Origin of the sequence: Streptomyces sp. NPDC052043 (genome assembly GCF_044548235.1) — a bacterium.
In the GTDB taxonomy this organism is placed as follows: domain Bacteria; phylum Actinomycetota; class Actinomycetes; order Streptomycetales; family Streptomycetaceae; genus Streptomyces.
Window position 1 is genome coordinate 338,582 of sequence record NZ_JBIUBT010000008.1, and the last position, 56,324, is coordinate 394,905.

The 56,324-nt window shown below is 72.1% G+C and carries 51 protein-coding genes and 2 pseudogenes (2 of these 53 running past the window's edge); 18 read left to right on the forward strand and 35 right to left on the reverse strand.

All coding sequences use genetic code 11. The annotated features are described in order from the left end of the window. Positions 1-1,009: the final stretch of a lipopolysaccharide biosynthesis protein gene (locus ACIHCX_RS22065; RefSeq protein WP_400031924.1), read on the forward strand. 3,002 nt of this gene lie to the left of the window's left edge; only the last 1,009 of its 4,011 coding nucleotides appear in the window; the start codon falls outside the window, past its left edge; the stop codon is at positions 1,007-1,009. A 30-nt stretch (positions 1,010-1,039) separates the two neighbouring features. Here the strand turns inward: ACIHCX_RS22065 and ACIHCX_RS22070 are convergent, their stop codons facing one another. Continuing rightward, positions 1,040-2,458 carry a xylan 1,4-beta-xylosidase gene (locus ACIHCX_RS22070; RefSeq protein WP_400031926.1) on the reverse strand — a complete coding sequence of 473 codons (1,419 nt, stop codon included), beginning with the start codon at positions 2,456-2,458 and terminating at the stop codon, positions 1,040-1,042. Positions 2,459-2,601: 143 nt separating this feature from the next. Here ACIHCX_RS22070 and ACIHCX_RS22075 point away from each other — a divergent pair, with 143 nt between their 5' ends. Further along, complete coding sequence (locus ACIHCX_RS22075) at positions 2,602-3,696, forward strand: DUF5925 domain-containing protein (RefSeq protein ID WP_400031928.1); 1,095 nt, start codon at positions 2,602-2,604, stop codon at positions 3,694-3,696. A 37-nt stretch (positions 3,697-3,733) separates the two neighbouring features. Beyond that, positions 3,734-4,525 (forward strand): DUF72 domain-containing protein, encoded by a 792-nt coding sequence (locus ACIHCX_RS22080; RefSeq protein ID WP_400031930.1) that lies wholly within the window; start codon positions 3,734-3,736, stop codon positions 4,523-4,525. A 28-nt stretch (positions 4,526-4,553) separates the two neighbouring features. On the opposite strand, the gene ACIHCX_RS22085 is transcribed toward ACIHCX_RS22080, so the two are convergent. After that, on the reverse strand, positions 4,554-4,925 hold the full coding sequence (locus ACIHCX_RS22085) for a GntR family transcriptional regulator (protein ID WP_400031932.1): 372 nt from the start codon (positions 4,923-4,925) through the stop codon (positions 4,554-4,556). 85 nt (positions 4,926-5,010) lie between these two features. Here ACIHCX_RS22085 and ACIHCX_RS22090 point away from each other — a divergent pair, with 85 nt between their 5' ends. The 3 genes from ACIHCX_RS22090 to ACIHCX_RS22100 all read left to right on the forward strand — a co-directional run bounded on the left by ACIHCX_RS22090 (position 5,011) and on the right by ACIHCX_RS22100 (position 6,944). Continuing rightward, positions 5,011-5,940: a GNAT family N-acetyltransferase gene (locus ACIHCX_RS22090; protein ID WP_400031934.1), complete on the forward strand. Its 930-nt coding sequence runs from the start codon at positions 5,011-5,013 to the stop codon at positions 5,938-5,940. Continuing rightward, positions 5,921-6,439, forward strand: coding sequence for a DUF402 domain-containing protein (locus ACIHCX_RS22095; RefSeq protein ID WP_400031936.1), 519 nt, complete (start codon positions 5,921-5,923; stop codon positions 6,437-6,439). Before ACIHCX_RS22090 ends, ACIHCX_RS22095 begins: the two co-directional genes overlap by 20 nt. A 370-nt stretch (positions 6,440-6,809) precedes the next feature. Beyond that, complete coding sequence (locus tag ACIHCX_RS22100; RefSeq protein WP_400031938.1) at positions 6,810-6,944, forward strand: hypothetical protein; 135 nt, start codon at positions 6,810-6,812, stop codon at positions 6,942-6,944. Between the two features lie 15 nt (positions 6,945-6,959). On the opposite strand, the pseudogene ACIHCX_RS22105 reads toward ACIHCX_RS22100, so the two are convergent. After that, positions 6,960-7,217, reverse strand: a pseudogene (locus tag ACIHCX_RS22105) (hypothetical protein); the annotation flags it as partial. A 19-nt stretch (positions 7,218-7,236) separates the two neighbouring features. On the opposite strand from ACIHCX_RS22105, the pseudogene ACIHCX_RS22110 reads away from it, so the two are divergent. After that, positions 7,237-7,422, forward strand: a pseudogene (locus ACIHCX_RS22110) (hypothetical protein); the annotation flags it as partial. A 1-nt stretch (position 7,423) separates the two neighbouring features. Here the strand turns inward: ACIHCX_RS22110 and ACIHCX_RS22115 are convergent. The 3 genes from ACIHCX_RS22115 to ACIHCX_RS22125 all read right to left on the reverse strand — a co-directional run bounded on the left by ACIHCX_RS22115 (position 7,424) and on the right by ACIHCX_RS22125 (position 8,966). Continuing rightward, positions 7,424-7,792, reverse strand: a complete 369-nt coding sequence (locus tag ACIHCX_RS22115) for a DoxX family protein (RefSeq protein ID WP_400031940.1) — start codon at positions 7,790-7,792, stop codon at positions 7,424-7,426. Continuing rightward, positions 7,789-8,385 (reverse strand): TetR/AcrR family transcriptional regulator, encoded by a 597-nt coding sequence (locus ACIHCX_RS22120; RefSeq protein WP_400031942.1) that lies wholly within the window; start codon positions 8,383-8,385, stop codon positions 7,789-7,791. The genes ACIHCX_RS22115 and ACIHCX_RS22120 overlap by 4 nt, the downstream gene beginning before the upstream one ends. A gap of 269 nt (positions 8,386-8,654) precedes the next feature. Next, positions 8,655-8,966, reverse strand: a complete 312-nt coding sequence (locus ACIHCX_RS22125) for a hypothetical protein (protein ID WP_400031944.1) — start codon at positions 8,964-8,966, stop codon at positions 8,655-8,657. 373 nt (positions 8,967-9,339) lie between these two features. Here ACIHCX_RS22125 and ACIHCX_RS22130 point away from each other — a divergent pair, with 373 nt between their 5' ends. Next, positions 9,340-9,735: an LAETG motif-containing sortase-dependent surface protein gene (locus tag ACIHCX_RS22130; RefSeq protein WP_400031946.1), complete on the forward strand. Its 396-nt coding sequence runs from the start codon at positions 9,340-9,342 to the stop codon at positions 9,733-9,735. Here ACIHCX_RS22130 and ACIHCX_RS22135 read toward each other — a convergent pair. Further along, on the reverse strand, positions 9,728-10,588 hold the full coding sequence (locus ACIHCX_RS22135) for an esterase/lipase family protein (protein WP_400031948.1): 861 nt from the start codon (positions 10,586-10,588) through the stop codon (positions 9,728-9,730). The genes ACIHCX_RS22130 and ACIHCX_RS22135 overlap by 8 nt on opposite strands. A gap of 290 nt (positions 10,589-10,878) precedes the next feature. On the opposite strand from ACIHCX_RS22135, the gene ACIHCX_RS22140 reads away from it, so the two are divergent. Then, entirely contained in the window at positions 10,879-11,457 is a 579-nt protein-coding gene (locus ACIHCX_RS22140) for a 1,4-alpha-glucan branching protein (RefSeq protein ID WP_400031950.1), read from the forward strand. A 24-nt stretch (positions 11,458-11,481) separates the two neighbouring features. Here ACIHCX_RS22140 and ACIHCX_RS22145 read toward each other — a convergent pair whose 3' ends face one another. From ACIHCX_RS22145 to ACIHCX_RS22160, 4 genes are all read right to left on the reverse strand, one after another. Next, positions 11,482-12,462: a DNA polymerase thumb domain-containing protein gene (locus ACIHCX_RS22145; protein ID WP_400031952.1), complete on the reverse strand. Its 981-nt coding sequence runs from the start codon at positions 12,460-12,462 to the stop codon at positions 11,482-11,484. Next, positions 12,459-15,911, reverse strand: coding sequence for a DNA polymerase III subunit alpha (locus tag ACIHCX_RS22150; protein ID WP_400031954.1), 3,453 nt, complete (start codon positions 15,909-15,911; stop codon positions 12,459-12,461). Before ACIHCX_RS22150 ends, ACIHCX_RS22145 begins: the two co-directional genes overlap by 4 nt. 220 nt (positions 15,912-16,131) lie before the next feature. After that, positions 16,132-17,247 (reverse strand): sensor histidine kinase, encoded by a 1,116-nt coding sequence (locus tag ACIHCX_RS22155; protein ID WP_400031956.1) that lies wholly within the window; start codon positions 17,245-17,247, stop codon positions 16,132-16,134. Continuing rightward, positions 17,240-17,980 (reverse strand): response regulator transcription factor, encoded by a 741-nt coding sequence (locus tag ACIHCX_RS22160; RefSeq protein WP_400031958.1) that lies wholly within the window; start codon positions 17,978-17,980, stop codon positions 17,240-17,242. The genes ACIHCX_RS22155 and ACIHCX_RS22160 overlap by 8 nt, the downstream gene beginning before the upstream one ends. A gap of 179 nt (positions 17,981-18,159) precedes the next feature. On the opposite strand from ACIHCX_RS22160, the gene ACIHCX_RS22165 reads away from it, so the two are divergent. Further along, positions 18,160-19,242: an endonuclease/exonuclease/phosphatase family protein gene (locus tag ACIHCX_RS22165; RefSeq protein WP_400032069.1), complete on the forward strand. Its 1,083-nt coding sequence runs from the start codon at positions 18,160-18,162 to the stop codon at positions 19,240-19,242. A gap of 117 nt (positions 19,243-19,359) precedes the next feature. Here the strand turns inward: ACIHCX_RS22165 and ACIHCX_RS22170 are convergent, their stop codons facing one another. The 5 genes from ACIHCX_RS22170 to ACIHCX_RS22190 form a co-directional block, all read right to left on the reverse strand. Further along, entirely contained in the window at positions 19,360-20,439 is a 1,080-nt protein-coding gene (locus ACIHCX_RS22170) for a S1 family peptidase (protein ID WP_400031960.1), read from the reverse strand. A gap of 246 nt (positions 20,440-20,685) precedes the next feature. Beyond that, positions 20,686-21,522 (reverse strand): slipin family protein, encoded by an 837-nt coding sequence (locus ACIHCX_RS22175; RefSeq protein WP_400031962.1) that lies wholly within the window; start codon positions 21,520-21,522, stop codon positions 20,686-20,688. Between the two features lie 166 nt (positions 21,523-21,688). Beyond that, positions 21,689-22,597: a S1 family peptidase gene (locus ACIHCX_RS22180; RefSeq protein ID WP_400031964.1), complete on the reverse strand. Its 909-nt coding sequence runs from the start codon at positions 22,595-22,597 to the stop codon at positions 21,689-21,691. Between the two features lie 270 nt (positions 22,598-22,867). Beyond that, entirely contained in the window at positions 22,868-23,107 is a 240-nt protein-coding gene (locus ACIHCX_RS22185) for a hypothetical protein (RefSeq protein WP_400031966.1), read from the reverse strand. A gap of 190 nt (positions 23,108-23,297) precedes the next feature. Continuing rightward, positions 23,298-24,518 (reverse strand): DUF5685 family protein, encoded by a 1,221-nt coding sequence (locus ACIHCX_RS22190; RefSeq protein WP_400032071.1) that lies wholly within the window; start codon positions 24,516-24,518, stop codon positions 23,298-23,300. A gap of 290 nt (positions 24,519-24,808) precedes the next feature. Between ACIHCX_RS22190 and ACIHCX_RS22195 the strand changes: the two genes are divergently transcribed. Next, positions 24,809-25,246: a cell division protein SepF gene (locus ACIHCX_RS22195; protein ID WP_400031968.1), complete on the forward strand. Its 438-nt coding sequence runs from the start codon at positions 24,809-24,811 to the stop codon at positions 25,244-25,246. A 36-nt stretch (positions 25,247-25,282) separates the two neighbouring features. Here the strand turns inward: ACIHCX_RS22195 and ACIHCX_RS22200 are convergent, their stop codons facing one another. Next, positions 25,283-26,476, reverse strand: a complete 1,194-nt coding sequence (locus ACIHCX_RS22200) for an acyl-CoA dehydrogenase family protein (RefSeq protein WP_400031970.1) — start codon at positions 26,474-26,476, stop codon at positions 25,283-25,285. 140 nt (positions 26,477-26,616) lie between these two features. Beyond that, positions 26,617-28,212, reverse strand: a complete 1,596-nt coding sequence (locus ACIHCX_RS22205; protein ID WP_400031972.1) for an MFS transporter — start codon at positions 28,210-28,212, stop codon at positions 26,617-26,619. Positions 28,213-28,528: 316 nt separating this feature from the next. On the opposite strand from ACIHCX_RS22205, the gene ACIHCX_RS22210 reads away from it, so the two are divergent. Continuing rightward, a complete protein-coding gene (locus ACIHCX_RS22210; protein WP_400031974.1) occupies positions 28,529-29,731 on the forward strand; it encodes a mannosyltransferase family protein in 1,203 nt (400 codons plus the stop codon). A gap of 235 nt (positions 29,732-29,966) precedes the next feature. After that, positions 29,967-31,004 (forward strand): phosphatase PAP2 family protein, encoded by a 1,038-nt coding sequence (locus ACIHCX_RS22215; RefSeq protein WP_400031976.1) that lies wholly within the window; start codon positions 29,967-29,969, stop codon positions 31,002-31,004. 38 nt (positions 31,005-31,042) lie between these two features. Here ACIHCX_RS22215 and ACIHCX_RS22220 read toward each other — a convergent pair whose 3' ends face one another. Next, positions 31,043-31,258 carry an I78 family peptidase inhibitor gene (locus ACIHCX_RS22220; protein WP_400031978.1) on the reverse strand — a complete coding sequence of 72 codons (216 nt, stop codon included), beginning with the start codon at positions 31,256-31,258 and terminating at the stop codon, positions 31,043-31,045. Positions 31,259-31,822: 564 nt separating this feature from the next. Between ACIHCX_RS22220 and ACIHCX_RS22225 the strand changes: the two genes are divergently transcribed. Beyond that, positions 31,823-32,656: a hypothetical protein gene (locus ACIHCX_RS22225; protein ID WP_400031980.1), complete on the forward strand. Its 834-nt coding sequence runs from the start codon at positions 31,823-31,825 to the stop codon at positions 32,654-32,656. 37 nt (positions 32,657-32,693) lie between these two features. After that, positions 32,694-33,107, forward strand: a complete 414-nt coding sequence (locus tag ACIHCX_RS22230; RefSeq protein WP_400031982.1) for a hypothetical protein — start codon at positions 32,694-32,696, stop codon at positions 33,105-33,107. A 92-nt stretch (positions 33,108-33,199) separates the two neighbouring features. Here the strand turns inward: ACIHCX_RS22230 and der are convergent, their stop codons facing one another. From der to aroH, 5 genes are all read right to left on the reverse strand, one after another. Next, positions 33,200-34,684, reverse strand: a complete 1,485-nt coding sequence (der, locus tag ACIHCX_RS22235; protein WP_400031984.1) for a ribosome biogenesis GTPase Der — start codon at positions 34,682-34,684, stop codon at positions 33,200-33,202. Between the two features lie 113 nt (positions 34,685-34,797). Then, positions 34,798-35,466, reverse strand: coding sequence for a lysophospholipid acyltransferase family protein (locus ACIHCX_RS22240; RefSeq protein WP_400031986.1), 669 nt, complete (start codon positions 35,464-35,466; stop codon positions 34,798-34,800). After that, positions 35,463-36,158, reverse strand: coding sequence for a (d)CMP kinase (cmk, locus tag ACIHCX_RS22245; RefSeq protein WP_400031988.1), 696 nt, complete (start codon positions 36,156-36,158; stop codon positions 35,463-35,465). Before cmk ends, ACIHCX_RS22240 begins: the two co-directional genes overlap by 4 nt. An 89-nt stretch (positions 36,159-36,247) precedes the next feature. Beyond that, on the reverse strand, positions 36,248-37,333 hold the full coding sequence (locus ACIHCX_RS22250) for a prephenate dehydrogenase (RefSeq protein WP_400031990.1): 1,086 nt from the start codon (positions 37,331-37,333) through the stop codon (positions 36,248-36,250). Beyond that, positions 37,330-37,692 carry a chorismate mutase gene (aroH, locus tag ACIHCX_RS22255; protein ID WP_376549081.1) on the reverse strand — a complete coding sequence of 121 codons (363 nt, stop codon included), beginning with the start codon at positions 37,690-37,692 and terminating at the stop codon, positions 37,330-37,332. Before aroH ends, ACIHCX_RS22250 begins: the two co-directional genes overlap by 4 nt. Positions 37,693-37,909: 217 nt before the next feature. Here aroH and ACIHCX_RS22260 point away from each other — a divergent pair, with 217 nt between their 5' ends. Beyond that, positions 37,910-38,365: a Rieske 2Fe-2S domain-containing protein gene (locus tag ACIHCX_RS22260; protein ID WP_400031992.1), complete on the forward strand. Its 456-nt coding sequence runs from the start codon at positions 37,910-37,912 to the stop codon at positions 38,363-38,365. Positions 38,366-38,479: 114 nt separating this feature from the next. On the opposite strand, the gene ACIHCX_RS22265 is transcribed toward ACIHCX_RS22260, so the two are convergent. The 9 genes from ACIHCX_RS22265 to ACIHCX_RS22305 all read right to left on the reverse strand — a co-directional run bounded on the left by ACIHCX_RS22265 (position 38,480) and on the right by ACIHCX_RS22305 (position 49,527). Further along, a complete protein-coding gene (locus tag ACIHCX_RS22265; RefSeq protein ID WP_400031994.1) occupies positions 38,480-39,541 on the reverse strand; it encodes a pseudouridine synthase in 1,062 nt (353 codons plus the stop codon). Continuing rightward, entirely contained in the window at positions 39,541-40,215 is a 675-nt protein-coding gene (gene scpB, locus ACIHCX_RS22270) for an SMC-Scp complex subunit ScpB (protein ID WP_400031996.1), read from the reverse strand. The genes ACIHCX_RS22265 and scpB overlap by 1 nt, the downstream gene beginning before the upstream one ends. Next, the gene (locus ACIHCX_RS22275; protein WP_400031998.1) at positions 40,212-41,510 is read right to left on the reverse strand and encodes a segregation/condensation protein A; all 1,299 of its coding nucleotides are present in this window, start codon (positions 41,508-41,510) and stop codon (positions 40,212-40,214) included. Before ACIHCX_RS22275 ends, scpB begins: the two co-directional genes overlap by 4 nt. A gap of 38 nt (positions 41,511-41,548) precedes the next feature. Then, on the reverse strand, positions 41,549-42,118 hold the full coding sequence (locus ACIHCX_RS22280; RefSeq protein WP_400032000.1) for a hypothetical protein: 570 nt from the start codon (positions 42,116-42,118) through the stop codon (positions 41,549-41,551). Then, a complete protein-coding gene (locus ACIHCX_RS22285) occupies positions 42,103-43,239 on the reverse strand; it encodes a ParA family protein (protein ID WP_400032002.1) in 1,137 nt (378 codons plus the stop codon). Before ACIHCX_RS22285 ends, ACIHCX_RS22280 begins: the two co-directional genes overlap by 16 nt. A gap of 399 nt (positions 43,240-43,638) precedes the next feature. Beyond that, positions 43,639-44,763, reverse strand: coding sequence for an alanine dehydrogenase (gene ald / locus ACIHCX_RS22290; RefSeq protein WP_400032004.1), 1,125 nt, complete (start codon positions 44,761-44,763; stop codon positions 43,639-43,641). Positions 44,764-44,898: 135 nt separating this feature from the next. Continuing rightward, positions 44,899-46,986 carry a tetratricopeptide repeat protein gene (locus ACIHCX_RS22295; protein WP_400032006.1) on the reverse strand — a complete coding sequence of 696 codons (2,088 nt, stop codon included), beginning with the start codon at positions 46,984-46,986 and terminating at the stop codon, positions 44,899-44,901. A gap of 161 nt (positions 46,987-47,147) precedes the next feature. Continuing rightward, positions 47,148-47,774: an NUDIX domain-containing protein gene (locus ACIHCX_RS22300; protein ID WP_400032008.1), complete on the reverse strand. Its 627-nt coding sequence runs from the start codon at positions 47,772-47,774 to the stop codon at positions 47,148-47,150. A gap of 85 nt (positions 47,775-47,859) precedes the next feature. After that, entirely contained in the window at positions 47,860-49,527 is a 1,668-nt protein-coding gene (locus tag ACIHCX_RS22305; RefSeq protein ID WP_400032010.1) for a CTP synthase, read from the reverse strand. Positions 49,528-50,043: 516 nt separating this feature from the next. Between ACIHCX_RS22305 and ACIHCX_RS22310 the strand changes: the two genes are divergently transcribed. Then, positions 50,044-51,846 carry a glycoside hydrolase family 15 protein gene (locus tag ACIHCX_RS22310; protein ID WP_400032073.1) on the forward strand — a complete coding sequence of 601 codons (1,803 nt, stop codon included), beginning with the start codon at positions 50,044-50,046 and terminating at the stop codon, positions 51,844-51,846. 116 nt (positions 51,847-51,962) lie between these two features. Then, positions 51,963-53,630: a PucR family transcriptional regulator gene (locus tag ACIHCX_RS22315; protein WP_400032012.1), complete on the forward strand. Its 1,668-nt coding sequence runs from the start codon at positions 51,963-51,965 to the stop codon at positions 53,628-53,630. Positions 53,631-53,633: 3 nt separating this feature from the next. Here ACIHCX_RS22315 and ACIHCX_RS22320 read toward each other — a convergent pair whose 3' ends face one another. Together ACIHCX_RS22320 and recN are read right to left on the reverse strand one after the other, a co-directional pair. Further along, entirely contained in the window at positions 53,634-54,764 is a 1,131-nt protein-coding gene (locus tag ACIHCX_RS22320; RefSeq protein ID WP_400032014.1) for a glycosyltransferase family 4 protein, read from the reverse strand. Between the two features lie 286 nt (positions 54,765-55,050). Next, positions 55,051-56,324, reverse strand: partial view of a DNA repair protein RecN gene (gene recN, locus ACIHCX_RS22325; RefSeq protein WP_400032016.1) — the 3' portion only. Its footprint extends 478 nt past the window's final position; only the last 1,274 of its 1,752 coding nucleotides appear in the window; its start codon lies beyond the right edge, outside the window; the stop codon is at positions 55,051-55,053.

Genomic DNA, 56,324 nt, shown 5'->3' on the forward strand with positions numbered 1-56,324 from the left:
CCACAAGCTGGTGCTGTACACGCGCGTGCTGCTGGCCGGTTCCGTGATGGCCTTCGCCTGCTGGGGCTGGTGGCGGCGGCGCGAGCACAAGTACCGCGAGCGGTCCCTGCCGGTGCTCGCCTTCGTGCCGTTCCTCGGCTTCGGCATGCAGTCCTACGGCGGCGAGATGGCGCTGCGGGTCTTCATGTTCGCCCTGCCCGGGGCCGCCCTGCTCGCCGCGCTCGCGCTCTTCCCGCGCACCGGCGCCACCGCGGAGGAACGGGACAAGGACCGGGTGAGCCTGGCGCCGCTGGCCGCGCTGATGGCGGGCCTGCTGCTGATGGGCGGCTTCCTCGTCGCCCGGTGGGGCAACGAGACCTTCGAGCGGATCCGGTCCGGCGAGGTCGCGGCCATGGACTACGTGTACGCCCACGACAGGCCGACGGTACGGCTGCTGTGGCTGAGCAACGACCCGGCCACCAACGTCACTCCGGCCATGCCGTGGGGCGCGCGGGACATGGAGCGCGTCGACTACGTGCCCACCCTGGCGCCGACCGACCCGGTGCTGGTCTCCGGACTGGTCAAGTCGCTCAAGGACGCGGGCCCGAACGCGTACCTGATGGTCAACCGCAGTCAGGTGACGTATCTGCGGATGGACGTGGGCTACTCGGCCACCTGGGAGTCGCGGCTGGTGCGCCACCTCGACGACCGGCGGGAGCTGAGGAAGGTCCTCGGCAACGACGACGTGAGCCTGTACGAGCTGCGCGAGCAGCCCACCGGTCCCGTGCCCGAGCCGAACCCGGGGCCGATCGGGCCGCGGGTGACGTGGACGCCGTGGTCGGTGGTCGGCGCGCTGGCGGCGCTGGCGCTGACCGTGATGCTGACGGCCCGGGAGCTCGTCCGGGTCGCGATGCGGCCCAGTGTGCGCCGGCTGCGGTGGCTCCAGGGCAGCTTCTGGTTCTCGCTGCCGCTGCTGGGGGTGCTGTTCGCCTCGCTGGTGCAGCGGTTCCTGACCCTGGGAGGCGGCTGAGCGGACGGCGGGCGGAGCGGCTGCGGCGGACTACCGCCGCAGCCACTTCACCTCGTACGCCTTCATGTCGAAGCGCCTGCCGTCGACCTGCGCGCTGATCGTGCGGTTCAGGGTGTTGACCACCAGGACCGTCCGGTCGTCGGCCAGGACGCGCACGTTGGGCACGTCGTCCGGGGCGACGGAGACCGTCCGGTACCCGGTGCCCGGCGGGAACGCCCGGTGGAAGCGGGAGACCAGGTCGTACATGGGCAGCGCCCGGCCGCCCCCGGAGGAGTCGGTCGGGGTCCACAGGCAGCCGGGGCAGTCGCCCGTGCGGTTCTCGGGGTTCCAGTAGAAGCCGGTGGAGGCGCCGCCCCTGGCCATGGCGATCAGGCCGGCGGCCTGGACGGCGACACGGTGCGGTTCGGACCAGTCCTTGCGGTCGTCGTTGCGGTCGGCGGGCTCGACGTAGTACTCGGCCCACCACAGCGGCAGGCCGCCCGTCTGCCGCCGCACCCAGCGGCCGACGTCCGTGAGCTTGTCGGTGGCGCGGAACTCGTCGGGCAGCAGGTCGTCGTCCTTGGTGTAGCTGGAGCCGTCCACGACGACGAAGTCGGCGCCCGCCCTGTGCTCGTTCCAGTAGGCGAAGGCGTCCAGGACCCGCTGGTCCATGGCTCCCCAGGGGCCCCGCAGGACGGTGGAGGCGTCCTGCTTCTGCCGCGGGTCGACGCTGTCCATCACCAGGTACGGCCCGCCCACCATGATCGTGGGGTCGACCCGTTTGAGCGCCTTGTAGACGAGGTTGTAGAGGTCGGTGTAGCCCTCGTAGTCCCAGCGGCCCTCGGCGTTGTTCCAGAAGCCCTTGAACTCGTTCCAGACGATGAAGTGGCGTACGTCCGGGTAGCGCTTGGCTACGGTCGCGGCGAGTGCCGCGTAGTCCTTGTAGTGGCCGCGGGTCGGGGCGGTCTCCAGGGCGTCCTGGCTCCAGTCGGTGTTGTCCACGCCGGCCCGGCCGCCCTTCATCCAGTCGGGCGCACAGCACAGCGTGATCACCGGGGTGCCGCCCGAGGCGCGGACGAAGTCGATCCGCCGGTCCAGCGCCTCGAAGTCGTAACGCCCCTTGACCGGCTCGGGGTTGTCGGCGCCCCAGCCCATGATCGCCTGGTTCTGCGGCAGGCCGCCGTCCCTCGCCAGCAGCTTTCCGGCCCGGCCGGTCGCGGCGGCGCTGCCCTCGTCGGCGCTGAACTGGGTGTGGGTGAAGCCCCAGCCGACGTCCGGCCCGTCGTCTTCGGGCGGGGTCGCCGGTGTCCCGTGCACCCTGCCGCCGTCGCGTGTGGTGCCCTCGGTGCTCGCGCCGCCGGGAAGCGTGCTGAGCAGGGCCACGACCAGGGCCACCGCCGTCACTCCCACGCCGAGCAGCGCGGTGAGCCGCCACCGCCCCGCCTCCGGATTCCCCCCATGACGTCTCATCAAGGACAACAGTACGGGCGGACATCATCCACGGGACAGGGTTCGGGCACGCTCGGCCCGCCGGGTACCTTGTCGGAGCGCCGGGCGCGGGACGCGCGGGGAAACCGGGTGCGCACGGCGGCCTCGTGACAGATCATGGCGGCATGTCCGCGAACCCGCACGACGCTCTGCCGATCCGGCTCAACGTCGACGACTCCGACTCGCCGTCCGACGTCGTCGACGCGCTGTTCCTCGGCCGCTTCGCGTCGGGCGAGCAGCCGTACTCGCACGCGGTGAACATCGACCGCGTACGCCCCGGCGCCGCCCTGCTGCCCCAGGACGCCCGGGTGCTGCGCGCGGCCCGCGACGACGACCGCAGCGCGACCCTCGCCGAGGGCGAGGGCTGGACGCTGCTGGTCTCCCGGTGGAACCGGGGCGCCGACGTCACGGTCACCGCGACCAGCCCCGAGCTGGCCGATAAGGTGCTGGAGGAGGCGACGGACGGCGCCACGGACGAGCCGGAGCCGCAGCCGGAGAACGTGACGATGGGCTTCTGGTACGTCTCGCCCCGGCGCGGCCCGCACCGCACCACCCGGCAGATCTCGGCGGGCACCTGGGACGAGCTGCGGCCGAACTACACCGCCCCGGTCGCCGACGCCATGGACCGGCTGATGAAGACGACCCCCGAGGACATCGCGGGCCGGCTGCTCCTGCTGCACGGGCCGCCGGGCACCGGCAAGACCTCGGCGCTGCGGACCCTGGCCCGGTCCTGGCGCGACTGGTGCCAGGTGGACTGCGTGCTGGACCCGGAGCGGCTGTTCGGGGACGTCGGCTACCTCATGGACATCGCCATCGGCGAGGAGGACACGGCGGGCAAGGGGCGCTGGCGGCTGCTCCTGCTGGAGGACTGCGACGAGCTGATCCGGGGCGAGGCCAAGCACACCGCGGGCCAGGCGCTGTCCCGGCTGCTGAACCTCACCGACGGCCTGCTCGGCCAGGGGCGCAACGTGCTGGTCGGGGTGACGACCAACGAGGACCTGGAGCGCCTGCACCCGGCCGTGGTCCGCCCGGGCCGGTGCCTGGCCCGCATCGAGGTGGGCCGGCTGACCCGCCGCGAGGCGGTGAACTGGCTGGGCACCGAGGAGGGCGTGGGCCGCGAGGGGGCGACCCTCGCCGAGCTGTACGCGCTGCGGCGGGGCACGTCGCCGACGGCGCTGCCCGAGCCGCGCGAGGGGGCCGACGCGGGCCTGTACCTGTGACGGGTCCCCGGGCGGGCACCGGTGCTTTGATGGGCGTATGACCCTGTTCGTCGGGACATCGGGCTGGCAGTACAAGGACTGGCGGGGCGTGCTGTACCCGCAGGGGTGCCCCACACGGCTGTGGCTGGAGGAGTACGCCACCGCCTTCGCCACCCTGGAGGTCAACAACGCCTTCTACCGGCTGCCCGCGCGGGAGACCTTCGAGGCCTGGCGGGAGCGGGTCCCGGCGGACTTCGTGGTCGCGGTGAAGGCGAGCCGGTACCTCACCCACATCAAGCGGCTGAAGGACCCCGAGGAGCCGGTGCACCGCCTGATGTCGCACGCGGCGGGCCTCGGCGACCGGCTGGGTCCGGTGCTGCTCCAGCTCCCGCCGAACCTGCGCGCGGATCCGGACCTGCTGGACGCGTGCCTGGCGTGCTTCCCGTCCGGCACCCGGGTCGCGGTCGAGCCGCGCCACGAGTCGTGGTGGACGCCGCGGGTGCGCGAGGTGCTGCGGGCCCGGGGCGCCGCCCTGTGCTGGGCCGACGCCTACGCCCGCCCGGTCACGCCGCTGTGGCGGACGGCCGGCTGGGGATACGTCCGCTTCCACGTGGGCCGCGCCCGGGCCTGGCCGCACTACGGCCGGCGGTCGCTGGAGACCTGGGTCGACCGGATCGCCACCACCTGGCCGGGCGAGCGGGACGTGTACGCCTACTTCAACAACGACCCGACGGGGGCGGCGGTCCAGGACGCGGTGGTGTTCGCGCGGGCGGCCGGGAGGGCGGGCCTGGCGGTGACCCGCACCCCGGCGCTCACGGGTGACCGGCCGAAGGTCCCGCCGGGCCGGTGACGTCGCACGGCCACCATCCCTGAAGGCCCTACCGCTCCCCGTAGGCCGCCCGCAGGGCGTCCCGTACGGCGGCGAGCGCGTCCTCCTCGGGGAGCCCGAGCCGGCGCACCCGCTCGGCGTACGCCTGGGCGGCGGCCGCAGTCTCCCGCGCCGCCGCCGAGTCCGCGGCGGCCACGAACGTGCCGTTGCGCCCGCGCGTCTCGATCACGCCGTCCGCCTCCAGTGCCCGGTAGGCCTTGGCGACGGTGTTCGCCGCGAGCCCGAGCGACTCGGCCAGCCCGCGCACCGTGGGCAGCCGGTACCCCACCGGCAGCACCCCCGACCGCGCCTGCTCGGAGATCTGCGCCCGCACCTGCTCGTAGGGGGGCGCCCCGTTCTCGATGTGGATCTTCAAGGTCACGGGGTGATTGTCCCGCACGCGTACGCGTCCGACCCAGCGGAAAATGGGAGGCGTCCCAGCGGTCCCCGCCGTAGCGTGCCCCACCATGACCGTGATGATCCGGGAGCTGCGCCCCGACCTGCCGGCCGACCTCGAGGGCTTCGCCCGCGTCCGGCACCTCGCCCTGCCGTACATACTCGTCACCCCCGACTCGCTCGTCCACGACCTCACCCACATGCACCCCGACGCCCACTACCGGCCGCTGGTCGCCGTGGCGGACGGCGAGGTGATCGGCACCGCGCAGGTGCACTTCTCCCACGAGAGCACCGAGCCCGGCCAGGGCAACGTCAACGTGTACGTGCACCCCGGGCACACCCGCCGCGGCGTCGGCACACAGCTCGTGCGGGCCGCCGAGGAGCACATGGCGACGCACGGGGCGGCCCGGCTGCACTCCTGGGTCCTGGACGAGCCGGGCAACCATGCCTTCGCCCGGTCGCACGGCTACCGCCCCAGCCGCTCCGCCTACTTCCTGCGCCTGGACCTGGCGAACGGCACGCTCCCCCCGCTCCAGGACCCGCCCCCGGGCGTGGAGCTGCGCCGGGGCTCGGACTTCGCCGACGACCCGCGTCCCCTGTTCGAGCTGGACGCGGAGACGACCGCGGACGAGCCGGGCGACGTGGACTTCGAGTTCACCGACTACGAGGCCTGGCTGGAGGAGACCTGGCGGCACCCGCTGCTCGATCTGGAGCTGACCTCGGTGGCGGTGGCCGACGGCCGGCCCGCGGCCTTCACCGCGGCCCGCACCGACGGCGGCACCCGCTACAGCACCGGCATGACGGGCACGGCCCGCGCCTTCCGCGGCCGGGGCCTGGCCAAGCTCGCCAAGAACGACTCGCTGCACCGCGCCCGGGCCGCCGGGTACACGGAGGCGTTCACCGGCAACGACACCGGCAACGCCCCGATGATCGCGATCAACGAGTGGTTCGGGTACGAGGTCTGCGCGACGGAGGTGCGCCATGTCCGCGAACTCGGCTGAGACCGGCGGTCGCCCGCAGGCGCCGGCGGAGGTGGAGGTCGTCCTCGTCAAGGGCGGCCGCGTCAAGATCCGCTACCGGGGCGTGCTCGTGTCCGACGACGGCACGCGCGTCACCGTCCGGGCCGGTTGGGCGGGCGAGGGCGTCCGCGACTTCGGCTTCGTGCGCTTCGAGCCGGGCGACGTCTTCACCGAGCACTACTGGCGCGACCGGTGGTACTCCGTGAAGGAGGTCTGCGACGCCGGGGGCGCGCTGAAGGGCTGGTACTGCGACGTCACCCGCCCCGCCACCCGCTCCGGCACCGACCTCGTCGTCGAGGACCTCGACCTGGACCTGTGGCGCTCCGCCGACGGCGCGGACGTACGGCGTCTGGACGAGGACGAGTTCGCGGCGAGCGGCCTGGCGGACACCGACCCCGCGGCCGCGGCCGCCGCCCTGGCCGCCCTCGACGAACTGGAGGGGCTGGCCCGCGCGGGTGGCTTCGAGTCGCTGCTGACCTGATTCCCGCGCCGACGCGCGCCGGCTCAGTTCGAGGCCACCACCGAGTACCGCTCGTCGTCCACCTCCCGGCCCCACAGCCGTGCGTCGGCCGACAGTGACTCCAGGTGGATGTGGGCGGCGAGTGGCCGAAGAAGCATGGTCAGCCGGTCCGGGGGTATGCCGACGGGGGTGAGCGTGCCCCAGACACCCGAAGCGCTCCCCGCCCACCGGCGGGTCCGCCGCGTCACCGACCAGCCCCGGAGTGACACCCACCACTGACAACCGAATCGTGACAGCCGCCACAGACAGACCCGCACCGATAAGCGACTCTCGCCCGAAAGGTCCTACCTCCGTACGCAGACGGATCCGGTAGGCCTCGAAGGAGGCAGCCATGCGCCGAGCGACAGTGCACAAGCCCCTGAGGAAGACGGACACCCGCCGCGTCAGCGAGGAAGCCGACGAGCGCCCCGCAGGACGGCCCGAGGTCCGCAAGGACATCGCGCGCACGTGGTGGCCGGACACATGACCGGCGGCCGAGCCGTGAGACGAGGAAGAGGTGGTCCGCGCGCGTCTCGATCACGACGAGCCCCGTCACCCTCTCCCCTTCGGGCTGCCGGACGACGAACACCTTCCCCGCCGCCACGTTCGCCGCGTGGTCCGCCTCCATGGGCACCGGGACGACTCCGATGCGTTCGATGTAGGGGCGGTAGGCCGCGTCGGTCACCGCCTTCACGGCCGGTACATCGGCGGCCGTCGCCGCCGTGATCCCCTCGTCCCGGACCTCGCCTTCATCGACCAGGTCCAAGCACGTGATCGGCGACCGCCGCCTCTGCGCGGCCATCACTGACCGCCTGACCTTCCGCGGCACTCTGCTCCAGACCGGCACCGAGTCCTACCGACCCCAGGCCACCTGCGACGAACGCGAAAACCACTGCTGGAGGCCCCCTGTGACTTCGCGCCTGAGGGCGATCCCGACACTGTCACAACGACAGCGCCCGTGGTGAGTCACAGACGCACGAAGCTCACCATGAGCACAGCCAGGGACAGCAGTAGCATGCCCAGGCAGTTGACCCAGAACGCGGAGTTCAAGGCTCGCGCGCGCATGTGGGATGCGGCGGCCGCCAGGAAGTAGACAACGATCGCAGCAGTGGTCGTCATGGCGACGCCGGGCACCCAGAGTCCGACGACGAGCCCCACTACGGAGGCCGCCTTGAGGGTGATCAGCGCCCACCACCAGTCGCGCGGGAACCGTACGCCGTCCAAGCAGTCGACGATGAATCTCGGTGGACGGAGCATCATCGCGGCGTCGCCCGCCTGTATCCCGAGCAGGATCAGGATTGGCCAGACGGGAGACGGGAGTTCAGAGAGGGTCATCGGTCATCCTCTTCGTATGCGGTGACGAATTCGGCGGTGCGCCGGATCCCGGTTGCCGTCTGCTGCCGGTCGGTGGATCCCGCGGCAAGCAGCATCAGCTCCCCCAGGTAGCTGGTGAACATCACCTGCGCACCGTGCCGGGCGCGGGGGCCGGGTATTCCCGCCTTCACCATCGCGGCGGTGAGATTGTCCTCGGTCAGCGTGCGCAGCACGCCGAGGGCCGCCTTCTCGGGTTGACCGCGGGTCAGCGCCCGGAAGTACGAGCGCGCGAGTTCGTCGTTCTCGGCGAACAAATCGAGGAACGGGTCGAAGTAATGGGCCAGGTAGTCGACTGCGGAGGCTGCGGACTCCGCCGCCGGTGGCGCGGGGATGCGGGCGGCGATGGCTTGGTCGTAGACAAGGCTCAACAGAGACTCCTTGTCCCCCACTGCCATGACGGCACCCACGGAAACACCCGCCTCCGTCGCGATCTGCCGCACCGTTGTGCCCTGGAAGCCACGCTCCTGGAAGAGTCTTTCGGCGGCTTCGATGATGCGGGTGGTGGTCCGCCGTTTTCGTTCGGCGCGAGTTGCCTGAACGCGTTCAGTGAACATGTTCAGAAGGTAGTCGGCGCGGCTGCACCGAGGCAATAGTGTCGGTCGGCACGGTTTCAGAACTCGGCACGCCGGGCCGGGGAGGGCGCGTGGGCACGCACGCGGAGTGACACCACAGCGCGATGACGACGTCTTGCATCTGAACAGCGCTCAATGTCTCGCAGGACGAGGAGCGTGGGCAGCGCGCGGCACATGCCAGGCAGGCGTCTCCCCGATCAAGACCACGCTTGATCGTGTGGATACGCGTGGCGCAGGCCCAGTCCTGCCCATCACGGGTGCAGTGGAGGCAGCTTTCGGCGCTTCCGGCCGCCGCGACCGTTTCGGAAGATGTCGCGGTCGCGCACCACCAGAATGAAGCCAGTGATGCTGAATGCCGCAGAACCGGCAGCCAGGATGTGGCCGAGTGGCTGGCGGCTTCCGGCCCAGGAGCCGGCTGCGTGAAACAACTGCCCCAGTCCGATCGCTATGGCGCCCCAGCCCGCCCGGGTGTCCGCGCGCCGGCGGTACTGCCACCCGACGAGCCACGCGCCGAACGCCATGCAGATGGCACTGCCAACGCCGATGATCACCGCATCGAACATCCCCACCTCCGCGGGAAGCGTAGCGATGGCGGGGCGACGACAACCAGAGAAATGACGGCAACTACGGCACGCAGAGACCGGCGATCACGAGCGTCAGCGATCAGTCCGGAAGAAGGCGGAGCCCCCGCTCAACGGGTTGCCCGATCCTACGGATCAGAAGGTCTCTGACTGCCCATCGACTTCTGTTTCCCCCAGGCGTCCCCCGGCGGCGCCAACTGCCAGGGAAACCGCAGGGCGTAGGCGGAGCCCGATGTAAATCTGCTGGGTCGCGCGTCGGGCCGTCTCTGGGCCGTCCGAGGTCGGCCCACAGCAACCAACGACGGCCAACATCGACCGTTCGACTACCGGTCTGCGCTGCGCCGGCCTTGATCGCGTGAGGTCGCTCGCAACCTGCGACGCCGACACCCGGACCACGACGGACCCGGTGGCGCCGGCGTCGGCGGACCCGGCCGCGAGCCCGGCGCCGGACCCGGCCGTACGGTCGGCCGGGGACACAGCCGCGGCGGACCGTACTGTGCGGGCCGCCGACGAGCCGAACCGGCCGCGGGCCGACGGCGGCCCGGTGAACCTGGCCGAGACCGGCGGCGACGGCCGCACCCCGTACCTCGCGGTCGGCGGCGCGGCCGCCCTGGCGCTCGGCTCGGCGGCCCTGTTCGCCGCGGCCCGCCGGCGCGCCGCGGCCGGCGGCGGGCGAGGCCGCACGCGGCCCGTTGAACGCGGGGCCCGCCCGGTGGCTCAGGACGGGCAGGCCCCGCGGCACGTCAGCTGAAGACCGACAGGCAGGTGGTGGCGGTGGCGTGCGCGGGATCGAGCGCGTTGGCCACCTCGTGGAAGGCGACGCGGTCGATCGTGCCGATCGCCACGTGCTCGGACAGGTCGACCGCGCACAGGTCCTGCAACAGGACGTTGCGCACGTCGGGGCCACTCAGGTACTGGCTGCGCCACGGCGTGGCCACCTCGTCGTACTGGGTGGCGATGACCGTGTAGTGCACGCCGGGCACGGTGTCGCCGCCCGCGTTGAGCTTGGTGAGGAAGGCGGACCCGGTTATCTGGTCGGCGAGGCCGGGGGTCGCGGACTTGAGCAGGTCGCTCGCGCCCGGGAAGTAGGGCAGGAGGTGGGTGAGGCCGCTGAGGGTGGTGCCGTGGTTGTCGGGTGCGATGCCGACGAGGGCGTTCACCTTGGCGGCTCCACCGAGGAACCTCAGGTAGTAGCGGGGCATCATCCCGCCCTGTGAGTGGCCGACGAGGTCGGCCTTGGCGGCGCCGGTCGCGGCGAGCACCTGGTCGACGAACGCGGACAGTTGCTCGGCCGACTGGTCGATGGGGCCGAGGCCGTGGAAGAGCGGGACGCCCGGCAACTGGCCGTAGTCGAGGGAGAAGACGCAGTACCCGCGGTCCTTCAGGTACGGCGCGAGGGACAGCCAGTTGTCGACGGAGTTGCCGAAGGTGCCGTGGACGAGGACGACGGGGCGGGGGTGGGCGGCGGAGGGCTTGCAGCCGTAGTCGTTCCAGCCCCTGCTCGGAGCGCCGGCCGCATGGACGGTGGCGGCGGGGGCGACGGCGAGGGCGGCGGCCAGCAGCAGGGCGGCGAGGGGTCTGAGGGCGCGCTTGAAGGGCAGCATCGAGTGATCTCCTTGCGGCTCAAGGGAGGTGCGACGGCACTACGCCCTGTGATCCGGATCACGGGATGCTGTTCACTCGTCAAGTTACGGACGAGTAGTCCAACTGTGAAGTTACGCGTCAGTAAAAACTTCCACGGGTAACCGGGGGCCGTGATAATGCCCCTGATGGGCCGTCACGAATATTTGGCCGAGGGCCTGTTGCCATGGGTTCGGGAGGCACGGCCGTTTCCTATAGGTTCGATCACATCCCGTTGGAGGACGGGACCGGACCTGCGCGTGAGGGAGTTCGCATGGCCTTCATCCACCACACCACCTTGACGCCCACCAAGCTGGAGTTGCTTGCCGACTGGCTGCCGAAGCAGAGCTGGTACGTGGGCGGCGCATCGACGCCGGAACTGGTCAAGGCCGGTGGGTTCCGCCTGGACGATCCGGAGGGAGCGGTCGGGATCGAGTTCATGGTCGTGGTGGACGCGACCCCGCAGGAGCCGGTGGCGTATCTGGTGCCGATGGGCTACCGCGGTGCGGCGCTGGAGGGCGTCCCCGGTGAGGCACTGATCGGCACCTCCGAGCACGGGGTGCTCGGTACTCGGTGGATCTACGACGGCGTCCACGACCCGGTGGTGATGGCGCAGTTGCGCGCGCTCCTGCGCGGCGAGGCGATACCGCAGCACCAGAGCAGGAGTGACACCCCCGACCCGACGGTCACCGTGCACGGCGCCGACCCCGACGGCGGGCTCGACGTTCGCATCAACCGCGTCCTGCGGCCGGCGGAGGCCGCGCGGGGGTCGTCCGGACACCTCGTCGCCGGGTGGACCTGGCCGGACGGCACGACCGCACGGAGCGTACTCGCGACCATGGCGTCACGGTAGGAGATCGCGCGGACGGACGAACGGTCAGTCCGCCAGAGCGGCCGGCCGTACGGCCTCGGGTCCGAAGCGGCGACGGGCCCGGTCCGCGGCCGCTTCGGCGGCGCGGGCCCGGGCGTCACCCGGATCCAGCGAGAGCTGCGCGTAGGCACTGCCGGCCGACAGCAGGTCGTCGGCACGGATCGCGTAGGCGCGCACACGCGCCCGCTGCAACCCGAGCGCGGCCAGCAGCCCCAGGGCGGTCGCGGCAAGGACCGGAGAGTGGTTGGTGGGTTCCGGCAGCGCGCGGGTGCGCGTGGTGGAACTGCGGTCGGCGTACCGCACGGTGAGGGTGAGCCGGCCGGCGACCCGGCTCTCACCGCGCAGGCGTTGGCCGATCCGGTCGGCAAGTCCCAGGACCGCCCGGTGGTGTCGCGCAGGGTCCAGGCAGTCCCGCTCCAGCACGAGATCGGCGACCAGATGCTCCGCCGGTTCCGTGCGGGCGACCGAGCGGGGATCGTGGCCGCGGGCGCGTTCGGTCAGCAGACGGGCGGGACCCGCGCCGAGGAGCCGTTGCAGGGTCACCGGGGGCAGGTCGGCGATCTGGCCGATGGTGTGCAGGCCGTACCTGGCGAGCGTCGAGGCCGTGGCGCGGCCGACCCCGGGCAGCGCGGTGAGCGGGCGCGGATACAGCCATTGGGCGGCCCGGTCCACGGGGACCCAGGTGGTCTCCTCCGGCGCCGAGGCGTCGGCCGCCATGGCCGCGAGCATGCGGTTGCCGGCGAGCCCGGCGCTGCTGTCGATGCCGTAGAGGGCCTTCAGCCTGATCTTCGCCAGCTGGACCACGTCGTAGGGAGACAGGTCGAAGTACCGGAGCGCCGATGTCAGGTCCAACTGCACGGCGTTGGGCGGGACGGCCTGGACGTGGGGCGTGATTCCGGACATCAGTTCGATTACATCGGCGTACTGGTCCTCGGTCAGCGAGGCATGCAGATGGAGGTGGGCGATGTGCCGCTGACGTGGGGTCATCCCGCACTCCCCGGACTGCGGTGGCCGAACTTCTTCAGGTCGGCCGAACGGCTGCCGGCGGGCTGCAGATCGGCGTACGGGTGCAGCCGGGCACCGGTGGTGCCGTTGACCAGGGTGCGCCGCGGCTGCGCGGGGGTCGGGTGCGGACGGCTCTCACCGAGGAGGGCGAGCGCGGCCTCGGGACCGTTGTCGCGACGGGCCGCGGCGATCTCGTCCAGGTCCCAGGCCATCGTGCCGACGACGGTGCGGCGGGTGCCGCGGACCTGGACCGTGCCGCGGACCAGCAGCAGCCCGCTGTGGAAGACGGTGTGCGCGCAGGCCGGGTGGGAGTCCTCGAAGAACGCCAGGTCGACCAGCCCGGAGCCGTCCTCCAGGGTGACGAAGATGATCCGCTTGCCGCTCGCGATCGGCGGGGTCTGGGTCGAGGCCCGCACACCGGCGACGAGCACCTGCTGACCGGCGCGCATCCCGGTCAGGTGCGCCGCGTCGGTGGCGCCGATCTCGCGCAGCAGCCGGTGGTGGTGCTCCATCAGATGCCTGGAGACGTCGACGCCGAGGGTGTTCAGCTCCGCGCTCAGCGCCTCACGACCGGTCATCTCCGGCAGACCGCTCGGCTCCGCGCCGCCGACCGCGCCCGCTTCGATGGGCAGTTGTCCTGATCCCGCGGTCCGGTTGCGGGACTGCCGGTGGAGTTCGGCGATCTGCAGCAGCAGGTCGCGGCGGGTGAGCCGGCCGTCGTGGAGGCAGCTCAAGGCGCCGATCTCCGCGAGGCGTTCGGTGGTGGGCCTGCTGGGGCGGGCCCGCTGCCAGAAGTCGGACAGCGATCCGTACGACTGGCCCTCCTCGATCCGGGCGCACTCCTCCTCGCTGATGCCGTGCACCGCGGACAGCGCGAGCCGCACTCCCCACTGCTCCCCCTCGGCCTTCTCCACGGTGTGCTTCACCTTGGAGCGGTTGACGTCGACGGGCAGGACCTGCACGCCGCGTCGGCGGGCGTCGGAGACGAGAACACGCTTGGGCCACATACCGGGGTCGTGTTCGAGTAGGCCTGCCAGCAGGAACGCCGGGTAGTGCGCTTTGAGCCAGGCGCTCTGCAGGGCCGGTACGGCGAAGGCGACCGCGTGCGCCCGGCAGAAGCCGTACGCTCCGAAGGCCTCGACGGTCTTCCAGACCTCGTCCCGGACGGCCGCGCTGTAGCCGCGCGCGCATGCCAGCCGATCGAACCAGGCCCTGATCCTGGGCAACCGGTCCTTGTCACCGAGCGCCCGCCGGGCGATCTCCGCCAGCGCCCGGTCGCAGCCGGTCATCACGGACAGCGTCTCGATGATCTGCTCGTGCCAGATGGTCACGCCGTAGGTGTCGGCGAGCACCGGCTCCAGATCCGGATGGGCGTACGAGGGTGTGCCGCCGTGCCGGGCGGCGATGTACCGCTCGGGCATGCCACCGGCGACCGGACCGGGCCGGAAGAGACTGATGTCGGCGATGACGTCCTGCGGATCACGCGGCTGCATCCGGGCCAGAAGATCCTGCTGCCCGGGCGACTCGAGCTGGAACAGACCCAGGGTCTGGCTCTCCTGGATGAGCTTGAAGGCGAAGACGTCGTCGAGCGGCACCTGCCGGGGGTCGTCCAGGTCGACGCGGTTGCCGGTGGCCCGTTCGATCTCGGCGACGGCGTGGGCCATGGCGGACTGCATGCGCACACCCAGGACGTCGAGCTTGATGTTGCCCAGCGCCTCGATCTCCTCCTTCGCCGCCATGGCCATGGGGTAGTCGCCCTGCGGGGTGGGCTGCACGGGCAGCCGGTCCAGCAGGGTCGCGTCGCTGACGACCACGCCACAGGGGTGCATGGCCATGCTGTGGACCAGGGAGTCGAGGCCTTCGGCAAGCTCCCACAGGGGCCCGTACCGATGTGCCTCACCGGCCAGTTGCCGCAGCTCGGGCAGCTCGGCGAGCGCGCCGGTGATGTCGCAGGCCCGCAGGTGCGGGAAGCTCTTGGCGATCCGGTCGACGTCGGCCGGGGCGATCCCCAGCGCGAGCCCGGTGTCGCGCAGGGCCCGGCGGGCGCGGTAGGTCTCGGGCATGGCGGTGACCGCCACCCGTTCCTTCCCGAACCGTTCGAAGATCGCGTCGTAGCACTCCAGCCGCCGGGCGGACTCCACGTCGATGTCGATGTCGGGCAGCGAGCCCCGGCGCACGCTCAGGAAGCGTTCGAACAGCAGGCGGTGGTCGAGTGGATTGGCGGTGGCGATGTCCAGCGCGTGGCAGACCATCGACCCGGCACCCGATCCGCGGGCCGCGACCCGGACGCCCTTCGCCCGGATATCGGCGACGACCTGGCCCACCGCGAGGAAATACGAGTCGTAGGACAGCCGGGAGATCACGTCGAGCTCTTCCTCCAGCCGCTCCAGCACGGCTCGGTCGCGGTCCAGGCCACGCCGGAGCAGTCCCTCCTCGCACCGCCGGCGCAGCAGCCGTGCGGCCTCTCCCGCTCCGGGTCCGGCGCCGAAGAGGGCCGGTTCCGGGAAGTGCCGGGCGCCGAGCCCGAGGTCCGCCGCCGGATCGACGACGCACGCGGCCGCCGTGGCGGCGGTGTCCGCCAGCAGACGACGCGCCCGCCGGACATCCGCCCCGGCGCACTCGGCGACCATCCGCGCCACGCCCGCCATCGCCCTCCCGTCCTTGAGCCAGCGCTGTCCGCCGTCCAGGTGGCGCCGGTCGATCGGGCGCAGCAGCCGCGCGGCGTCCAGGACATCGGCGAGCCGATGCTGTTCGGGATCGGCGTAGCGGACGGCGTTGGAGAGCACGGCGGTCGTACCGGTGCGGTCGGCCAGCGCCAGCGTCCGGGCAGCCAGTCGAAGGGATCCCGGACCGATGCCGAAACGTTTCTGCGCAACAGCTTCCAGCCGGACCCCCCTCCCGAAGATCTCCTTCCAGGGCGCCAGCAGCCTCACCGCGACGTCCTCCCGCCCCACCGACAGGGCCCTCACCGGCTCCGAGAGCGGCCCGAGCAGGACCACCAGGCCGGGACCGCCGTGCTCGCGCAGCGCCTCCCACGGCACCACCGGCGCCCTGCCCCCGAGGGCGTCGGCATGGGCGGCCGAGGTGATGCGGCACAGCCGGGCCCAGCCCTCCCGGTTCTGCGCGAGCAGCACGAACCGCAGCGGCGGCTCGATCACGTGCGCACCACCACGCACCGGAGTACGGCGCCGCTGCCCGGGTGGTGGAGGCGCGAGCGCCGCCACGGCCAGGTCGACACCGAAGACCGGCCGGACCCCCTCTTTCGCACACGCCCGGGCGAAGCGAACGGCACCGGTGACCGTGTCCCGGTCGGTCAGCGCGAGCGCCGCCACGCCCCGCTCGGCCGCCCTTCGCACCAGGTGCTCCGGATGGGCGGCGCCATAGCGGGCGGAGTAACCGGAGGCGACATGCAGATGAGCGAAGCCCGCCATGTCACACCTCCTTCACTCCACCCCTTTTCAGCTATATGCCCGATACGTTCATCGTACGCTCGTTCGATTACTCTAACCCCCGTCACCCCTGGTCGGCGACCTCGATTCGAACACATCAGCGATTACCAGGCGAGGTGGGCACTACGGAAACGAGGGGAAACGAGTGCCGGGCAACGACTTGCAGCAAAGACGGCACTTTCCGTGACGGGTCGGGTTCAGGTCACCCGTCGGTGTGCGGGGCCGTCGCGGGCAGTTCCACCGTGACGCGGATCCCGCCGGCAGGGCGCGGGGTGAGGGTGAGTGTCCCGTCGTGTGCGTGGGCGATGGTCTTGACGATGGCCAGGCCGAGACCGACGCCCGCCTGGTCGGCGTGCGTGCGCTCGGTGCCGCGCTGGAACGGTTCGGTGAGCGTCGAGGCCAGCTCGGGGGTGAGCTTCTCGCCGGTGTTCTCGACGGTGAGCAGCACCGTCCCGGGGCGGACGCTGGTATCGACCCACACGGTGCCCTGTTCCGGCAGGTTGTGGACGATCGCGTTGTGCACGAGGTTCGTGGTCAGTTGCAGCAGGAGCGCCTGCGATCCGGTCGTGGGGGTGATGTCGCCGGAGGTTTCGAGGGTGACGCCGTGCCTTTCCGCGAGGGGGAGGAGTGTTTCGGCGGCCTCTTCCACCAGCAGGGACAGGTCGACGGGTTCCCGGGTGAAGGACCTCTGGTTGGCACGGCTGAGCAGGAGCAGTGCCTCGGTGAGGTCGATCGCCCGGGTGTTGACGGCGTGGAGGCGGTCGAAGACTTTGCCGGCGTCGTGGTCCGGATCGGTGCGGGCCACGTCGAGGAGCGCCTTCGAGATCGCCAGCGGGGTGCGCAACTCGTGCGAGGCGTTGGCCGCAAATCTCTGCTGTTCGGCGACGTGTGCTTCGAGCCGTTCGAGCATCGTGTCGAAGGCGTCGGCGAGTTCGCGGAACTCGTCCCTGCGGCCCGGCAGCCGGATCCGGTGGGAGAGCGATCCGTTCGTGGCCATGCGGGTGGCGCCCGTGACGCGGGCCAGCGGGGCGAGCATCCGGCCGGCCAGGATCCACCCTCCCACGAGGCCGAACACCAGCAGGAACGCCAGCACCACGGCCGCCCTCGGGGCAAAAACGCGCAGAAGGTTGAACCGGACGGGGAAAACCTCAGGGGTGAGGGTGCCGGTGGAGCCGGGGACGATGAGCGCGCGGTCGGGGACGTACCGCAGGAGGAACACCCACACCGCCGCGAGCAGCAGGACGCCGGCCAGCATGAGGAATCCGGCGTAGCTGAGGGTGAGCTTGAGGCGCACGCTCAATCCGGGTGCTCTATCCACGCTCGCCTCCCCCGGGTCCGGATCCACGCTCCTCTCCCTCGTGTCCCTCGCGCCCCTCGTGTCCGGCCTCCGGTTGCGTGTCGATGCGGTAGCCGACGCCCGGCACGGTGGCGATGATCCAGGGTTCGCCGAGGCGCCTGCGCAGTGCAGAGACGGTGATGCGTACGGCGTTGGTGAACGGGTCGGCGTTCTCGTCCCACGCGCGTTCCAGGAGTTCTTCGGCACCGACGACACCGCCCTCGGCGCCGACGAGGACCTCGAGCACGGCGAACTGCTTCCGGGTGAGCGCCACGTAGCGGCCGTCCCGGTAGACCTCGCGGCGGAACGGATCCAGCCGCAGGCCCGCGAGCTCCCGCACGGGCGGCCTGCTGTGGGCACGTCTGCGGTCGAGCGCTCTGAGCCTGAGCGCGAGCTCGCGAAGCGCGAAGGGCTTCGTGAGGTAGTCGTCGGCGCCGAGTTCGAACCCGGAGGCCTTGTCGTCGAGACGGTCGGCCGCGGTGAGCATGAGGATCGGCATGCCGCTGCCGGAGGCGACGATACGTTGGGCGATCTCGTCACCGGTCGGTCCGGGAATGTCCCGGTCGAGGACGGCGATGTCGTAGGCGTTGACGCTCAGCAGTTCCAGCGCGGTGTCGCCGTCACCCGCGATGTCGGCCGCGATCGCTTCCAGACGCAGGCCGTCGCGGATGGCTTCCGCCAGAAAGGGCTCGTCCTCGACGATCAGCACGCGCATGCTGTCGATGCTACGAGCCCGCGCATATCGTCGGCGTATCGAAAAACACATACGCGCCGGCAACACCGCGCCGCCTTGACTGGCGGCATGACTCGAACCCCACCCGCAGCACGACCCTGTACCGACCCCGCCCGGGATCCGAGGACGCTGCGGTGACCGGCGGTGAGCGCGGACAGACGATGACGCAGGTGGACACGGCGGAGGCGGAGACCGGGCAGGGCGGTGCCGACCGCCGGGAGACCGGCGCCGGGACCTGGCGCGCGCGCGTCCGCCGGGCGGCACGCGCCGTCTTTCGGCCGGGGCCGTGGAAGCGCGGCCCGCTGCTCGCGGCGCTGACGCTGCTGCTGGGCCTGGTCATGCTGCTGCACGCGAAGATCCCGAACCGGATCGGGAACCTCGGCAGCCTGGCGGAGACCTTCCTGCCATGGTTCGGCCTGTTCGTCCCGGTGCTGCTGGCCGGGGCGCTGTGGCGCCGCTCCGCCTCCGCGGTGGTCGCGCTGCTGCTGCCGGTCCTGGTGTGGCTGCACCTGTTCGGCGGGCTGCTCAGCGACAAGTCCCACCCGGGCAGCGACCTCACCGTGGCCACCCACAACGTCAACGCCGACAACCCCGACCCGGCCCGCACCGCCCGCGACCTGGCCGCCTCCGGCGTGGACGTGCTGGCCCTGGAGGAGATCACCCCGCAGGCGAAGCCGCTGTACGAGAAGGAACTGGCGAAGGCGTACCCGTACCACACGGTGCAGGGCACGGTCGGGCTGTGGAGCAAGCTGCCCCTGTCGGACACCCGGCCGATCGACATCGTGGACTACGGTCCGCTGGCGGACACCAAGCCGCTCGACAAGAAGATGGTCACGAACCGGGCGCTGCGCACCACGGTGGCCACGGACCGGGGTCCGCTGGCGGTGTACGTGGCCCACCTGGGGTCCGCACGGGTGAATCCCCGGGCGGGCTTCTGGACGGCCTCACGGGACAGAGGCGCGCAGGCGCTCGGCGAGGCCGTCGCCGCCGAGCGCAATGAGCGGGTGGTGCTGCTCGGCGACCTGAACGGCACCATGGACGACCGCGCGTTCGCCGGCATCACCGCGCGGTTGCGCTCGGTCCAGGACGTGGCGGGGAAGGGCTTCGGCTTCACCTGGCCGGCGACGTTCCCGATGCTGCGGATCGACCAGATCCTGGTGCGCGGCGTGACACCGGAGAGCTCGTGGACCCTGCCGGACACGGGCAGTGACCACCTGCCGGTGGCGGCCGGGATCAGCTGGTGAACACCGCGACAAGGGCCGGCGCTCCACCTGCCGAGGGGCGTGACGGCCATGCGAAAGCCCCGCCTCCGGACTCGGGGGGCGGGGCCTTCGTCGGCCGTGGGGAGGCCGGGGCCGGGGTCAGCCGATCTGGGCGCCGGTCGCCGAGAGGGCCTCGGTGACCGGCTGGAAGAAGGTCACACCGCCCGAGGTGCAGTCACCGCTGCCACCGGAGGTGAGGCCGATCGCGGTGTCGCCGTCGAACAGGGAGCCGCCGCTGTCACCGGGCTCGGCGCACACGTCGGTCTGGATCAGACCGCTGACCGTGCCCTCGGCGTAGTTCACGGTGGCGTTCAGACCGGTGACCGTGCCGCTGTGCACCTGGGTCGTCGAGCCGCTGCGGGTCACCCTCTCGCCGACGGTCGCCGCGCCCGCCCTGGTGATCGCCTGCGTCGAGCCGTTGTAGAGGTTCACCGCGCTCGGGTGGTCGACGCTCGCGGTGTACCTGACCAGACCGAAGTCGTTGCCCGGGAAGCTGGACCGCTCGTTCTGGCCGATCACCGTGCCGGAGGCGTCCGACCAGGTGGAGATCGCCGCCGTGCAGTGGCCCGCGGTGAGGAAGTACGGCTGGCCGTCCTTGACCACGTTGAAGCCGAGCGAGCAGCGGCCGCCGGATCCGGTGATCGCGTCACCGCCCGCGACGAAGGGCTTGAACTCCCCCTTCGACCGCGTGAGTTCGGCCTTCTCGCCGAGCCCGTCGACGACCTTGCTCAGGGTGGTCCACTCGGCCGCGGAGACCGTGCTGTCGGCGGTGACGACGACCTTGTTGGTCACGGGGTCCGTCGCCCACGAGGTGCCGGGGATGGCCGCGTCCTTCTCCAGCGCGGCGCGGGCGCCGGCCAGTTCGGTGAGGGAGTTGCCCACGACTCTCGCCGTGGCGCCCGCCCGCTCGACGGTCTCGGCGCTGCTCGCGTCGAGCACGTTCACCACGAGGCTCTTCGTCTCGGCGTCGTAGTACGTGCCCGCGGCGTCGGCGCCGAGGTCCCGCACGAGTGTCGAGGCGAGCTTTCCGGCCGCCACAGCCGAAAGGGTCCGGGCCTCGGGGGTCTTCGCGGGTTCACTGGCGTTCGCACTCTGGAAGGTGAATCCCGCGACGAGCAGGGCGGCGACGCCCGCTCCCGCCACGGCCGCACGGCGTCCGGGTATGCGTCGGTGCTTCAACTGTCGTCCTCCTGTGGGGGGATCGGCCCGATGGGTAGTGGGGACCCGACGAGCCGAAAGGCGGTGGAACGGCGCCCACTATTCCGATGCCCCCGGCAGCACACAAGGTCGACTTCTGGACGTGTGTACCTCAACGGACGTACTCCCCCTGCGTATCGGCCCGTCGACCAAGGTCACCGCGGGGCCGTTCACGCAACATTCACAGCGCAAACACCCTGTGCGGATGTCCGGCCCGCGTTCCCCTCTCTAGCCCTGGCTCGAACTCGACCCCTCGGGCTCGGCATCCCCCCGGGGCTCGGACGCCGGGGCCGGCGCGGGCAGTTGCTGCTGCGCCCTCTCCAGGAACCGCAGCAGCTCGACCGGGAAGGGCAGGACCAGGGTGGAGTTCTTCTCGGCGGCGACCGCCGTCACCGTCTGGAGCAGGCGCAGCTGCAGCGCCGCGGGCGTGTCCGCCATCTGCTGGGCCGCCTCGGCCAGCTTCTTGGACGCCTGGAACTCCGCGTCCGCGTTGATGACCCGCGCCCGCCGGTCCCGGTCGGCCTCCGCCTGCCGGGCCATGGACCGCTTCATCGTCTCGGGCAGGGAGACGTCCTTGATCTCCACCCGGTCGATGGTGACGCCCCATTCCACGGCCGGGCTGTCGATCATCAGCTCCAGACCCTCGTTCAGCTTCTCGCGGTCGGACAGCAGATCGTCCAGCTCGCTCTTGCCGATGATGGACCGCAGCGAGGTCTGCGCCATCTGCGAGACCGCGAAGCGGTAGTCCTCCACCTGGACCAGTGCCTCGGCGGGCGAGGTCACCTTGAAGTAGACGACGGCGTCCACACGCACCGTCACATTGTCCCGGGTGATGCCCTCCTGCGCCGGCACGGGCATGGTCACGATCTGCATGTTGACCTTGTGGAGCCGGTCCACGAACGGGACGACCAGCGTGAACCCGGGTCCGCGCACCTGCGGGCGCAGTCTGCCGAGGCGGAACACCACGCCCCGCTCGTACTGCTTGACGACCCGCGCCGCCGCCATCAGGCCCACCGCTCCGACGGACGCGAGCGCCACCCCCGCCGTCACCAGTTCCTCGACCATCACGGCCCCCCAATCCGGCACGGGCGCGCCGGCTCACGGTCCTTCGACCGTAACCCGCGCCGCGCCCAAGGGCGAGCCCCCGCACGCCGGTTGCGTACGGGGGCTTCGCTGTCGAGCGCGGGACGGGCGCCGGGCCGCGCACATCACGGCCCGGCACGGGGGGAGATCAGCCGATGTGGACCCCGTACGCGCTCAGCGCGGCGGTGACCGGCTGGAAGAAGGTCGTGCCGCCGGAGGAGCAGTTGCCGCTGCCACCGGAGGTCAGACCGTAGGCGATGCCGCTGTTGGAGTAGAGCGAGCCGCCGGAGTCACCGGGCTCGGCGCAGACCGTGGTCTGGATGAGGCCGTTGACGATCTCGCCGTTGCCGTAGTTGACCGTCGCGTTGAGCCCCGTGACCTGGCCGCTGTGGATGCCGGTGGTCGAGCCGCGCCGGTAGACGGTGGTGCCGACGGACGGCGTGGCCGCGCTGGTGATGTTCACGCTGCCGACGGCGCTCGGGTGGGCCACCGAGGAGTTGGTGTAGCGCACGATGCCGTAGTCGTGGCCGGGGAAGGAGGAGCCGGCGGTGGTACCGAGCACGGTCGAGCCGGAGGAGTTCGCCCACCAGGTGCCCGCACCGTCGGTGCAGTGACCGGCGGTCAGGAAGTAGGAGTTGCCGCTGTTGTCCTTGACGTTGAAGCCCAGCGAGCAGCGCCAGCTACTCGCATAGATGGCGTCGCCGCCGGAGATCAGCTTGTTGAACTTCCCGGGGGTGTGCTTGATGGTCAGGGCGCCGGAGTTGTTCCCCGCCTGCCGCTGGATCCGGGCGATGTCGGCCTGGGAGACCGTGCTGTCGACGGTGACGACGACCCGGTTGGTCTTGCTGTCGACGGCCCAGGCGGTGCCCGGGATGTCGGCCTTGAGCACGGAGTCGCTCGCGGTGGTGAGCTGCGCCGCGCTGAAGGTGGTGGGGGCGTCGGACGCGTTCGCGCTGGGGACCGCGAACGCGGCTGCGGCCACGAAGCCGGAGGCAATGGCGATCAGCCGAGTCCGTCTCGTCATGCCGCCGCGGGGGGTGGTGCGCTTGATCCTCACTTTACGTTCCTCCACAAAGGAAGTTGGGGGCCCGCGTGGGGTCGGGGCCCGTGAGGCGCAGTCAGAGGACGGCCGTTCGGATTCCGAACATGCCGTGCCCCTGACAAGCGCTGTGGGGGAGTATTCGGCCGAACGACCGGTCGGCGCAAGGGTGCCTTTCGGCCGTGCGACCATGAGCGATTCGAGTGAACTATGCGCGATCAGGTCGAATTGACATGTGGTCAACAGTGGGAGGACGACCCCGGGGCGGGCCGTGCTCTCCGGCCGCCGTCACGACGTCGTGACCCCCGCGCCCCCTATGCCCTCGCGGCGCCGTCCGGCCGGGCACTCTCCCAGGTCGACCCGGGAGGCCCACGCCGCGCCGGATCCGGCGGCGGGTCGCACCCCGCCGCCGAAAGGCCGCCCGCCGACGGTCGGTTCGCCCGCCTCGGCGGTGGCGGTCACGACCGCCCCGCCCGCGATCGTCCAGGCCCGACAGATGTCCGGAACTCGACGCTCCGGATAGTCCACGGGCCCGCACCCGTCGGTCCGGGCGGGCGGGACGGAAACGCGGCCACCGCCACGGTACGGGGCCCACGGCCCTGCTTGCACTGATCGGACAGGTCCCTCATGAGATGAGCCCTTCCATACGCGGCCCGGCGGCCAAACCCCGCCACCCGCACCCCGTCCGGACCCGTGACCCGCGGGCGGCCGGCCGCGGTCAGCAGTCGCAGCACGAGCAGCCGTCACAGCAGTCGCAGCCGTCACAGCAACACTCGCAGCCGTCGCAGCAGTCGCACCCTTCGCAGCACGAGCAGTCGCAGTTGCAGCAGCCCGAGCGCTTCCTGCCCGACCACGGCCCCTCGAACTCGTTGGCACAGCACACCTTGCAGGTGCAGCACAGCCCGACGGCCACCGCGCACCCGGCCCAGAACCCGCGCCCGCGGGGCCGCGGCGGCTCACCGCCCCCGGTGTGGGGGGCGTTCGGGTCGTACGGAGCCTGCGGGGTGTACGGGCTCTGCGGGGCGTACGGCCCCTGCGGCGGTCCGAACGCCCCCTCGGGCGTGTGCCCGCAGGAGTCGGTACCGAAGGCGCGGTCGACGGAGCGCGGCAGTTCGTGCACGAGCAGTCGATGGACGAGCCGCCCGTCGCCGAACTCCGCCTCGCGCAGGGCGAGCCGGATGCCGTGCACCGCGTCGTCGGCGAGCCGGCGCGCCTCGCCGAGCGGCGTCCGGGTGGCGGCGAGCGGGTTCCAGGCGCCGGTGGCGGCGTCGGACGCGCGGTCCTCCACGGCGTCCAGAAGGTGCGCGAGCCGCCCGAACAGGCGCCCGGCCTCGGCGAGCGGGGCGGCGTTGCCCGGCCGTCCGGCGAGGACCGCGGTGTACGCGAAGGCCGCGGCGGTCGCGGTCTCGGTCGGCTCGGTGACGGCCAGGATCGGCGTCCCGGGGCCGGCGATCGCCTCGACGCCGGTCTGCCGGTCCACCGCGTCCAGAAGGACGGCGGTGTCGAATCCGACACCGGCCCCGGTCCTGGCGCCCGCCCGGCTCCAGCGGTCGGCGACCCGGCGCGCAGCGAGAGCCACCGGCCGGCGCGCCAGCAGTCCGTCACCGTCGGCGACATGGTCGCGCACCTTGGCCGAGGCCAGCACCAGGGAGACGGCTGCCGCGAGCCGCGGACCCTCCCCCAGGGCGACGGACGCGGTGCGCATGCCGCGCAGCGGACACGGCCCGGCGGTCCGCCGCAAGCCGTCGGCCCCGCCCGTGCGTTCCGCCTGAGCCTCCGTCAGGACCGAGAGCAGCAGCCCGTCGTAGTTCGTCACGATCCGCGCGAACTGTCCGTGGTCACCGCGCAGAGCCAGGCACAGCCCGCACAAATGGGCCATCCACTGGGCTCCGAGTCCTTCCCCGAGGCGGTGACGGCAGGGCCTGACGATTCCGAACACGACCATCCCCCTTGGTGTGCTGAACGTTGAGTCGCGGCATCGTATCGACCCCTTCGTTCACCCGTACGCACCGTGCATCACCCATGTGCCGAGGACAATCATATTTCACTCTCAGTCAGCAGCCGTGTAGCGCAGAACCCTTGGGGCACACGGGCTCTCGACGTATTCGTCGTGCACCAGTACCGTCACAAACCCCCCGTGCGGCGCCTGTTCGCTTGGCACGTTGTCAGCATCATGGATGACCATAGGGATGCGGAATGCAGAAAAGACCGCTGTGAAAGGAGGCGTCCATGGGATCGGTGCGCAAGGCGAGTGCGTGGCTCGGCCTCGTCGACGACAACGATGACGAGCGCTACTACGACGACGACTACACGGAGGGGACCGAGTCCGGGGACGCCTGGGTCACCGACCCCCGGGTGAAGGTGGCGACGGACACGGCAGAGGACAGGGGCCGCCGGATCGGCACGGTGACACCGGACAGCTTCCGGGACGCCCGCGCCATCGGCGAGCTGTACCGGGAGGGCGTGCCCGTCATCATGAACCTGACGGCCATGGAAGCCTCCGACGCCAAGCGCGTGGTCGACTTCGCGGCCGGGCTCGTCTTCGGTCTGCGCGGTTCCATCGACCGCGTCTCCACCCGGGTGTTCCTGCTGTCCCCGGCCGACACCGAGATCGTCAACGGGGACCCGGCGGTGCATCGCTCGGACGGGTTCTTCAACCAGAGCTGAGGCAGGGCCGTACACCGGCCCTGCCCCGTCCGGGGCTCACCGGAAGGCGTCGAGCCCGGTGAGCGCCTTGCCCAGCACGAGCTGGTGCATCTCGACGGTGCCCTCGTAGGTGAGCACCGACTCGAGGTTGGTCGCGTGCCGCATCACGGGGTACTCCAGGGAGATCCCGTTCGCCCCGAGGATCGTTCGCGCCGTGCGGCAGATGTCCATTGCCTCGCGCACGTTGTTGAGCTTGCCGAAGCTGACCTGCTCGGGACGCAGGCGGCCGGCGTCCATGCGCCGCCCCAGGTGGTGGGCGAGCAGAATCCCCTTGTGCAGTTCGACCGCCATGTCGGCGAGCTTGGCCTGGGTCAGCTGGAAGCCGCCGATGGGCTTGCCGAACTGTTCGCGCGTCGTCGCGTAGTCGAGGGCGGCCTGGAAGCTGGAGCGGGCAGCTCCCATGGCACCCCAGACGATGCCGTAGCGGGCGTGGGACAGGCAGCCGAGCGGTCCGCGCAGACCGGTGGCCGTTGGTAGTACGGCGTCGGCGGGCAGCCGTACGTCGTCCAGGACCAGCTCGCTGGTGACGCTTGCCCGCAGGGACCACTTGTGCTTGATCTCCGGGGCGGAGAACCCGGGGGTGCCGGACGGCACGAGGAAACCGCGGATGCCGTCCTCGGTCTGCGCCCAGACGACGGCGACGCCGGCCACGGAGCCGTTGGTGATCCACATCTTGCGGCCGTTGAGGACCCAGTCGGTGCCGTCGCGCTTGGCGTGGGTGCGCATGGAGGCGGGGTCGGAGCCGTGGTCGGGCTCGGTGAGCCCGAAGCAGCCGATCACCTCGCCGGCGGCCATGGGCGGCAGCCACCTCTGCTTCTGCTCCTCGCTTCCGAACCGGTGGATGGCGTACATGGCGAGCGAGCCCTGCACCGAGACCAGGGACCTGATGCCGGAGTCGGCGGCCTCCAGCTCCAGACAGGCGAGCCCGTACTGGACGGCGGTGGCGCCCGCGCAGCCGTATCCGGTCAGGGACATGCCGAGAGCGCCGATGCCGCCCAGTTCGCGGGCCAGTTCCCGGATGACGGGCAGCTCGCCCTTCTCGTACCACTCGGCGACATGCGGCAGGACGCGGTCGGCGGCCCACTGCCGCATGGTGTCGCGGACGGCCAGGTCCTCCGCGTCCAGCAGGTCGTCGATCCCGAGCGGGTCGGCGGGATCGAAGGGGGGCAACGGGGACGACTGCGAGGACATGAGGACACCCTCCGGCGACGGCAACTGAAACCTAGCACCGCTAGTTACACGACTCCGGCCAGACGTTACGACGTGGAGCCGCCCACGTCCAGCGTGCTCCTCTGCCGCGGCACCGCTACGGGACCGGAGCGGAGGGGCACTCAGGCCGAGACGCGGGGCCGCTCGGCCTCCCGCTGCGCGGGCAGTTCGACCGCCGGCTCCTCGCAGTGCATCACCCGCGGCAGCCGCAGCGCCATCACCGCCCCCAGCAGCAACAGCCCCGCGCTCACCAGCAGCGTGACGTGCAGTCCGTGCACGAAGGCGTCCCGGGCCGCCCGCCGCAGCGCGGCCCCGACCGGCCCGCCGAGCTGTTCGGCGACCCCGTACGCCTCCCCCAGCGAGTTCGCCGCCGCTCCGGACGCCTTCGCCGGCACCCCCGGCACATCGGCGAGCCCGGGCGCGTAGGCCGCGTTCATCACCGTGCCCAGCAGGGCGATGCCCATCCCCGCGCCCAGCTGGTACGACGTCTCGCCGATCGCCGCCGCTCCGCCCGCCTGCGCCGCCGGTGCCTCGCTCAGCATCGACTCGTACGCCCCGAACAGCGTCGTCTCCAGGCCGAAGCCGAGCAGCGCGAAGCCGGTGAGGAGCAGTCCCGGGTTGTCGCGCCCGCCCATCGCCGTGAGCACCACCACCGCGGCGGCGGTCAGGCAGAACCCGAAGCACACCATCCGCCGCGGCCCGAACCGGCGCAGCATCCGCGCCCCGGCCAGCCCGGCCGCCATCGCGGCGAACGTCAGCGGCAGCAGCCGCAGCCCCGTGGCGAGCGGCGACAGACCGAGCACCAGTTGCAGGTACTGCGCCGCGATCAGTTCCAGCCCGACCAGCGCCAGCATGGCCAGCACGATGCAGCCCACCGACGTGCTGAACGCCGGACGCGCGAACATCCTGAGGTCCACGAGGGGATGCGTCCGCCACCGCTGCCGCCGTACGAACATCACCAGCAGCACCGCGCCGACCACCAGCGGCCCCACGGTGAGCACGCTCAGCACCGGCTCCCCGCCGCCGAGCCGCTTCACGCCCAGCACCACACCGAACAGTCCGGCCGCCGCCAGCAACGCCCCGACCACGTCCCAGGGCCCGTCCCGGTCGCCGGTCGACTCGGGCAGCAGCAGCCGGCCCACCGGCAGACTGACCAGCATCAGCGGGATGTTGACGAGGAAGACCGACCCCCACCAGAAGTGCTCGAGCAGGAAGCCGCCGAGCAGCGGCCCGACCGCCGCGCCCACCGCGGCGACCGCGCTCCAGACCCCGATCGCCAGCGCCCGCTCGCGCCGGTCCGGGAACACCTGCCGCAGGAGCGACAGCGTGGCGGGCATGATCATGGCGCCGCCGACGCCGAGCAGCCCCCGCGCGAAGATCAGCATCTGGGGGGTCGGGGCGAAGGCCGCCACGGCGGAGGCGATGCCGAAGAGGGCGTAACCCAGCAGCAGGATCCGTCTGCGCCCCACCCGGTCGCCGAGCGTGCCGAACAGGATCAGCAGCGAGGCACAGACGAGGGGATAGGTGTCGACGATCCAGAGCAGTTCGATGGCGCCGGGCCTGAGATCCTCGGTGACCGCGGGCACCGCCACGTGCAGCACGGTCGCGTCCACCGCCACCAGCAGCAGGCTCGTGCAGAGGACGATCAGGACGACCCAGCGGTTGGCCCCGGCCGCCCGACGGCGCAGCCGGTCGGTGGCCGCGGTCGTCCCGGACATGTACGTACCTCCCAGATGAGCCCTCGCGTGCGGCGACCCGCGGGGTGGGGACTCCCCGCGACCCGGCCGGGGCGGAGCGGTGGCCCCCGACCTGCGCGACGGCATGCGAGTGACACGTCAGGGTACGCTCATTCGCCCGAATGCCGCGTGGCCCACCTCTCAGTGCACGCGATCAACCGGTGTGGCGTACGCCACTCCCCCGCCCCCCGAGTTTCCCCGGAATCCCCCGGGCGTCCCCCTGGCGTCCCCCCGGACACCCCCTCGGCGCGCGCCCCGGTGGCCGGTCCGGTTCCCGGCAGCGCCGATAATCGAGTCCGTGAGCGATCTTGCGACGCGCGTGACGGTGGCACGTGCCGGGGCCCTGCGCCGGGCCGCCCCGGCACTTCTCGGGTACGCCTCCGTGCGCGCCACGGGCCTGATCGTCCTGGCGCTGTGGAGCGCCGGACACGGCAAGCACTGGTACACCCTGCTGACCGCCCGCTGGGACGCGCTCTGGTACACCGGCGTGGCCGGGCTCGGCTACGGATACGAGGTACGCCTGCCGAACGGGGACGTGCACTCGAACCTGGCCTTCTTCCCGCTGCTGCCCTGGCTGGAGCGGCTACTGGCCGCGATCGGCCCGCTGTCGTACGCCGACGCGGGCTTCGCCGTCAGCCTGGTGGCCTCGCTCGCCGCGGCCTGGGGAATCTTCGCGGTGGCCGATCACGTGTACGGCCGCGAGGTCGGCATCGGGGCCGCGCTGCTGTGGGCGGTGCTGCCGGTCGGGATCGTGCAGTCGATGGCCTACAGCGAGTCGCTGTTCACGGCGCTCGCCGCCTGGGCGCTGTACGCCGTGCTCACCGGCCGCTGGGTGACGGCGGGCATCCTGGCCCTGCTGGCGGGACTGACCCGGCCGGTGGGTCTCGCGGTGGTCGCGGCGGTGTGGGCGGCGGCCCTTGCCTCGTTCGTGGGAGAGCGGAGCGCGACGGCGGCGGACGGCGCACGGGACGCCCTTCGCGCCCCGGCCGTCACCGGGCAGGCCACCGCCCGCCGTCTGCTCGGCATGGCGCTCGCCCCGCTCGGCGCCGCCGGTTACGTCCTGTGGGTCGGACACCGCACCGGCAAGGGCCCTTTCGGCTATCTCGACGTCCAGGCCGGCTGGCGCAACGGCTTCGACGGCGGATACGCCTTCGCCCGCTTCGTCGCCGACAAGTTCACCTCCTTCCCCTCGGCCCTCGCCGGGGCAGGGCTGATCGCCGGGACCGCCGGGGTGATCTGGCTGTACGTCATCGGCGTACGGCAGCGGCAGCCGCTCGCACTGCTGGTGTACTCGGGGGTCGTGACCGCGCTCGCCCTGTGCGCGTCGAGCTACTTCGGCTCCAAGCCGCGTCTGCTGCTGCCCGCCTTCCCGCTGCTGCTGCCGCTCGCGTCGGCCCTCGCCCGCCGGCACGTGGCCCGGTCGGCGCTGGTGGTGGGCGGCGTCGCGGTGGCCTCGGCGCTCTACGGGGCGTTCTGGCTGAACGGCTCAGGCCCCCCGTGACCGGCCCCGACCGGCCGAGGGGGCACGGAATTCCATCCGGGTGTGCGGCTAACACATTCATAAGAACCGCATAAGCGTCCACCGGAATGATCAAAGGAAATGCGGGACGGGGTTCGACCGTGATTGCGGATTCCGCGGATATAAAGCCCCGTTGAGAGCAATCCCACATCACGTCGTCATCACAAATCACGTGCTTCGTCAGGGAACACACCTCACTCGCTGTAACGTCGATTGGGTGCGTACCGAACGAACCCTCACCCGCCTGGACCGGGTGTTCGCCAGGCTGGACCGTGAGCCGCAGCGGCCGGCGCACATCGACACGCCGCGCATGAGCCGCCACCGGTTCGTGCTCTTCTCGGCGACCCTGGCCTTCTACCTGTCGATCGTCTGGGCGGTGATCACCACCTCGTGGCTGGTCCGGCTCGACTGGCAGGTCATGTTCTTCCGGCCGTACCAGCAGTGGCCGCAGATCCACGCGTTCCTCGACTACTACGTGGTGCTCGGCCAGCGCGGCCCCACCGCCGTGATGGTCGCCGCGTGGCTGGGCTGGCGCTCGTGGCGGCAGCACACGCTGCGCCCGCTGCTGACCCTCGCCACCTCGCTGCTGCTGCTCAACGTCACGGTCGGCGCAGCGAAGATCGGCATGGGGCGCCTGGGTCCGCACTACGCGACCGTCATCGGCTCGAACGAGATGGGCCTGGGCGGCGATATATTCCCCAGCGGCCACACCGCCAACGCCGTGGTGACCTGGGGCATCCTGGCCTATCTGGCCTCCACCCCGAGAGCGCGCCGCTGGCTGTCGGCGCTGTCCGCGGTGACGGCGCTCGGCGTCGGTCTGACCACGGTCTACCTGGGGACGCACTGGCTGAGCGACGTGCTCCTCGGCTGGGCCGCGGGATTGCTGATCCTGCTGGCACTGCCGTGGTTCGAGCCGCTGATCGCCCGGGTCGAGGTCACCCTGTTCGACCTGCGCGACCGCTGGCGCGCCCGTCGCGGCCGCCGGACACCGGTACCCGCGCCCGCCCCCGCCGCGCCGGTCGGCGCCCCCGTCGTGCTCACCCCGCGCGCCTCCGCCTCGGACGAGGCGCCGGCGGCCCGCGAGACGGTCGGCGCCGGACGCACGTCCCGCACGTCGGGCCACCTCACCCCCGGGCGGTACACGAACCGCCCGGAGCGCACACCGGGCACCCCGGCCGGCAGCCGCAGACCGCCGCACCCCGACCGCGTCCCGCGCGGCACGGCCCCGGCGGCCCGCCCCCTGACGGGCAGTTGACGACGGGCCGCCGCGGCACCCGGAGCGCCCGCGGCGGTTCAGCCCTTCCAGGCCCGCACCACGCGGCCTTCCCTGACCTCGAAGTTCAGCCGTCCGAACCGGTACTCCATGGTGATGATCGCGCCCGGCGGCAGTGACCTGACCGTGCTCCAGCCCCGTTCACGCGCGAGCCGTTCGGCCTGTGGGGCCTCGAGGCCGACGTACGCGTCGGGGTTGTCGTGGGGTTCCGCCGGCGGAGTGGGAATCGGTGCCATACCGCCACGCTAGGCGCCGTCCGGCGGCAGGGAAAGCCCACCCCGGCACGTGGGTCACTCCGGTTCGCCGCGCCCCCTCCTGTCACACTTCTGTCACAGGCCCGGGCCCGGCATGCGGTCTCGCTCCGTCACACGGACGGGCGGATCCGTCCCTCTTCCGCAGCCCTACGAACACAATTCCCAACGGCCGGGACAGCCCCCGGAGATATCCGGCGGAATGCGCCGTGAGAAGCGTTTCCGAACCTCACCGGGACGCCCTCGCATTCCGAATCCGCGGGCGTTCCCCGGGATCTGACGCGGCAGGGGAATTCCGCCGTCCCGCTGCTGAAGTGAGCCCCCGCCGGACGGCGACCGGGCCCCGCCCGGACGGCGGACCGGGCGGGGCGGGCAGCGCCTCCCCGGCGAGAGCCGCCGTCGTGCACGGAACGGTTCGATTCCGTTCGCCGGAGGGCGTGACTCACGCCGCAGATCACCCGTTGTCTTCTTCATGAGCCGGGTCCCTCCCGGCTCATGGGCCGGGAGCCACCCGGCTCCGCCACGCACCGCATCCCGAGGGAGCCACCCGTGCCGCGCATGCTCGACGTCAGCGACGCCGTACGCGCCGAGATCGGCGACGAAGAAGCCGACCGGCTGCTCGCCGGACAGAACGCCCCGGGCAGTTACGACTGCACGTCCTGCCGCACCCCCGGCGACTCCGCACTGGAGCGCACCAGCACCGTCCTGTTCGTCGGGGACGAGACCGCCGTCCTCGCCTTCGCCCACGCCACCTGCCTGCCCTCGCAGGTCGTCCAGGTCACCGAGGAGCAGCTGCGGGGTGCGGTCCGCTCCATCAACGCGGACACGAACCCCCCCGGCAGGGTCCCGGAGCAGACCCCGCCCCAGTGGAGCGCGGCCGAGCAGGCCGTGCCCCAGAAGGTGGTGCCGGAGCAGGCCGTGCTCGGAGTGACCAGCGGACTCGTCCTGATCAGCGGTGAGTTGCACCCCGCCCTGGTCGTCGAGCCGACCGCGCCCATCGCGCGTCCCGGCTCCCTGGGCACCAGCGACGAGTTCCTGCTCCTGCTCGTCGAGCAGGGGTATGTCCCGGTGACCGAACTCGCCGCCGTACCGCCCGTGCTGCACGGCTGGTCGGTGCTGCTCGCCATGGGCCAGCTGCACGCCGTCCTCCAGCCCCAGGCAGGCGGCGGCCAGCCGGTGGCCTGGTGGCAGGCGCACCAGCCGCTCCAGGTCACCGACGGCTGGCGGGCGGCCGCCAACAAGCACCAGCAGGTGATCATGTTCGCCGCGCCGGTCGGGTCCATCGGCCGGCAGCCGCGGGAGGACCTGCTGCGGGACGCGCTGGACAAGGCCGCGGCGGGTGGCAGGCTGGTCGCGGCGACGCTGCCGCTCGCCGGGACCTGAGCCGCATCTCTTCCGGTTCGGGGTCGTTTGGAGATACGTGCACGCATATGACGTTCCCCGCCGCCAGTCCTACCCGCCGCCCCCTCCCCCAAGTTCTCGACTGCGCTCGGGCAGGGAGGTACCCCCGCCGCGGGCGCCCCAGGACTATCACGGCGGTCCATCGGCCACGCCGATCTACGACGCGCTCTACGCCGAGTACGTCAAGTCCTACCGGACCCTGCCCGGCGACCGCAGCGGCGAGGAGGATCTGGGCTTCGTAGCCTTCGGGAACCTGCCGCACGACACGGGCTCCACCGTGTACGGCGCCTACAGTCTGGGGGCCTACAGCACCCGCCATGTCACGGGACGGCAGCAGTCGCAGTGGCAGCGGGTCGGGACGATCGGGCGGCAGGAGAGCGGGACGCACCACGTTCCGGCGGCCCTGCCACCCGCTCCGCGCCGCGGGATCTGATCCGGTCCACGGCGAAGGGGCGGCCCTGGAACCCAAGGTTCCGGGCCGCCCCTTCGCCGTCTCCGCTCCGTCTGCTCCTTCTTCTACTTCCTCTACTTCTTCTTCGCGCCGCGCTTCTCCCGCACCCGCACCGAGATGTGGATCGGCGTGCCCTCGAAGCCGAACTCCTCGCGCAGCCGTCGCTCGATGAACCGCCGGTAGCCGGCCTCGATGAACCCGGAGGCGAACAGCACGAACCGCGGCGGCTTGGTGCCGGCCTGGGTGCCGAACAGGATGCGCGGCTGCTTGCCGCCCCGGATCGGGTGCGGGTGGGCGGCGACCAGCTCGCCGAGGAAGGCGTTCAGACGGCCGGTCGGCACCCGGGTCTCCCAGCCCGCCAGCGCGGTCTCGATCGCCGGGACCAGCTTCTCCACGTGCCGCCCGGTCTGCGCCGAGACGTTGACGCGCGGGGCCCACGTGACCTGCGCGAGCTCGGTCTCGATCTCCCGTTCCAGGTAGTAGCGGCGCTCCTCGTCGAGGGTGTCCCACTTGTTGTAGGCGATGACGAGCGCGCGGCCCGCCTCCACGGCCATGGTGATGATCCGCTGGTCCTGCACCGAGATGGACTCGGAGGCGTCGATCAGGATGACGGCGACCTCGGCCTTCTCGACGGCGGCCGCGGTGCGCAGCGAGGCGTAGTAGTCGGCGCCCTGCTGGAGGTGGACACGCTTGCGGATGCCGGCCGTGTCGACGAACTTCCAGGTCTTTCCGCCCAGTTCGATCAGCTCGTCGACCGGGTCGCGGGTGGTGCCGGCCAGTTCGTTGACGACGACGCGCTCCTCGCCGGCCACCTTGTTCAGCAGCGAGGACTTGCCGACGTTCGGGCGGCCGATCAGGGCCACCCGGCGCGGGCCGCCGATGCCGCCCCCGCCGAACGTCTCGCGCGGCGCCTCGGGCAGCGCCTCCAGGACGCGGTCCAGCATGTCGCCGGTGCCGCGGCCGTGCAGGGCCGAGACCGGGTGCGGCTCGCCGAGGCCGAGCGACCACAGGTACGTGGCGTCCGCCTCGCCGCTCTGGCCGTCCACCTTGTTTGCGCACAGCACGACGGGCTTGCCCGCCTTGCGCAGGAGCCGCACGACGGCCTCGTCGGTGTCGGTGGCGCCGACCTTGGCGTCGACGACGAAGACCACCGCGTCGGCGGCCTCGATGGCGTACTCGGCCTGCGCGGCCACGGAGGCGTCGATACCGAGGACGTCCTGCTCCCAGCCGCCGGTGTCGACGACCTTGAAGCGGCGGCCCGCCCACTCGGCCTCGTAGGTGACGCGGTCGCGGGTGACGCCCGGCTTGTCCTCGACGACCGCCTCGCGGCGGCCGATGATGCGGTTCACCAGAGTCGACTTGCCGACATTGGGGCGGCCGACGACGGCGAGGACGGGCAGCGGGCCGTGTCCGGCGGCCTCGATGGCGCCCTCGACGTCCTCGATGTCGAAGCCCTCTACCGCGGCGAGCTCCATGAACTCCGCGTACTCGGCGTCGCCGAGCGCCCCGTGCTCGTACTCGTGCTCTGCCGAGCCGTCGGGCTGGATGTCGTCGTTCATGAAGTCCGTACCTCGTCGTTCATCGTGGTGGTCGGTGGACCACCACCGGTTCGCGGTGATCCACTACTCAAGTGTCGTCCAGGGCCCGTCCGGCGGATCCCGCCGGAGAGGCCCTAGCGCCCGGTCAGTCGCCGGGCGTTTTCCAGGTGGTCGGTGAGCTGCTTCTGGATGCGCTCGGTCGCCTCGTCCAGGGCCCGGCGCGTGCGCCGGCCGCCGTCGTCGCCCGCCTCGAACGGGTCGCCGAAGACGACGTCGACCCGGTGGCGCAGCGGAGGCAGCCCCTTTATCAACCGTCCGCGCCGCTCGGAACTTCCCAGCACGGCCACCGGGACGATCGGGGCGCCGCTGCGGACCGCGAAGTAGGCGAGCCCGGCCCGCAGCGAGGCGAAGTCGCCGTCGCCCCGGGTGCCCTCGGGGAAGATCCCGAGGACGCCGCCCTGCTTCAGGACGCCGAGCGCCCGCGTGATCGCCGAACGGTCCGCGGAGTGCCGGTCCACCTGGAGCTGGCCGATGCCGGTCAGGAAGGAGCCGAGCGCGCCGACGAACGCCTCCTTCTTGATCAGGAAGTGCACCGGCCGGGGTGCCACGCCCATGACCATCGGGCCGTCGACGTTGTGCGCGTGGTTGACCGCGAGGATCACCGGGCCGGTGGCGGGCACCTTCCAGGCACCCAGCACACGCGGGCGCCACAGCCCGTACATCAGCCCGACGCCGATCCGCCGGCCGACGTCGGCTCCGCGCTCCGACGGAGGGCCCGCCCCGGGCTCCGGCGGACGGCTCACTTCGCGGCTCGCTTCTCCTCGACGAGGGTGACCACGCACTCGATGACCTGTGCCAGCGTCAACTCGGTGGTGTCCACCTCGACCGCGTCGCCGGCCTTGGCCAGCGGGGAGGTCTTGCGGCTGGAGTCGGCCGCGTCCCGCTTGATCAGTGCCTCGCGGGTGGCGTGGACGTCGGTGCCCTTGAGTTCGCCGCTGCGCCGGGCGGCGCGGGCCTCCGGGGAGGCCGTGAGGAAGATCTTCAGGTCGGCGTCGGGCAGCACGGTGGTGCCGATGTCGCGGCCCTCGACGACCATCCCGGTCTCGGCGGCCACGGCCAGCGAGCGCTGGAGCTCGGTGATCCGGGTCCGCACCTCCGGCACGGCGCTGACCGCGCTGACCTTGGCGGTGACCTCCTGGGTGCGGATCGGACCGGCCACGTCCACGCCGTCGACGGTGATCGTCGGGTGGGCGGGGTCGGTGCCGGAGACGATCTCGGGCTTGCCGGCCACCGCGGCGATCGCGGTGGGGTCCTCCAGGTCGATCCCGTTGGTCACCATCCACCAGGTGATCGCCCGGTACTGGGCCCCGGTGTCCAGGTAGCTCAGGCCGAGCTGCGCGGCCACGGCCTTCGATGTGCTCGACTTGCCCGTGCCGGAGGGGCCGTCGATGGCGACAATCACGGGCTGGGCGGTCCGGGCGGCGCCGTTTTCCACAGCGGGGCACCTTCCTGGTGAAGGGTGGTGGGTGGTGTGCGGGACGCGAGGGCGCCCCGCACAAGGTTACTGGCTTCCCGGAGGCCCTCTTACTGGCGGATGGCCCAGCCCCGTTCCCGCAGCGCGGAGGCGAGGACCGGTGCCGCCTTCGGCTCGACCATGAGCTGCACCAGACCCGCCTGCTGCCCGGTGGCGTGCTCGATGCGCACGTCCTCGATGTTGACCCCGGCCAGCCCCGCGTCCGCGAAGATGCGGGCCAGTTGGCCGGGCTGGTCGTCGATGAGGACCGCGACGACCTCGTACACCCGCGGCGCGGACCCGTGCTTGCCGGGGACCCGGACCTGGCCGGCGTTGCCGCGCCGCAGCACGTCCTCGATGCCGGCGGCGCCCTCGCGGCGCTTGGCCTCGTCGGAGGACTGGAGGGCGCGCAGGGCCTGCACGGCCTCCTCCAGGTCGGTGGAGATGTCGGAGAGCAGGTCGGCGACCGGCCCCGGGTTGGCGGACAGGATGTCGATCCACATCCGCGGGTCGGAGGCCGCGATCCGGGTCACGTCCCTGATGCCCTGCCCGCACAGCCGTACGGCCGTCTCCTCGGCGTTCTTCAGGCGCGCGGCGACCAGGCTGGAGACCAGGTGGGGCATGTGGGAGACGAGGGCCACGGCCCGGTCGTGGGCGTCGGCGTCCATGACGACCGGGACCGCCCGGCAGTGCGAGACGAGCTCCAGGGCGAGGTTGAGGACCTCGGTGTCGGTGTCCCGGGTGGGGGTGAGCACCCAGGGGCGGCCCTCGAAGAGGTCGGCGCTCGCCGCCAGCGGACCCGACTTCTCGCGGCCCGACATGGGGTGCGTGCCGATGTAGCCGGTCAGGTCCAGGCCCATCGACTCCAGCTCGCGGCGCGGGCCGCCCTTGACGCTGGCCACGTCCAGGTAGCCGCGGGCCGCGCCCCGGCGCATGACGTCGGCGAGCACCTCTGCCACATGCGCCGGCGGCGCGGCGACGAGGGCGAGGTCGACCGGGCCGTCCGGGGCCTCCTCCGTGCCGGCGCCGAGCGCCGCCGCCGTGCGGGCCTGCTCCGGGTCGTGGTCGACGAGGTGCACGACCACCCCGCGCCGGGCGAGGGCCAGGGCGGCGGAGGTACCGATCAGCCCGGTGCCGATCACGAGTGCGCTTCTCACTGGGCGATGTCCTTGCGCAGGGCGGCCGCCGCGCCGAGGTAGACGTGCGCGATCTCGGCGCGCGGCCGGTCGGACTCGATGTGCGCGAGGACGCGGACGACACGGGGCATGGCGCCCTCGATGTCCAGTTCCTGGGCGCAGATCAGCGGCACGTCGACGATGCCGAGCTTGCGGGCCGCGGCGGCCGGGAAGTCGCTGTGCAGATCGGGGGTGGCCGTGAACCAGATGCTGATCAGGTCGTCGGCGGTCAGGCCGTTCCGTTCCAGGACGGCGGTGAGCAGGGCCCCGACCTGCTCGTCCATGTGGCCGGCCTCGTCCCGTTCCAGTTGGACGGCTCCCCGGACCGCTCGTACCGCCACGGCGCTGCTCCTTGCTGAGGTGAATCGGGTCTCGGACGTCCAGCCTAGTCAGACCGTGTGGGACGGGTGGGTGGCGCCCGCCCCCTGAGACAGCGTGTGAAATGGGTGGTTTATCGCGTGCTGCTCGGATTTGCTTCGACTTCACCGTATTCGATGCGAGGATGCTGCTGCTCCGCTCGGAGCTCTTCCCTCCCCCCGGAACCCCCGGAGTGATGACATGACCCAGGGCTCGACGCGGCGCACGGTTCTCGCCACGAGCGCGGTGGCGCTCGTGGCGGCGGGCTGCGGCACCAACGGCAGCAGCACCTCCGAGGCGTCACCCGCCACGGGGACGACTCCCCCCTCGGGGGCGTCGCCCACCCACACCATGGAGGGGACCGCCACCGGTCCCAAGCTGGCGAGCACGACCGACATCCCGGAAGGCGGGGGCAAGGTCTTCCCCCAGCAGGAGGTCGTGGTCACCCAGCCGACGAAGGGCGAGTTCAAGGCCTTCTCGGCGATCTGCACGCATCAGGGCTGCACGGTGAGCAAGGTCGCCGGCGGCACGATCGAATGCCCCTGCCACGGCAGCGGTTTCCGCATCGCCGACGGCTCGGTGGCCCGCGGACCGGCGGTCACCCCGCTGGCCGCCAAGCAGATCAAGGTGGAGGGCAGTTCCATCCACCTGCTGTGAGGATCCGCTCCCCGCGGAGCCCGATCACCGACGCGTGGCGGACTTCCTGCGCCGTGTCCGCCACGCGTCGGCCTGCCCGGGAGACGTCCGGCCCTACCCGGGAGACGTCCGGTCCTAGAGGTCGACCTCGTTCATCAGCATGCCGACCTCGGTGTTCGACAGGCGGCGCAGCCAGCCCGACTTCTGGTCGCCCAGGGTGATGGGGCCGAAGGCGGTGCGCACCAGCTTGTCGACCGGGAAACCCGCCTCCGCGAGCATGCGGCGCACGATGTGCTTGCGGCCCTCGTGGAGGGTGACCTCCACGAGGTAGTTCTTGCCGGTCTGCTCGACGACCCGGAAGTGGTCCGCGCGCGCGTAGCCGTCCTCCAGCTGGATGCCGTCCTTGAGCTTCTTGCCCAGGTCGCGCGGGATGGGGCCGACGATGTGCGCGAGATAGGTCTTGCGCACGCCGTACTTCGGGTGGGTCAGCCGATGCGCCAGCTCGCCGTGGTTGGTGAGCAGGATCACGCCCTCGGTCTCGGTGTCGAGGCGGCCGACGTGGAAGAGACGCGTCTCGCGGTTGGTGACGTAGTCACCGAGGCACTGGCGGCCCTCCGGGTCCTCCATGGTGGAGACGACACCGGCGGGCTTGTTCAGCGAGAAGAACTGGTACGACTGCGTGGCCACGGTCAGCCCGTCGACCTTGACCTCGTCCTTCTCCGGGTCGACCCGGCGGCCCTGCTCCAGGACGATCTCGCCGTTGATCTCGACCCGGGCCTGCTCGATCAGCTCCTCGCAGGCGCGCCGCGAACCGTATCCCGCGCGGGCGAGCACCTTCTGCAGCCGCTCGCCCTCCTGCTCGGCGCCCGGGAAGGTCTTGGGCAGCTTGACGTCCTTCTTGTCGGCGTACCGCTCGCGGTTGCGCTCCTCCATCCGCGTCTCGTACTCGCGGGAGCGGGCCGGAGCCGTACGGCCGCCCTGCTGGGGCTGCCTGGGGCCGCCCTTGGCGCCACCGCGCGCGGCTCCGCCGCGCCCTGCCTTGGGGCCGTCCTTCGTCGCACCGGGGCCGACGTCGTAGCGGCGCTCCTCGGGTCGGGGCTTGCGGGGGCGGCCCTGCCCCTGCCGCTCGTCCCTGTTGTTGCCGGCACCGCGGTGGTTGCCGCGCCCGCCGTTTTTGCCGCTGCCGCTGCTTCGCATCAAAGTTCCGTCGTCGTGTTCGTCGTGTGGTCGCCGTCTGCGCCCGGCGCGTCATCGGGAGCGTCCGGGTCGAACGACGGTACGCCCTCCTGGGTCTCGGCCTCGATCGCCTCCGCCTCCGGGAGGAAGGGCGCGAGCTCCGGGAGCTCGTCCAGACCGCGCAGGCCCATCCGCTCCAGGAAGTAGTTCGTCGTCCTGTACAGGATCGCACCTGTTTCGGGTTCCGCGCCCGCCTCCTCGACCAGACCGCGCTGGAGCAGGGTGCGCATGACGCCGTCGCAGTTGACTCCGCGGACGGCCGAGACGCGGCTGCGGCTGACCGGCTGGCGGTAGGCGACCACGGCGAGGGTCTCCAGGGCGGCCTGGGTGAGCCGGGCGTGCTGGCCGTCCAGGACGAAGCCCTCGACGGCGGCCGCGTACTCGGGGCGGGTGGAGAAACGCCAGCCGCCGGCGATCAGCCGCAGCTCGAAGCCGCGTTTCTGCACGGTGTACTCGTCGGCCAGTTCGCGCAACGCGTCCGCGATCTGCCGGCGGGGCCGCTCGAGGATCTTCGCCAGGTGCTCCTCGGTCGCGGGCTCGTCCACGACCATGAGGACGGCCTCCAGGGCCGGCTTGAGGTCGAGGCCGGCGACGGTGGTCGGGCCCGCGGACGGGTCGGTGGTCTCCTCGCTCACGCTTTCTCCTCCTGCTCCTCCTGCTCGGGCTGCTCGGGCTGCTCGGGCTGCTCGGTGTCCTCCGGCTCCTTGGACTCCTCGTGCTCCTCGGGCACCTCTGGCACCTCGGGCGGACGGTCGAACTCGTCCGTCACCGTGGGCGTCCCGTCCCCGTCACCGCCGGTCCAGCGCACGGTCAGCTCGCCGAGGGCGGTCTCCTGGTCCAGGGCCACGGCCTTCTCGCGGTACAGCTCGAGGAGGGCCAGGAAGCGGGCCACGACGGTGAGCGTGTCGTCGGTGTCCGCCACCAGGTCCCGGAAGTCGGCCGCACCCAGTTCCCGCAGCCGGGCGATCACGATCCCCGCCTGCTCCCGCACGCTGACCAGCGGCGCGTGGATATGGTCGACGTACACCTGCGGCGTGGGCCTGGGCTGCATCGCCTTGACCGCGAGTTCGGCGAAGCGTGCCGCGCCGATGCCGATGACGACCTCGGGCAGCAGTTCGGCGTGGTGGGGTTCCAGCCCGACGGTACGGGGGTGGCGCCGGCCCTCCTCGTCCAGCCGGCGGCTGAAGATGTCGGCGATCTGCTTGTACGCGCGGTACTGGAGCAGCCGTGCGAACAGCAGGTCGCGTGCTTCGAGGAGCGCGAGGTCGGCCTCGTCCTCCACCTCGGCCGCGGGCAGCAGCCGGGCCGTCTTGAGGTCGAGCAGGGTGGCGGCCACGACCAGGAACTCGGTCGTCCGGTCCAGGTCCCAGTCGGGCCCCATGGCCCGGATGTACGCCATGAACTCGTCGGTGACCTTGGACAGGGCCACCTCGGTGACGTCGAGCTTGTGCTTCGAGATCAGCTGGAGCAGCAGGTCGAAGGGCCCCTCGAAGTTGGCCAGCCGAACCGTGAACACCCCGTCCCCGGAACCGTCTGCGCCCGCCGGTTGCGCGACAGCGCCGGCCGCTCGCGCGGCCTCCGCGCCAGAACCGGCAGGGGGCACGGTCGAGCCGTCCGGCTCGGCCGCCCCGCCCTCGGAGACGTCGATCGCCGGCTCGGCCGGCTGCTCGGCGGCCGGGCCCGGCGGGCCGTTCGCGGGGAGATCCGCCGAAGGCTCAGGAGCCGGCGTCGACCGCCGGGAAGGCTGCGCGGCGTCCCCGGATGCGGGCACGGGCTCCGCGGGCACGGTCGGCGGTTCGGGACGCTCGTCCCGGGGCGCGGGCGAAACCGGCGGGGCGGGTGAGTGAGCCGGGGGTGGGGATGCCGTTCCCGGGCCGCGGCCGAGGGTACGTCTGCGGCCGGTGGGGGTGGGAGCGTCGTTCGAGGTCATGGCCGTCGCAGGCTACCGCTTACCGCCCGCTCGGACGGCTAACGACCGCGCAGCCGCCGTACCAGGATGCTCGCCTCGCCCCGGGACTCCAGGTCGGCCAGCACCACGGCGACCGCCTCGCGGACGATGCGCCCGCGGTCCACGGCGAGTCCGTGCTCTCCGCGGAGCACCAGCCGGGCGTGTTCGAGGTCCATGAGCTCCTCGGCGGACACGTACACCGTGATCTTCTCGTCGTGCCGTTCGCGTCCGCTGGGCCGGCGCGCCGCGCCGCGGCCCCGCTTGCGCGGCTGTGCGGCGGCAGAACCTTCCTGCGCCGCCGCCGAACGCCGCGCGGTGCGCTCCGCGGTCGCGGACCGGCTGCGGGACTCGCCCGCGTCCGCCGGGCCCGCGTCGACCGCCACGTGCTCCGCGCCCTCGCCGTCGCCGCCCTGGGCGGGCACCGAGTGCGGCGCGTCCTCCGCCGCGGCCGCGGCGTCGCCCTCCGCCGCGGGGGCGGGCACCCGGGCCTCGCCGCCTGCCTGGCGTCGGGGAGTGGACGGCTGGAGCGCCATTCCCCCTGTCGTACGGAACAGTTCGTCGGCCCCCGGCAGACTCACTCGGCGTGACACCGGGCGAGCACCTCCCTGGCGAGCTGGCGGTAGGCGGCGGCACCGACGGAGTTGGAGGCGTACGTGGTGATCGGCTCTCCGGCGACCGTGGTCTCCGGGAAGCGGACCGTGCGTCCGATGACCGTGTGGTAGACGTGGTCGTCGAACGCCTCGACGACGCGCGCGAGCACCTCACGGCTGTGCACGGTGCGCGAGTCGTACATCGTGGCCAGGATCCCGTCGAGCTCCAGCTCCGGGTTGAGGCGCTCCTGGACCTTCTCGATGGTCTCGGTCAGCAGGGCCACACCGCGCAGCGCGAAGAACTCGCACTCCAGCGGCACGATCACCTTGTGCGCGGCGGTGAGGGCGTTGACGGTGAGCAGGCCGAGCGAGGGCTGGCAGTCGATGACGATGTAGTCGTAGTCGTCCATCAGCGGCTTCAGGGCGCGCTGGAGCGTCGACTCGCGCGCCACCTCGCTCACCAGCTGGACCTCGGCGGCCGACAGGTCGATGTTGCTGGGCAGCAGGTCCATGTTGGGGACCGCCGTCTTCAGCAGGACCTCGTCCGCGGACATGCCCCGCTCCATGAGCAGGTTGTAGACGGTGAGGTCGAGCTCCATGGGGTTGACGCCGAGACCCACCGACAGCGCGCCCTGCGGGTCGAAGTCCACGAGCAGCACCCGACGGCCGTACTCCGCGAGCGCGGCACCCAGGTTGATGGTCGACGTGGTCTTGCCGACGCCGCCCTTCTGGTTGCACATCGCGATGATCTTCGCGGGGCCGTGGTCGGTCAGCGGACCCGGGATCGGGAAGTACGGCAGCGGGCGTCCGGTCGGGCCGATGCGCTCACGGCGCTGGCGGGCCGCGTCGGGCGCGAGCGTGGCCGCGTACTCGGGGTCGGGCTCGTACTCGGCGTCAGGGTCGTAGAAGTGCCCGTCGGGCAGTTCGTCGTAGTCGGCGAAGTGGTTGTGGGGCGCGCCACTTCCGTCGCCGGCCATGGCGTTCACGTGATGGCCATCCATGCTTGGGGGTGCTGGCTGAGTCACTCCTGATGTCCGGTGACTCTGGTGGGCTGCGTAGGTGCGCACAGCAACGGAGCCGACAGCCTCGAGCCGCGTGGGGCCCTGGCCCGGCGCAGGCATTCCTGGTTGACCACCCCCGGGAGAAAATGTCGACTCATTCACAAGTCGTCTTACCTCCTTGGTGACCAGGAAACTTCTAGACAGGTCAGCGTGGCACCATGCCGACGATTGGCGACTCTATGGCGTGTCGGCGGTCCGCAGCAACACAATCCGCCGGACCCGGCCCGATGTGTCGGTAATGGAACATCCCTCTGTCAAGGGCGTACGACCGTCGCACGGCAGGTTTCACCGATGCGTGAATCGGTCGAATGGTTGCGTTCGAGGCGAGTTGACCGAGTGCGGCGAAGTGACCATACACACATCCGGCCGGACCTTGTGGGACAAGGTCCGGCCGGTCGTGCGAGGTTGACGACGCGTGTTGACGTATCGCCTTTCGCACCTTGGCGACTTGGCGACCGCTCAGCCGAGCAGGGACTCCAGCGCGACGTGCTCCAGGCCGTGCGCCTCGGCGACCTCGCGGTAAACGACCTTGCCCTCGTGGGTGTTGAGGCCCTTGGCCAGCGCCGCGTCACGGCGCAGCGCCTCCACCCAGCCCCGGTTGGCGAGTTCGACGATGTACGGCAGCGTCGCGTTGGTCAGCGCGTAGGTCGAGGTGTTGGGCACCGCGCCCGGCATGTTGGCGACGCAGTAGAACACCGACTCGTGGACCTTGAAGGTCGGCTCGGCGTGCGTGGTCGGGTGGGAGTCCTCGAAGCAGCCGCCCTGGTCGATCGCGATGTCGACAAGGACACTTCCCGCCTTCATCCGGGACACCAGCTCGTTGCTGACCAGCTTCGGGGCCTTGGCGCCCGGGACCAGCACGGCGCCGACGACGAGGTCGGCCTCGACGCAGGCCTTCTCCAGCTCGAAGGCGTTGGAGACGACGGTCTTGATCTTCGTGCCGAAGATCTTGTCCGCCTCCTTGAGCTTGTTGATGTCCTTGTCCAGGAGGGTCACGTGGAAGCCCAGGCCGATGGCGATCTGCGCGGCGTTCCAGCCGGAGACGCCGCCGCCGATGATGACGGCCTCGCCGGCCGGCACGCCCGGGACGCCGCCCGGCAGCACACCGCGGCCGCCCGCGGCGCGCATCAGGTGGTAGGCGCCGACCTGCGGGGCGAGACGGCCCGCGACCTCGGACATCGGGGCCAGCAGCGGCAGCGCGCGGTTGGAGAGCTCGACGGTCTCGTAGGCGATCGCCGTGGTGCCGGACTCCAGCAGGGCGTCCGTGCACTCCTTGGAGGCGGCCAGGTGCAGGTAGGTGAAGAGGATCTGGTCCTTGCGGAGGCGGTGGTACTCCTCGGCGACCGGCTCCTTGACCTTCAGCACCATGTCGGCGGCGGCCCAGACCTCGTCCGCCGTCTCGAGGATCTGGGCACCGGCGGCCACGTACTCCTCGTCCGGGATCGAGGAGCCGACGCCCGCGTTCCGCTCGACGACGACCTGGTGGCCGTTACGCACCAGCTCGTGCACGCCGGCGGGGGTGATGGCCACCCGGAACTCGTTGTTCTTGACTTCGCGGGGGATGCCGACCTTCACGTCGATCACGGTCCTTGACTCAGAGAATGTGGGGCAATGTCAGACGTACCCCGGCATGCGGGGGCATACCAGGGAACACCGCAGGAGAACGAGCGGCAGAGCCAGTCTAATGAAGGCTTACTCTCTGTCTAGCCTTTCATTGCATCAATCTTCAGAGGATGCACTACGGATTTCGCAGGCATTGGCCTCCTCTTCCGTCAATGGGCCCTCCGGGCCGCCGTCCTCGGCCGCAGGGACCTCGTCGCCGAGCAGGCGCCGGGCCGTTCCGCGGTGCAGGGCCGCCGCGGCCGTGTCGCCCAGCCGCTCCAGGCTGTCGGCGAGCCGCAGCCGGAGCGCCGCCTGGAGCCGTACGTCCTCGGCGCGGCGGGCCCACTCGACCGCCTCCTGGCAGGTGCGCAGGCAGTCCTCGGGCCGCCCGGCGTACTCCTGGACGCGCGCCAGCTCGCTCAACGCCCGTGCGTGGGCGGCGACATCGCCCGCCTTGCGGTGCGCGGCGGCGGCCGCACGCCAGTTGCGCAGGGCCTCGCCGTAGCGGCCCGCGTAGGTGTGCGCGGCGGCGATGCGGCCGTAGAGGCGGGCGGCGTCCTCGCGCTCCTCGCGCGCGAGCCGCTGCGCCAGGGCCCGGCCGAACCAGTCGGCGGCCCGGTCGTAGTCCCCGAGCTCCTGGTGGGCACTGCCTACGGATTCCATGGCGCGGCTGATCGCGTACGGGTCGTCGGCCTCCCGTCCGGCGTCCAGCGCGGCCCGGTAGCGGGCCAGCGCCCCGGCCGTACGCCCGGTGCGGGCGTCCAGGTCGGCGAGGTTCAGCAGGGCGGCGGCCTTCTCCCGGGGCAGCCCGCGCCGCTCGGCCACGTCCAGGACGAGCCGGTGGATGCCGTAGAGGTCGGCGGCGGCCGCCTGGGTGCCGATGTGCGCCACCATGGCCCGCACCAGCTGCGCCATCAGACGGCGGGCCAGGGTGTCCAGTTCTCCGTCGGCGACGGCGAGGCGGGCCGCGGCGAGCAGGGCGGGCCTGCGGGCGCGCAGCCACTTCTCGGCGGCCCGCGGCGTGGCGAAGCGCAGTCCGGGAGGCAGGCTCTTCAGCTTCTCCCTGGTCTCGGGGCTGTCGGTCTCGGTGATCGCCCGGCACGACTGGAGCAGCCGCACGGTCCGCTCCAGCATCCGGGCCCGGGCGAGCCGCAGTTCGGCGGGGCGGTCCTGGCGCTCGGCGAGTTCCGTCAGCAGCGGGTGCAGGCTGCCGGGCAGCTCGTAGCACGGCAGCAGCGAGGGGACGGCGCGCACCACGCCGAGGTCGGCGAAGTCGTCGAGGAAGCCGCGGGCGGCCTCGACCGAGCAGCCGGCGAGCGCGGAGGCGGTCTGCGGGTCGACGTCACCGGCCGGGGCGAGGCAGAGCAGGCGCAGCATCCGGGCGGCCTGACCGGACAGGGTGCCGTGCACGAACCGCAGCACCCGGTCGAGGACGGGGCCGTCGTCGGGGTCGGTGCGCAGCTGTTTGGCGAGGTCGGCGACGGCCGCCTGGGGGTGGGCGGCGAGCCAGCCGCCGGCCAGCGTGAGCGCCGCGGGCTGCCCCTGGCAGACCTCGACCAGGCTCTCGGCGGCGCGCGGGTCGACGGTGATGCGCACCGGGTCGATGCGCTGCGCCAGCAGTTCCACGCCGGACTTGGTGTCCAGGCCGCCCAGGGTGCACGGGCGGACGTCGGCGATCCCGGTGAGCGGGCCCCGGGAGACGGCGACGAGCAGGCAGTCGGCGTTCTCCGGCAGCAGCGCGTCGACCTGGTCCGCGCCGGCCGCGTCGTCGAGCAGGAGCAGGGCCCGGCGCTCGGCGAGCGCGGTGCGCAGGGCCTCGGTCAGATCGTCCTCGGCCGCGCCCGGCGGAGTCGGCAGATCGAGGTCGGTGAGCAGGTCACGGGCGACGGCGTCGACCGGTACGGGGGCGCCGTCGGGCTCGGAGAGCCTGGCGCGCAGCACACCGCCGGGGTAACGCTGCGCGACCTGCTCCACCAGTTCCTCGGCGAGCGCCGTACGGCCGGAGCCGGGCCTGCCCGCGATCAGCAGGACGCGCGCGCGTGGCTCCTTGCGGCCGGCCAGGGTGTCGAGTCCTGCCCGCTCGATGTCGGCGCGCAGCTCCTTCAACTCCCGTGTGCGGCCGAGGAAGAGGCTCGTCGCAGCGGCGGGGAATCGTTCCCCGCCGGACAGGTCCACGCCGCCTGTGTCCACCGCCTGGTCCGTCACGGGCCACACTCCCGTCCCACCGCACGTGCAAGCCCACCGGGACTCCGGTCCGGGCGCTTCCAGAGCCTAGTTCACGCTCTGCGACGTACCGTGCGGAGCAGGGCGGACACATCGCCCGATCGGATCAGGCGATGGTCACACCGCGGGGGTCGGCGGTGGGTTCAGGACGCGAAGGGGCGCGCCGGCCAGGGCGCCTCGGCCGGGCGCAGCGCGTCCAGCCCGTCCCCCTGGCGCGCGGCAACCAGCGACAGGACGCCCACCACCAGGCAGTTGTTGTGCAGTTCGCCCGCGAGCACGCCCCTGACCAGCTCGTCCACCGGCATCCGCGCGTGCTCCATGTCGGTCTCCTCGTGCTCCGCCGCGAAGCGCTCGCCGACCGCCTCGGACAGGCCCCGGGCGAGGAAGATCCGCACGGACTCGTCGCAGCCGCCCGGGGTGGTGTAGACGTCGGTCAGCACCCGCCAGTCCTCGGCCTTGACGTGGGCCTCCTCGTACAGCTCGCGCTGGGCGGCGTGCAGCGGGTTCTCGCCGGGCACGTCGAGCAGGCCGGCCGGGATCTCCCACAGCCGCTGCCGCACCGGGTGGCGGTACTGGCGGATCAGCAGCACCCGGTCCTCCTCGTCGAGGGCGAGGACAGCCACGGAGCCCGGGTGCACCTGGTAGTCGCGGGTGACCACGGAGCCGTCGGGCATGACCACGTCGTCGGTGCGGACGGAGGTCTTGCCCCCGACGAACGGGGTGCGGGTGGCCCGGATCCCCCACTCCTCCGGGGTGTCCTTGATCGTCATGCCCTGCCCTTTCCGACGTGCGCAAACAGAACGGGGGTGCACACCTTCGCCGGTGCACACCCCCGCAACCGTACAACCGGGCGTGCTACTTGGAGATCTTCCGCTCGACGGCGGCCTTCACCAGGCCGGCGAACAGCGGGTGCGGACGCGTCGGGCGCGAGCGCAGCTCCGGGTGCGCCTGCGTGGCGACCAGGTAGGGGTGAACCTCGCGCGGGTACTCCACGTACTCGACGAGCTTGCCGTCCGGGGACGTGCCGGAGAAGAGGATGCCCGCCTTCTTCTCCAGCTCCGCGCGGTAGGCGTTGTTCACCTCGTAGCGGTGGCGGTGGCGCTCCTCGACGTACTCCTTGCCGTCGTAGACCTCGCGCACGATCGAGCCCTCGGCCAGCTTGGCCGGGTACATGCCGAGCCGCATGGTGCCGCCCATGTCGCCCTCGCCGGCGACGATGTCCAGCTGTTCGGCCATCGTGGAGATCACCGGGTGGCCGGTGGCCGGGTCGAACTCGGTGGAGTTGGCGTCCGCGATGTCGGCGAGGTTGCGGGCGGCCTCGATCACGATGCACTGCAGGCCCAGGCACAGGCCGAGCAGCGGGATGCCGTTCTCGCGGGCGTAGCGGATGGCGCCGACCTTGCCGAGCACGCCGCGGTCGCCGAAGCCGCCCGGGACGCAGATGCCGTCGACGCCGGCGAGCTGCTGCTCGGCGCCGGCCGCGGTCTTGCAGTCGTCGGAGGTGACCCACTTGATCTTCACCCGCGCCTTGTTGGCGAAGCCGCCCGCGCGCAACGCCTCGGTCACCGACAGGTAGGCGTCGGGCAGGTCGATGTACTTGCCGACCAGGGCCAGGGTGACCTCGTGGTCGGGGTTGTGGACGCGGTCCAGCAGGTCGTCCCAGGTCGTCCAGTCCACGTCGCGGAAGGGCAGGTCCAGCTTGCGCACGACGTACGCGTCCAGGCCCTCGGTGTGCACGACCTTCGGGATGTCGTAGATCGACCGGGCGTCGGGGCAGGCGACCACGGCCGCCTCGTCCACGTCGCACATCAGGGAGATCTTGCGCTTGATCGCGGTGGGCACCTCGCGGTCGCAGCGCAGCACGATCGCGTCCGGCTGGATACCGATGTTGCGCAGCGCGGCGACGGAGTGCTGGGTCGGCTTGGTCTTCAGCTCGCCGGAGGGGCCGATGTAGGGCAGCAGCGAGATGTGCACGACGAAGACGTTGTCCCGGCCGACCTCGTGGCGGACCTGGCGGACGGTCTCCAGGAACGGCAGCGACTCGATGTCGCCGACCGTGCCGCCGACCTCGGTGATGACGACGTCCACCTCTTCGGTGGCCATGCGCCGGATGCGGTGCTTGATCTCGTTGGTGATGTGCGGGATGACCTGCACCGTGTCGCCCAGGTACTCACCGCGCCGCTCCTTGGCGATGACCGTGGAGTACACCTGGCCGGTGGTGACGTTGGCTGAGCCGTCCAGGTCGCGGTCGAGGAAGCGCTCGTAGTGGCCGATGTCCAGGTCGGTCTCGGCGCCGTCGTTGGTGACGAACACCTCACCGTGCTGGAAGGGGTTCATCGTGCCCGGGTCGACGTTGAGGTACGGGTCGAGCTTCTGCATCACGACGCGCAGACCCCGCGCCTTCAGCAGCATGCCCAGGCTGGAGGCGGTGAGGCCCTTGCCGAGCGAGGAGGCGACACCCCCGGTGACGAAGATGTGCTTGGTCGTCGTGGCTGTGCTGTTTCGGAAAGCAGCGGGCGGCATGGCCAAGAGGGGGCTCCCGTGGTCGCGGTCGGACGTGCGGTACGGCTGGCCGGTCCGGGGAACCCGGGAATCCGGCTGAGGTGCCGTCGCTGCGGTTCGGGGGTTTAGAGCCCACCGGTCCACGGGCTACCAGGGTATCAGCGCCTGACGGGCGTGGCTCACGGCCACGCTCCGCGCACGAGCCGACACGTGTGCGTACCGCGCACAGCTCCCTCACCCATGGCTCACTCGTTCGGCGCACCCGGGTTGCCCGGAGCGGCACGCAGATCATCTACGTGCGTCGTATCCTGCTCGGACACTCGCTGAGGAGCCCGGCCGGCAACACGGCACCACCCTTGTCCGTATGACCCGGAACAACAAGAGCTCGTCAGTTCGTTGAGCAAGGGTTGTCGTTCTGCCCCCGCGGCCGACCGGCGGTTCCCCCCACCGCTCGACGACGCTTTACAACCACCCCTTGACCGCACTAGCGACAGCCCCTTCGCGGGGTGTGACGTGGCCGTTCGACTGGAGTTGCACGTGGCCGGGCGCATCGAAGACTACGCACTCATCGGAGACATGCAGACCGCTGCCCTGGTCTGCCGGGACGGGACAGTCGACTGGCTGTGCCTGCCCCGTTTCGACTCCCATGCCATCTTCGCCGGCCTGCTGGGTACCGAGGAGCACGGTTTCTGGCGGATCGGCCCGGCGTTCGCGGACGGCACACAGCCGCCCACGGCGGCCCGGCGCAGCTACCGCGGCGACTCGCTGATCCTGGAATCCGAGTGGGACACCCCGCGCGGCACGGTCCGCGTGACCGATTTCATGCCCCCGCGCGACGGCGCCCCGCAGGTGATCCGCATCGTGGAGGGCGTCAGCGGCCGGGTGCCGATGCGCTCGACCCTGCGCATGCGCTTCTCCTACGGCCGGGTCGTGCCGTGGGTGCACCGGCACGAGGGCCGCACGGTGGCGGTGGCGGGTCCGGACTCCGTGTGGTTCGACACATCGGCGGAGACCTACGGCGAGTCGCTGACCACGTACGCGGACTTCACCGTCGCTCCCGGTGACCGGATCGCGTTCACGATCTCCTGGCAGGCCTCGCACAAGGAGCCGCCGCAGCTGCCGGAGCCGGAGCAGTCGCTGGAGGCGACGGAGGAGTTCTGGCGCGAGTGGGTCGGGCACTGCACGTACCACGGCCCCTACCGCGAGGCGGTGGTCCGCAGCCTGATCACGCTCAAGGCCCTGACCTACGCCCCGACCGGCGGCATCGTCGCGGCCCCCACCACCTCCCTGCCGGAGGACATCGGCGGTGTGCGCAACTGGGACTACCGCTACACCTGGCTGCGCGACGCGGCGATCACCCTGTCCTCGCTGCTGCGCACCGGCTACCGCGAGGAGGCCCGCGCCTGGCGCGAGTGGCTGCTGCGCGCCGTCGCCGGCGACCCCGACAACCTGCAGATCATGTACGGCATCGCCGGCGAGCGCGAGCTGGGCGAGGCGGAGCTGGACTGGCTGCCCGGCTACGAGAACTCCGCGCCGGTCCGGGTGGGCAACGGCGCCGCGCACCAGCTCCAGCTGGACGTCTACGGCGAGGTCACCGAGGCCCTGCACCTGGCCCATATGACGGGCCTGGCCCGCAACGACTACGCCTCCCTGCTCCAGCTCAAGCTGATCCAGTACCTGGAGAAGCACTGGCAGGAACCGGACGAGGGCATCTGGGAGGTGCGCGGGCCGCGCCGCCACTTCGTGCACTCCAAGGTCATGGCGTGGGTCGCCGTCGATCGCACCATCAAGCTCATCGAGTCCGGGGAGGCGGACGGCCCGCTGGAGCGCTGGAAGGTGCTGCGCGACGACATCCACCGCGAGGTGTGCGAGAAGGGCTACGACAAGGAGCGCAACACCTTCACGCAGTCCTACGGCTCCCGAGAGCTGGACGCGTCCTTGCTGCTCATCCCGCAGATGGGCTTCCTGCCGCCGGACGACAAGCGGGTCATCGGCACCATCGAGGCGATCCAGCGCGAGCTGTCCACCACGGACGGGTTCATCCTGCGGTACCCCACCGACGGCGACCACGCGGGCGTCGACGGCCTGCCCGGCGACGAGGGCGCCTTCCTCGCCTGCTCCTTCTGGATGGCCGACGACCTGGCGATGATCGGCCGCGTGGACGAGGCGCGCAAGCTCTTCGAGAAGCTGCTGTCGCTCCGCAACGACCTGGGCCTCCTCGCCGAGGAGTGGGACCCCCGCCGCAAGCGCCAGGTGGGCAACTTCCCGCAGGCCTTCAGCCATGTGCCGCTGATCGACACGGCCCTGCGCCTGACGGCGAGCGGCGCCTACGGAGGCTGATCCAGCGCCGGGCGGGCGAGCGCGCCCGCCCGGCGCTCACTCCGGCTCGGGGCGGCCGGACCGCTCCGGCCACCCGACGCTGCCGCCGTGCCGCGGGCACAGGTAGCGTCCGCTTCATGGACCGCAGATTCGACACCGAGGGCACCGGCATCACCGTCCGGCGCGCCCTCGAACTGCCCGGCCTGCGCAGCGGCCTCCCCGAGGTCCTCGCCGGCGCCGACAAGCTGACCCGCACCGTCCGCTGGGTGCACGCCGGCGAGGTCCCCAACATCGCCTCCCTCCTCAAGGGCGGCGAACTCCTGCTGACCACCGGCTACGGCCTCGGCACCCGCCCCGCCGACCAGCGCGCCTTCGTGCGCACCCTCGCCGACCGCGGCATCGCGGCCCTGGTGGTGGAGCTGGGCCCGCGCTTCACCCGCCTGCCCGCCGCCCTCGTCGAGACCGCCCTGACCGCCGGGCTCCCCCTCGTCCAACTGCACCGCGAGGTGCCGTTCGTGGCGGTCACCGAGGAGATCCACACGGAGATCGTCAACGGCCACTACGCGCTGCTCCAGCGGGCCGAGGAGGTGCACCGCCGCTGCACCCAGGCCCTGCTCGGCGGCGGCGGGGTGCCGCAGGTGCTCGGCATCCTGGCCGACTTCGGCGGCAACCCGGTCTTCCTGGAGACCCCCGACGGGCAGTTGCTGTACGCGGCAGGCTCCGGCCCCGAGGGCGCCGATCCGCTTCAGGTCTGGGAGGGGCTGCGCGGCCAGCGCAAGGACGCGGCCCCGCCGGCCGGTTCGGTCGTCGTGGACGTGCCCGGCGGCGGCCCGGGCACCGGCTCGGTCCGCGCCCGGCTGGTGCTGCTGCCGGTCCGCTCGCCCCTGGCCCCGGTGCACCGCATGGCCGCCGAGCGGGCCGCGGGCCTCCTGGCCGTGGTGCTGATGCAGGCCCGCCAGGAGGACGAGCTGGCGGCGCGCGGCCGCGGCGACTTCCTCACCGACCTCGCCGAGGGGCGCATCGCCGCCGAGGACGCGCCCGCGCAGGCCCGGGTCCTCGGTTTCAAGCCGGGCAACAGCCCGCTGCTGCCCGTGGTGATGCGGGTCGGCGACGCGCTCGCGGCCACCGGCGGCACCGCCCGGCCGAGCGCGGGCGCCGGCGGCGGGGGCTGGGCGGTGCTGGCCCGTGCGGTCGCCGAGGAGCTCGCCTCGGTGGGCGTGCCGGTGCTGCTGGGCGTGCGGCCGGTCGAGGGCCGCGTGCCGCTCCTTGTCGGGCTGCGCTCGGAGGCGGAGCGGGCCACCGTCGCGGACCGGGTCGCGGCCGCGCTGCGGGCGGGTGTGGAGCGGGCCGGGATGCGCCGCCCCGGCGGGCAGCCCGAGGTGGTGGTCGTCGGTGTGGCGGGCGGCTGGGCGGCCGCCTCGGCGGGTCTGCGGCACGCGGCCGAGGCGGCGACCGCGGCGCAGGGACTGCCGGACCGGCCCTGGTACGACGCCCGCCGCCTCGACATCGACCTGCTGCTGTGGCGGCTGCGCGACCATCCCGACCTGGCGGCCTTCGTGGACCGTGCGATCGGCCCGCTGCAGGAGCACGACCGGCGCTCGAAGCCGCCGCTGCTGCCCACCCTCCAGACCTATCTGGCGCATGCGGGCCGCAAGGCGGAGACCGCCCGCGAGCTGCACCTGAACCGGCAGACGCTCTACAACCGCCTCGCCCGGATCGGGGAGTTGCTGGGCACCGACCTCGACGACCCGCAGACGGTCCTGGCCCTGAGCCTGGCCCTGCGGGCCCGCCGGCACGTCACCTGAGCGTCAGGTCAGCGGCCGGGGCCGGGTCAACTCGTCGTACACGCTGAGCACCTGGGCGACCGTGTCGTCCTCGCTTGGCCAGGAGGCGGCCTGACGCGTGCCCAAGTCCCGCAGAGCTTCCCGGCGTTCGGGGTCGTCGAGCAGCCGTATGACGGCGCCGGTGAACGCCTCCACGTCCTGGTCCGGCACCAGTTCGGCCGCGTCGCCCACGAGTTCGGGGATGCCGCCGGTCCGCGCCGCGACCAGCGGCACGCGCGCGTGCAGCGCCTCCTGGGCGAGGACGGAGCGGGCCTCCCCGCACCCGGGCAGCAGCGCCAGGTCGGAGGCGGCGAGCAGCTCGCCGACGTCGTCGCGCCGCCCGAGCAGCCGGACCGGCAGCTCCTCGTCCTCGATCCGCCGCTGGAGCTCCGCACGCAGGGGCCCCTCCCCCGCGACGAGGAGCAGCGGCACGGGTTCCAGCAGCCGCCAGGCGCGGGCAGCGTCCAGCAGCAGCTCATGGCCGCGGCCCGGGTCCAGGGAGGCGACGGCGATGAGCAGCGGCCGGTCGGTGACGCCGAGTTCGGCCCGCACCTTGGCGCGCGGACGATCCGGGTGCTCGTATCCGGCGGCCGGCCGGGGCACCGCGACGGCGGCGAGCCGGGCGTCCCGCGCGCCCCTGCCACGGGCCCGGTCGACGAGTTCGGAGGTGGTGCCGAGCACGACGGTGGCGGCCCTGACCACCCGGCGCTCCAGCAGCCGCAGCAGGTGCGCGCGGGCCCCCTCGGCGTGCGCGTGGTTGTGCCAGGTGACCACGAGGGGCGTGCTGCGGCCGCTGAGCGCCAGCACCGCGCGGAAGGAGGCGTGCAGGCCGTGCGCGTGGACCAGGTCGGCGTCCGCGCACACCGTGCGCAGCGCGGCCACGGACACCGGGTCGCTGCTGCGGGGCACGTGCACGTGCTGGGCGCCGACTCCGGTGAAGGAGTAGGCGCGGTCGGCTTCGGCAGGGGCGCACACCGTCACGCGCACACCGCGGGCGACCAGCCCCGCGGCCAGCGACCGCACGTGCGCGCTGCTGCCGGCACTGCCTCCACCCAGCACCTGCACGGTGCGCAGCGTCGACTGACCGTGCGATACGTGGCTGCTCACGGGGCTCACGCGGCCGGGGCTCCTGGTTCGGCGTCGGGCGGTTACGGGGAAACGTACAGAAGGTATCGAGCCGGGGGACACAGCCGCACCCGCTGTCCCGGCGCACTGCCCCCGGCCTCCAAGGATGCCAGTACGTACGGGTGTTCCGGGTCGCCCGAGGTGCCGGACGCCTGTGGGAACGGTACGACAGCTTGACACCGGATCACTCACACGAGTGAAACCGACGGGTCGGCGCCGCGCCCACGGCGTGCGCCCCCCGTGTCACCGATCACCACCCGCTCCCCGAGTGCGCCGGCTAGGCGTCCGCGCGGGCCGCCGCGAGGAGTTCCTCGGCGTGGGCGCGGGCCGTCTGCGAGTCCTCCTGGCCGGCCAGCATCCGGGACAGCTCCCGGACGCGGTCCTCGCCCTCGAGCACCTTCACGCCCGACCGGGTCACCGAGCCGTCGTTGGTCTTCTCCACCAGCAGCTGCCGGTCGGCGAAGGCGGCCACCTGGGGCAGGTGGGTGACGACGACGACCTGGGCGCTCTTCGCCAGCCGGGCCAGGCGCCGTCCGATCTCCACGGCCGCCTTGCCGCCGACGCCCGCGTCGACCTCGTCGAACAGATACGTCGGCACCGGATCCGTCCCGGCGAAGACGACCTCGACGGCCAGCATCACGCGCGACAGCTCACCGCCGGAGGCGCCCTTGGCGATCGGCCGGGGCGGCGCCCCGGGGTGCGGGGCGAGGAGCAGTTCGACCTCGTCGGCGCCGGTCGGCCCGCAGGCGACCGTGCGGCCCCCGACCTCGACGCCCTCGGGGTCCTCGGTCTGCCGGATGTCGAACGACACGCGCGCGTGCGGCATGGCCAGCGAGGCCAGCTCGGCCGTCACGGCGGCGGCGAACCGCTCCGCCGCCTCCGTCCGGGCGTCCGTCAGCGCCTGGGCCAGGCCGCCCAGTTCGGAGCGCAGTACGTCCCGCTCCGCGGTCAGCTCCCCGATCCGCTCGTCGTCGCCGTCCAGCTCGGTGAGGCGGCCGGCGCTCCGCTCGGCCCAGACGAGCACGGCGGCGACGCCCTTCTCGTACTCGCCGTACTTGCGGGTCAGCGCGCCGAGCGCGGCCCGCCGCTCCTCCACCGCCGCCAGCCGCAGCGGGTCGGCGTCCAGGTCGTCCGCGTACCCCGCCAGCTCCCCGGCCACGTCGCCGAGCAGGATGCCGATCTCTCCGATCCGGTCGGCGAGCGCGGCCAGCGCCGGATCGTGCGACCGCACGGCCTCCAGGGCCCGCTGGGCGCCCGCGACGAGGGTGGCCGCGTCGATGTCCTCGGGGTCCTCCGGATCGCCCGCGAGAGCGGCGTGCGCGGCTGTCGCGGCGGAGGACAGCGCCTCGGCGTGGCCGAGCCGCTCCGCCTCCTCGGCCAGTTCGGTGTCCTCCCCGGCCCGCGGCTCGACCCCGGCGATCTCGTCCAGGCCGAAGCGCAGCATGTCGGCCTCCTGGGCCCGCTCACGCGCGCGCGTGGTGATCTCGTCCAGCTCCGCCGTCACGGCGCGGAGCCGGCGGTAGGCCTCGGCGTACTTGGCCAGCGGCACGG

Excerpts from the sequence above, each read along its gene's own strand:
- ACIHCX_RS22070 (WP_400031926.1), bottom strand. The coding sequence starts at position 2,458 with ATGAGACGTCATGGGGGGAATCCGGAGGCGGGGCGGTGGCGGCTCACC.
- ACIHCX_RS22075 (WP_400031928.1), top strand. The coding sequence starts at position 2,602 with ATGTCCGCGAACCCGCACGACGCTCTGCCGATCCGGCTCAACGTCGAC.
- ACIHCX_RS22080 (WP_400031930.1), top strand. The coding sequence starts at position 3,734 with ATGACCCTGTTCGTCGGGACATCGGGCTGGCAGTACAAGGACTGGCGG.
- ACIHCX_RS22090 (WP_400031934.1), top strand. The coding sequence starts at position 5,011 with ATGACCGTGATGATCCGGGAGCTGCGCCCCGACCTGCCGGCCGACCTC.
- ACIHCX_RS22095 (WP_400031936.1), top strand. The coding sequence starts at position 5,921 with ATGTCCGCGAACTCGGCTGAGACCGGCGGTCGCCCGCAGGCGCCGGCG.
- ACIHCX_RS22100 (WP_400031938.1), top strand. The coding sequence starts at position 6,810 with ATGCGCCGAGCGACAGTGCACAAGCCCCTGAGGAAGACGGACACCCGC.
- ACIHCX_RS22115 (WP_400031940.1), bottom strand. The coding sequence starts at position 7,792 with ATGACCCTCTCTGAACTCCCGTCTCCCGTCTGGCCAATCCTGATCCTG.
- ACIHCX_RS22120 (WP_400031942.1), bottom strand. The coding sequence starts at position 8,385 with ATGTTCACTGAACGCGTTCAGGCAACTCGCGCCGAACGAAAACGGCGG.
- ACIHCX_RS22125 (WP_400031944.1), bottom strand. The coding sequence starts at position 8,966 with ATGTTCGATGCGGTGATCATCGGCGTTGGCAGTGCCATCTGCATGGCG.
- ACIHCX_RS22135 (WP_400031948.1), bottom strand. The coding sequence starts at position 10,588 with ATGCTGCCCTTCAAGCGCGCCCTCAGACCCCTCGCCGCCCTGCTGCTG.
- ACIHCX_RS22140 (WP_400031950.1), top strand. The coding sequence starts at position 10,879 with ATGGCCTTCATCCACCACACCACCTTGACGCCCACCAAGCTGGAGTTG.
- ACIHCX_RS22145 (WP_400031952.1), bottom strand. The coding sequence starts at position 12,462 with ATGACCCCACGTCAGCGGCACATCGCCCACCTCCATCTGCATGCCTCG.
- ACIHCX_RS22150 (WP_400031954.1), bottom strand. The coding sequence starts at position 15,911 with ATGGCGGGCTTCGCTCATCTGCATGTCGCCTCCGGTTACTCCGCCCGC.
- ACIHCX_RS22160 (WP_400031958.1), bottom strand. The coding sequence starts at position 17,980 with ATGCGCGTGCTGATCGTCGAGGACGAGCCCTTTCTGGCGGAAGCCATC.
- ACIHCX_RS22165 (WP_400032069.1), top strand. The coding sequence starts at position 18,160 with ATGACGCAGGTGGACACGGCGGAGGCGGAGACCGGGCAGGGCGGTGCC.
- ACIHCX_RS22175 (WP_400031962.1), bottom strand. The coding sequence starts at position 21,522 with ATGGTCGAGGAACTGGTGACGGCGGGGGTGGCGCTCGCGTCCGTCGGA.
- ACIHCX_RS22195 (WP_400031968.1), top strand. The coding sequence starts at position 24,809 with ATGGGATCGGTGCGCAAGGCGAGTGCGTGGCTCGGCCTCGTCGACGAC.
- ACIHCX_RS22200 (WP_400031970.1), bottom strand. The coding sequence starts at position 26,476 with ATGTCCTCGCAGTCGTCCCCGTTGCCCCCCTTCGATCCCGCCGACCCG.
- ACIHCX_RS22205 (WP_400031972.1), bottom strand. The coding sequence starts at position 28,212 with ATGTCCGGGACGACCGCGGCCACCGACCGGCTGCGCCGTCGGGCGGCC.
- ACIHCX_RS22220 (WP_400031978.1), bottom strand. The coding sequence starts at position 31,258 with ATGGCACCGATTCCCACTCCGCCGGCGGAACCCCACGACAACCCCGAC.
- der (WP_400031984.1), bottom strand. The coding sequence starts at position 34,684 with ATGAACGACGACATCCAGCCCGACGGCTCGGCAGAGCACGAGTACGAG.
- ACIHCX_RS22260 (WP_400031992.1), top strand. The coding sequence starts at position 37,910 with ATGACCCAGGGCTCGACGCGGCGCACGGTTCTCGCCACGAGCGCGGTG.
- ACIHCX_RS22265 (WP_400031994.1), bottom strand. The coding sequence starts at position 39,541 with ATGCGAAGCAGCGGCAGCGGCAAAAACGGCGGGCGCGGCAACCACCGC.
- ACIHCX_RS22275 (WP_400031998.1), bottom strand. The coding sequence starts at position 41,510 with ATGACCTCGAACGACGCTCCCACCCCCACCGGCCGCAGACGTACCCTC.
- ACIHCX_RS22285 (WP_400032002.1), bottom strand. The coding sequence starts at position 43,239 with ATGCCTGCGCCGGGCCAGGGCCCCACGCGGCTCGAGGCTGTCGGCTCC.
- ACIHCX_RS22300 (WP_400032008.1), bottom strand. The coding sequence starts at position 47,774 with ATGACGATCAAGGACACCCCGGAGGAGTGGGGGATCCGGGCCACCCGC.
- ACIHCX_RS22305 (WP_400032010.1), bottom strand. The coding sequence starts at position 49,527 with ATGCCGCCCGCTGCTTTCCGAAACAGCACAGCCACGACGACCAAGCAC.
- ACIHCX_RS22315 (WP_400032012.1), top strand. The coding sequence starts at position 51,963 with ATGGACCGCAGATTCGACACCGAGGGCACCGGCATCACCGTCCGGCGC.